The following is a 49021-nucleotide window of genomic DNA, read 5'->3' on the forward strand; positions in this document are numbered from 1 at the left end:
CGTAAACGTCATCGATCCGTTGTCGGAAGGCGGACCGGCGTGGAGCCGCATCGAGTTCCTGAAAGCAGCGCTGGAACGTCTTTCCGAATAGACCATGCGCAGCTTCAAATGGAAGACTTGGACCTTTAGCGGATTGGCGCTTGCGCTGATGGTAGTGACTGTGATCATCTCCGTACTGCACGGCACGAAGCCGATCCGCTATGAGACCGCCTGGGAGGCGCTTGTCCACTTCGATGAAGGGAACGTCGACCATCAGATCATCCGTACTTCGCGGATTCCAAGGGCAATTGGGGCGTTGCTGATCGGAGGGCTGCTGGCCGCTTCCGGTGCACTGATGCAGGGGATGACCCGCAACCCGCTGGCATCGCCGTCCATCATGGGGATATCCGACGGCTCGGTGTTTGCCATTACGTTATGTATGGCGTTCTTGCCGGGCGCCAGCAATATGGCGATGGTGGGCTATTCGCTGGCGGGCTCTGCTCTGGGCGGGGTACTGGTCTTTGGGATCTCCCGGCTGCTGCCGGGCGGCTCCTCCCCCGTGATGATGGCAGTGCTTGGCACGGTGATGGGGACATTTCTCGGCGGTTTATCCCAAGCTTTGGCAAGCTACTATCAAGTGTCACAAAATATCAGCTTCTGGTACAACGCCCGGCTGCACGGCATTTCGCCGGACATGATCCAGCTCGCGATTCCGTTCGCGGCCGCCGGACTCATCCTGGCGTTATTTATGGCCCGGCCGATGACGGCGCTGTCGCTTGGGGAGGAAATCGCAGCCGAGCTGGGAATGAACGTGAAGCTGATCAAGTCGTTGACGATGCTCAGTGTTGTCATCATGACCGGCATTTCCGTGGCGATCGCTGGAAAGATTGCGTTTGTCGGGTTAATTTTGCCGCATATTACGCGGTTTCTTGTCGGGCCGGATTATCGGCGGATCGTTCCTTTATCGGCGCTGCTTGGCGCGTTGTTTCTGGGCTGGTGCGATCTGATCAGCCGATTCCTGAACCCTCCGTTCGAGGTACCGATCGGCGTAGTCACCGCGTTGTTTGGCGTGCCCTACTTCCTGTACTTGATCAAGACGAGAGGAGGGGGCCGAAGTGAATAGAAGAAGCGAAGCTTCGCGGTTTTGGCTGGTGCTCCTCGGCTGCTTGATCCTGGCGCTAGCCTGCATTTACATCAGCCTCACGAACGGCACCTTTGACCTCTCCGTCCGTGATATCGTCAAGACGCTGCTCCGCATCGATCCGCAGTGGGATCATGACCTGGTTGTCTTCGATTTCCGGCTGCCGCGCATCGTGATCGCTGCCTTGGTCGGCTGCGGGTTAGGCGTAGCCGGAGCGGTTCTGCAGGGGATAACACGTAACGGACTTGCCGATCCGGGAATTTTGGGCATTCATGCCGCTGCGGGTTCTGCCGTGGTTCTGTTTATGTTCCTGACCCAGGGGACGGTGAAGGGAACGGGCATCTGGTCCTTTTTATCGATGCCGATGTTTGGTTGGCTGGGCGGATTTGCCGCGGTGTGGCTGTTATATATGTTTGCTAGGCATCACGGTTCGCTTGATCCCGGGCGTTTGATTCTGGTGGGGATTGCGCTTGGCTCGGGCTTTGGTGCGTTAACGATGTACATTTCGCTGAAAATGAACCCGCAGGATTTTGAGATGGCCACCGTTTGGTTGTCGGGAAGCATTTATGGAGCCAATTGGGAACAGGTATTGGGGATTTTGCCTTGGCTGCTCGTGCTCATTCCGGTCATCTGGCGCAAGGCGGCCGTGCTCGACATCATGCAGCTTCATGAAACCAGCGTTGTTGGACTTGGCGTTCGCGTGAATACGCAAAGGCAATGGCTGTTGATCTGCTGTGTCGGGATTATCAGCGCCTGCGTATCCGTGTCCGGCAGCATCGGCTTTGTTGGCCTGATTGCTCCGCATATCGCCCGGCGTTTGGTTGGTCTTCACTACCGTTATCTTGTTCCGGTATGCGGCGGGATCGGCATGGTGATGGTGCTGCTGGGTGATTTTCTGGGACGCATCGTATTTGCCCCGGCGGAATTACCTGTAGGGATTGTGATTTCGGTGATCGGGGTTCCTTATTTCGTAATGCTGCTGTATCGGGCAAAAAGAGCAAAAGCCTAACTGGAGGAGGAGCAACCGGATGAATCAGGTGGGCAAAAAGCAGCCGTTTGGCATTCCCGGTGCCGAACAATGGACGATGACAAGCCGCTTCGGCCGCGACTATCGGATCATGATGTGGAAGCCGGATACGGAGGTGCCAGAAGGCGGCTTTCCGGTGATTTACATGCTGGACGCCAACGCGTGCTTCGGGGCGATGACGGAAGCGGTGCGAATGCATTCGCGGGGGCCGCATCGGCTGGAGACCACCGTCGTGGTTGGCATTGGCTATGAGGGGGAACAACCGTTTGCAACGGAACGCCGCTTCTATGACTATACGATCCAGGCGGCAGCTGATGAGCTCCCCGAGCGGAAGATTGATGCGCCTTGGCCGGAGACCGGCGGGGCAGTGCATTTTCTGAAGTTTATTGAAGAAGAGTTGAAACCCGCGATCGAACGAGAGGTGCCGATTAATCAGCAACGCCAAACCTTGTTTGGCCATTCGTTGGGAGGGTGGTTTGCGTTATACACCCTGTTTATGAAGCCTGACGCTTTTCAGGTTTATGCAGCGGGCAGTCCATCGATTTGGTGGAAAAATCATTATTTACTCCCGGTCGCGAAACGTTGGTTAACCGATCGAGAGCTTACCAAACCCGAAGAGAAATCACCTTTAACGATATTCTTAGGGGTGGGTAGTTTGGAAAAGCCGCATATGATCCAAGATGCGAAGGCTTTATCCGAACTCCTGAGGAACAGCAGATCCGACATGAACTCGGAATTCTACCTTTACGAGGAAGAAACGCATCTGTCGGTGATCTTCCCCTTTATCACTCGGGTCATACGAAACATCCTGAAACCGATATAAATCCTGGCTTCTTGGCCGGCTTGATGTCTTTCCATAGACGTTGAGCCGGCTTTTTTATTTTTTTTAGAATTCGTTTAGAAGCGTTTGATTTTATCCTATATTGCGATGGTATTGATTCCGATCATTCTCACCATGGTGATCGCTATGTGCGTCGGTTACCGCGTTGATCTATAGATCAACGTGTGGCGCCCAGATAACTAGGGCCTTTTCCCGCTTTTTTGCAGGATTATCCCTTTCGTTAAGGGAGCAAAAACATCAGTAATTTGCGTTTGGTGTTTCTGTTGCTCTCTGACCCAAAGGGATCATGTGAGAAGCCGCTTCAGGCATAGGTGCGGTCGGTCGCCTTTCTGGATTTCACACGCACGCACCTTAGGGGTGGTGCTTTGTTGGAAGTTACTATATAATCTTTAGCGGACTCAAAATTGAATCAACAAAGCGAGGGATACCATGGCTGCCATTGAAGTGCGCGATTTGCGCAAGACATATAAGGTGCAAGAAAAACCGCGAAGGCCTCAAAGGGGCCTTTCTTGATTTATTTAAGCGGGAATACAACGAAGTGGCCGCCGTGAAAGATATTTCGTTTCAGATTCCAGAGGGAGAGATCTGCGGATATATCGGGGAAAACGGGGCCGGAAAATCGACCACCATCAAAATGCTCACGGGTATTTTGGTGCCGACATCGGGTTATTTGAAGGTTGGCGGCTTTGTGCCATACGCCGAGCGCGAGAAGTTCGTGCAGCATATCGGCGTCGTCTTTGGGCAGCGCAGCCAGCTTTGGTGGGATATCGGTGTCATCGAGTCGTTTGAGCTGCTGCGCAAGGTTTATCGGGTGCCGCAGGCCGATTACAAGAAACGGCTAGACGAGCTGGTGGAACGCCTTCAGCTGCAGGATCTGCTGAACCGCCCGGTACGTAAGCTCAGCCTAGGCCAACGGATGCGCTGTGAGCTGGTCGCAGCGTTGCTGCACAACCCGTCCATCGTCTTCCTGGACGAGCCGACGATTGGTCTTGACATCGTCGTCAAATCGGAGATTCGCGATTTCCTTAAGGATATGAACCGCGACCACGGGACAACGATCCTGCTGACGACACATGACCTGCAGGACATCGAGGCGCTCTGCTCCCGCGTCATTATGCTCGACGACGGCCGGATCATTTACGACGGCGGCTTAGAAGAGCTGAAGGACCGCTGGGGTACGGGCAAGGAGGTACTGTTCCAGTTTGGAACGGCCACCAAGCTGGACCAGCTGCGGAGCTGGACGGGGACGCTTCCTGTCATCTGGACGGCGGAGAACGACCTGAACGCCAAGGTTTGGATTCCACGGGATATCGGTGTCTCTGAGGTATTGGGTCAAGTGGTTGGCCAAGCGGACATCACCGACATCAAAATCATCGAAACCAACACCGACGAAATCGTCCGCAGCATTTATCAATCCGGCTCGGCGGATAAACCGGCGGACTCTGAAGCGGAGGCGGAGAGCAAAGAAGGTGCGGTTATCCATGTCTAACCAGTGGGGGGCGTACCTCGATTTTATCCGCATCCGATTTTTGACGATGCTGGCGTATCGGGTGAACTACTATTCAGGCATTCTGATCTATTCGCTGAATATTGGGGTTTATTATTTTACGTGGAAGGCGATTTACGGCGACGGGGGCGAGCTTGGCGGCTTTACCGCCTCGCAGATGACGACCTACCTGGCCGTTTCCTGGATGGCCCGGGCGTTTTATTTTAACAACCTGGATCGTGAAATCTCCACGGATATTCGAGATGGAAGCATTGCGATTCAATTTATCCGCCCTTATAACTACCTTATCGTCAAAATGATGCAGGGCTTCGGCGAAGGAATGTTCCGCTTCATCATGTTGATGATCCCCGGCATGGCGATTGCGATGCTGCTGTTCCCGGTCAAGCTGCCAACCGAGTTGAGCGCTTGGGCAGGGTTCCTGGTGATGCTGTTCTTCAGCTTCCTGATCAATTCGCAGCTGAACGTGATTACGGGACTGATGTCTTTTTTCGTGGAAAATAACGAAGGGTTTATGCGCATGAAACGGGTGGTTGTTGATTTGTTCTCGGGCCTGATCATTCCGATCAGTCTGTTCCCGTCCTGGCTCGTCGGCATCATGTCGTTTCTGCCATTTCAGGCGATCACCTATTTACCGGGTTCGGTCTTTACCGGTCGGATTCAAGGCGCTTCGATTTGGAACGTGCTTGGCATTCAGGTGGTCTGGTTTTTCACTTTGCTCATTCCGATGATTGGGCTGTACCGTGCTTCGCGGAAACGCCTGTTCGTGCAAGGAGGTTAAGGGAAGCATGTACTACTTAGGCCTCATGGGCGAATACTTGAAAAATTACATGAAAACCCGCATGACCTACCGCGCCGACTTTTGGGTGGAGGTCATTTCTGACCTGTTGTTTCAGGCGACGAACCTGATCTTTATCTTTGTGATCTTTATGCACACCAACAGCCTGGGCGGCTGGAGCGAGAGTGAAGTGGTGTTCGTTTACGGCTTCTTTATGGTGCCGTTTGGCGTGTTTAGCTGCTTCGTTAACCTGTGGAACTTCAGTGAGCGGTATATCGTGAAGGGGGAGATGGACCGGATCATGACGCGTCCGGCGTATAATCTGTTCCAGATCTTCCTGGAAAACGTTGATCCGCCAGCGCTCGTCGGCTCGATCATCGGGTGCATCATCATGCTGATCAGCGGCGGGCAGTTGGGGCTCAGCTTCGAGTGGTGGACGATCCCAGTGTTGCTGCTGTTTACGATTAGCGCAGTTGCAATTTATACGGGGATCTACACGACGTTGACGTCCCTGTCGTTTTATTCGGATGCGCCGACTGGTATCTTGCCGTTGATGTACAACGTGCAGGGGTACGGGCGCTACCCGGTGACGATTTACAACCGCGCAATTCAAGTGCTGCTGACCTGGATATTGCCGTTTGCCTTCGTTGGCGTCTATCCGGCTTCGTTGTTCCTGGAACGCGAGGAGATGTGGCGGATGGCTTGGTTAACCCCGCTGGTAGGCCTCGTCTTTCTGGCGATCGGCCTGACCGCTTGGAACTGCGGTGTCAAGCGGTACCGTGGGGCTGGATCGTAAACCTTAGATATGAATAAAGCCGGCGTCCCTGAGAGGGGTGCACCGGCTTTTGTTCATTCTCTTTATCCGATTCAAATGCAAAAGTGCAGTTCAATTTCGGTATTTGAAGCGGATTTGCGGTAAATCTCCTTTTTCAAATGCACTTTTGCATCTCACTCGCGCCAAACCGTGGGTTTAGCGCGTTTTTAAATGCACTTTTGCAGTTGGCCGCTAAGAAAGAGGGCCGGAAGCGCACAAGGGCTGATAGTATACGCGGGTTACTTGTTCACCGGGGCTGCAAGTACATACGAGTTACTAGTACACCCTGGCTGTGACTACACGCGATTTGCTAGTATACGTGAGTTGCTAGTCTACGTAAGTTGCAGTACATGCGGGTTGCTAGTACACGCAACCTGCTCGTATTTAGAACCGGTTCCGGTTCTTATACAGCAACACCATAAAGAACGGTGCACCAATAGCGGCGGTCAACACGCCGGCTGGCACGTCCCGCGGCAAAAAAGCCGTACGCGCGATCAGATCCGCTACGAGCAGGATCAATGCGCCGAGCAGCGCGCTGACCGGGAGCACGCCGGAGAAGGACGGCCCGGTCAGCCTGCGGGCCATATGCGGCGCCATCAACCCGATAAAGGAGATGGCCCCGCCAATCGCCACTGCAGATCCTGCCAGCGAAACGCTGAGCACGATCAGCAACAGGCGCTGCAGCTGGACGCGGGAGCCTACGCTGGTGGCGATGTCGTCGCCCAACGCTTGAATGTTGACTTGGCGGGCTTGCAGCCAAGTTAGAACGAGCAGCACGGCCGTCCAAGGCAGCAGCGTCAGCACATCGTTATCCCAGGAGACGCCATAAATGCTGCCGGTCATAAACGTGAGCGACTGATTCGCCAGCTGCATCGGTCCGGAGATGATCAGCATAAACGACAACGACTTGATCGCGGCAGATACCCCGATCCCGATGAGGATGATTCGCAACGGGGAGGCCCCTTTTTTCCAAGCCAATACATATAAGAGCGCAGTAATGAAGAAAGCGCCAAGAATTGATGCAAGCGGCATCCAATGGATCGAGATCGTGCCCTGAAACACATAGATAAACAAAATCGCGCCAAGCGAAGCTCCCTCAGTTATTCCCGCAACATCGGGGGAAGCAAGCGGATTGCGGATCACGCCTTGCAGGATTGCACCGGCTACGGCCAGGGAAGCGCCAACCAGCACGGCAATAAAAATTCTCGGCAGACGGAGATTCACGACAATCACTTGTTCTCCCGGTTCAGCCATGCCAAATATGGCCTTCAAGACGGTCATCGGCGGGAGATATTGGCTGCTGACCCCTACGCTGATGATCATCATTCCGATACATAGGAGAGCAAGGAGCAGGCAGATCCACAGGATTCTCCTTTTTTTGGCCAGGAGAGACGAAGGAACAGGGAGCGATGCAGCTTTGTTGGATTTGGCCATCAGTTCTTCACCCCTCTTCTAGCGATGTATACGAAGAACGGAACGCCCAAGATTGCGGTCATGACGCCAACCGGAATTTCCTTTGGCATGGCGATGTATCTGGAGCCGATGTCAGCTGATACGAGCAGGATGGCACCCGTCAAGGCGCAATAGGGCAAAATCCAACGATGATCCGCCCCTACAAAATGGCGGATGATATGCGGGATGATAATGCCAACAAATGCGATGGGGCCAGCCACGGCAACAGAGCCCCCGGCAAGCAAGATGACGGCTGCTGCAGCTAATGCTTTAATTAAGCCCGTGCGTTGGCCAAGCCCTTGCGCGACGGTTTCTCCCATAGCTAACACGTTAAGTTGTCCAGCGAGCAAGAGGGCAAGAACCATGCCAATCCCCATATAAGGAAGTACGTTTAGAAGCTGCTCCGTCCCGCGCCCAGTCACGGATCCTACCAGCCAGACGAGCACCTGATCGAACATTTTGCCGTCGGAGAGCATAAGCCCTTGAGTCAACGAGTAAAAAAACGCTGCCATCGAAGCTCCTGCCAACGTAATCTTGATGGGCGTCATTCCGTCCCGTCCCAGGCTTCCGAGAAGAAACACCACCGCTCCGCTAAGGGCAGCTCCGATTAGTGCGACCCAGGTTAAGGCTTGTATTCCCGATAAGCCAAGCCAACCCGAAGCCAGGATAATAAAGAAAGCCGCTCCGGAATTCACGCCCAGCGTGCTGGGCGAAGCGATGGGGTTGCGGGTAATGACCTGCATCAATGCGCCCGCAACGGCGAGGCAGGCACCAACGGCAGCAGCGATGAAAGCGCGAGGTACGCGAGCCGTCTGAACGAGCAAGTGCTCATTGCTTCCGTTCGGATGGACAAATGATTCCCAGACGGTAGAAAATGGGATGTCCGTCACGCCGAAGCTGATACTGCATATGACGGCAGCGGCTAATACCAATGCGCAAATCAACAAGCCTAAACCTTTCATCGGACTAGATTACCCACTTTCTAGATCAAAAATAATAATGACCATTAAATCTTAGAAGATAGGGAAGAGTCTGTCAATGAGGTTGATAATCATTCTTAATTGTATTGACAAACCAAAGAGGGATGTCTTATATTCATGAAGATGATAATCATTATCACTTAATTAGAACGCCATATTTTCTAAAGGGGAGAACGAACAATGAACAATACTCATACTAAAAAAACGAACCGCAGGCGCATTGCCTTATGGGCTTTCGCAGTGATGGCGCTGGCACTTGTCGTTGCGGGATGCGGGAATAGTAATACGCAAGGATCGTCCGGCAATACCGATACCAAGAACAGTGCGGCAGCCGAGAACCAAGCGGGAGGCAACAGCACGAATAACACGACGGATGACAAACGGGTCGTTAAACATGCGATGGGGGAAACGGAAATCACAGGCACCCCGCAAAAAGTTGTGGTTTTGACTAACGAAGGTACGGAAGCGCTGTTGGCGCTGGGAATCAAGCCGGTTGGCGCTGTGCGCTCCTGGCTGGGGGATCCGTGGTACCCGCATATTCAGGACGAGATGGAGGGTGTAACGGTGGTTGGTGAGGAAAGCCAGCCGAACCTTGAGCTGATCGCTGGCTTGAAGCCTGACCTCATTATCGGGAACAAGATGCGCCAGGAGAAGGTATATGAACAACTGCAGGCGATTGCACCTACTGTGATGTCCGAGGATTTGCGCGGCAATTGGATGAGCAATTTCAAATTGTATGCGGAAGCGTTGGGACTCACCGATAAAGGCAATGAGCTGCTGGCTGAATTCGATGCACGGATTCAAGACTTTAAGGCTAAAGCCGGAGATAAATTGAACGAAACCGTATCCGTCGTTCGCTTTATGGATGGGAAAACCCGCGTTTACCATACGAACACGTTCTCGGGGATTATTTTTGAACAGCTGGGTATTGCCAGAAACGCCATGACTCTGAACGCCAAAGATACGTTTGTGGATGAAATCACCAAAGAACGGCTGCCTGAGGTAGAGGCCGACCGAATTTTCTACTTCACTTACGAAACCGGCGACGGAAATGCGAGCCAAACCGAGCAAGATTGGACAAACGATCCGTTATGGAAGAACCTAAGCGCCGTCAAGAACGGCAAAGCCTACAAAGTTGACGACGCGATCTGGAATACCGCCGGCGGGATCAAAGCGGCCAATTTGTTGCTGGACGACTTGTACAAATTTTATGAACTTGAAAAGTAAAGATTATTGAACCGGCCTTGAGAACCGTCCGACAATCTCCGTGGATTGAACCACATTCATGAATGCGTGAGGGTCTGTACTAACCACAGCTTTCCGGACGGCAGCTAGTTCGTATCGGGTTGTCACGGTCATTAAGGTATAGTTTTTCTCTTCGTGATACCCGCCTTCAGAACTGAGGCAGGTAATGCCGTGATGCAGCTTGCGCAGTTGGCAGAGCATCTCGTCTTTACGCTTCGTAATGATGAAGCAGGTGACCTTGATATGACCAACATGGATCATATCGACGACTTTCCCTTTGACGAAGGTCGATAACATTGAATACAGGGCTAGATCCCAGCTTTGAAAAAAGCCAAGCGCTAGAATAACGAGCCCGTTAAGCAGAAAGAGGATGTTCCCCATGGGGACGTCCTTTTTTCGTGTGACGATGGATCCAAGAATATCAAACCCGCCGGTCGAGCCGCCAGCCCGCAGCGAAAATCCGATGCCCGCTGCAGAGATGATTCCGCCGAATACCGCGGCTAGAATCGGATCTCGGGTGACTTTCACCTCGGGGATGATGGAGATAAACCAGGTGGTGCTGACAACAGAGATACAGCTAAGCACGATATAACGGCGTCCCACCGCTTTCCAGCCCCATATTATCAAGGGTACATTAATCAAAAAGTAGACAAGCGAGATATTCCATCCCGTCAAATACACGATGATGGAAGCAAGGCCTGTGACGCCCCCGGACAATAGTTTATGCGGAATCAGGAACAAATTGAGCCCTACTGCTACAAGTACGGCGGACAGCAGAATGACGCCGATCTCCTGCGTAGGCTTTAGGCATGCTCGAAGCGGTTTTTCAATCATCGGACGATACTGGTCCAAATTCATAACTGATGCCTTCCTTAAAAATATCGTTTATAAAATATGATTATCGGCTTAAATTATCTTTTTTATCACATCAACCGACTATGACTTATCTCACCGCTTACTGGGAATCTTATTGGATAATTCTCACTTGAAAGCGGGGGATATCCATGGTACAACCAAAGGGAAGTGGCGGGAATGGCCGTCAAGAGACGGACCCGGCGCTTCGCCTGAGCCGGTTTAAGGCAGAAGTCATGATGAATGAGGGATACAATATACCTCAAGAGCGGCCGGATGACGTGAAATATGAAGTTGCCCAATCGTTAGGAGTTCCACTCCGCGAAGGCGATAACGGTGATTTGACGACCGCGAAGGCCGGCAAGGTTGGCGGTGTGATCGGCGGGGCGATGGTCAAGGAAATGATCCGCTTGGCTAAACAACGCTTAAACAATCAGCAGTAAGATAGGTTACCAGAGAAAAATGCAGGAGGGTTCACCATGGCTGTGAATGAATGGGAACAACTGAAGCTCCACCTGGATAAGTGGGTGGAAGAGTGCCGAGAAACCAGCGCTGCAGGCAAGGTTGCGGAGTATATCCCTGAGCTGTCAAAGGCGAAGCCGGATATGCTCGGGATTCATATCCTGGATGCCAAGGGGCGATCCATCTCCGCAGGCGAAGCCCAGGACAGTTTTACGATGCAGAGCATTTCGAAGGTGTTCACGTTGATTCTGGCGCTCATGGACCATGGGGAATCCGCGGTATTTTCCAAGGTAGGCATGGAACCGACCGGCGATCACTTTAACTCCATCATGAAGCTGGAGTTGGTGCAGCCGGCGATTCCGTTTAACCCGTTAATTAATGCCGGCGCTATCGTGGTATCCTCCATGATTAAAGGGGAGAATGCGGAGGCGAAATCGGCGCGGATCTTGGCTTTCTTTCGCGAGTTGGCCGGCAATCCCAACCTGGAATACGATATGCAAGTATACATTTCAGAATCGAAGACGGCGCATTTGAACCGATCAATCGCTTATTTTTTGCTGGATAAAGGAGTGTTGGGCTGCGGCGTTGATGAGGTGCTGGACATCTACTTCCGCCATTGCGCGATTAAGGTCTGCTGCGCGGATTTAGCGCGGATGGCGCTGGTCCTGGCCTTCGACGGGAAGGACCCCTTGACGGGCAAGACGCTGATACCTAGAAGGTATGTGCAAATCGCCAAGACGTTTATGGTCACCTGCGGGATGTACAACGGGTCCGGGGAATTTGCCATCGAAGCTGGGCTTCCGGCGAAGAGCGGCGTATCCGGCGGGATCTTGACGCTTGTGCCCGGACGTTACGGGATTGGTGTGGTCGGGCCCGCACTCAATTCCAAAGGCAATAGCATTGCGGGCGTGCAATTAATTGAACGGCTGTCGCAAACGTTGGATTGGAGCCTATTTTAATATGGAAAGGGCAGACTTTGGTGAATAAACATTTTCGGGCAATTTTAAAACAAATTGTGCATTGCTCTCATACCCACTTCCGTTTGGAGTCGTTACTATAAAGGATGTAAACAGATATTTACGATTTAAATGGGAGGGTTATCAATGTTTAAATGGAAGCGTTTACTGACGACGCTGGTAGCGGTTACCATGGTTGGGGCGCTGGCTGCCTGCGGCGGCGGTACGAACGGTAATGCAGCTAAACCGGCAGGAGCGGCTGGGGAAGGCAATGCCGCAACTAGCACGGGCAGTGAGCCGGTGAAACTGCGGATTATGTGGTGGGGGGCGCAGGAACGGCATGAAGCCACCTTGGCAGCCCTTGATTTGTACACGAAAAACCATCCGAACGTCACCTTTGAACCGGAATACTCCGGGATGGACGGTTACTTGGACAAGCTGTCAACCCAGGCAGCGGCGAAAAATGCGCCGGACATCATCCAACTCGATCCAGGCTGGACACCGGACTGGGCGAGCCGCAAGCAATTGGCTCCTCTGGATGGGGTTGACGTATCGAAGATCGATCCGAAGCTGTTAGCCGGCGGACAACTGGATGGAACGCAATACGCTGTTCCTCTTGGTTCGGTGGCATTCGGTATGATTTATGATAAAGCCGCGCTGGACAAGCTGGGCGTCAAAAATCCGGAAAACGGCTGGACTTGGGATGATTTCTTCGCACTGGCGAAGGAGCTGAAAGGCAAGCTGCCAAGCGGTCAGTATTTTACAAAAGATTATGCAGCCAACTACTTCATGTACTCGGCTTATCAGTATAGTAAAGGCAAAGGAACGGTCATTACGGAGGATGGGAAGTTTAACATCGATGAAGCTTCCTTCCTGGAATGGACCAAGCATTTTGAAGAGCTGCGCAACGAAGGGTTAGTACCGCCGGCGGACGTCAACTCCTCTGACAAAGAGTTCGATCCGCAAATGGACCTGATGGTTGCCGGAAAAATTTTGTTCCGTTACAGCTTCTCCAACAACTACGGTGCATGGGACAGCATCAAGCCAGGCGCTTACGCGCTCGTTACGATGCCGCGAGCCGAGGGAGCCGGCGGTTGGCTGAAGCCGTCGATGTACCTGGCCGTGTCCGACAACTCCGAGCATAAGGCAGAGGCAGTAGAGTTTATCAACTGGTTCGTCAATGATCCGGAAGCTTCGAAAATCCTGAAAACCTCGCGGGGCTTGCCGGTCAACAAGGATAACGCGGCAGCGCTGGAATCCAGCATGAGCGATGTGGATAAGGTAGGCATGGAGCTGCTCCGCGCTACTGAGAAAGACGGCCAAACTTGGACGGCCGGTGCAGGGGGCTGGACGAACTATATCGATAAGGACTTTCCTCTGGTACATGATCAGCTGAGCTTTGGCAAGATCACTCCAGAAGAAGCCTACAAGCAGTTGAAAGAAGCAGCTATGGCTTACGAATAAGACTTACATTCGACTTCAGCCCGGAACAGGATTCTCGTTCCGGGTTGATTTTTACCAGGGAAGGGGGAGGTATAGATGCTGCGCATCCAAGATGTTCTGGACCGGCTAACAGCGGCCCAGCCTACCGTGGACGGTTTAGTCTGCGGCAAGCCGGAGACACAAGTGCGCGGAATCGCCGTCACGTTTATGGCAACGCAAGCAGCCATCGAGCAGGCGGCTTCGCTGGGAGCGAACCTGTTGATTTCGCATGAAGGGGTATTTTACAGCCATCGACCGGACGGGAACAAGTTGCTGGAAGAGGATCCCGTTGCCCGGCATAAGCTGCAGCGACTGAAGGAGCTGGACCTTGCGATTTATCGGTATCATGACGGCATTCACCGAGAAACGCCGGACGGCATTACGGCCGGGTTGATCGAGGAGCTCGGTTGGCAGGATGCAGTACGGGAATATCGCCCGGCTTCCGCAGTGTTAGATCTGCCAGCAGCGACCCTTAAGGATTTGGTCAGCTTGTTGAAACGGAAGCTGAATCTTCCGTTTATCCGATTCACGGGCAATCCGGATATGGGATGTCGGAAGGTCGGAGTGCTGGTTGGCTACCGGGGCGGCGGCGAGCTGGCAATCCCGCTGCTGGGAGAGGTCGACTTGATCATCGCCGGCGAAGGCCCGGAATGGGAAGCGCCCGAGTATGTACGGGACGCCGTTTATCAAGGCCGGGAGAAGGCGATGATTTTCCTTGGCCACGGTCCCAGCGAAGCACCTGGAATGAGGCGGTTAGCCGGCAAGCTCCGCGTGGCTTTCCCGACCCTTCCGGTGCATGTGATCGAAAATGAAACGTTATTTCAATGGAGATGACAGGGGGAGATTCCATGAACAAATCAACCACAATGACGGAAGTTGGGTATGATGCCTGGCTTCGATACCGGAGTATTGAGCCGGGGGAGAGACAGGCAGAGTTAAATCGATTTGGCGGCATCGTCGTCGAAGGCACCGATGAAGCGGCAGCGCATACTGCGGCTCAGGAGCTGTCGAGAGGCTTATCCCAAATGCTGGGGCGCGAGATTTCCATCATCGAGAGTGCGGGGGATACCCCTTGTTTTGTGCTGGGGTTGTTGGGGCATAGTCCAATCCTGGATGCGGTGTTCTCGGAAGGGAAGGCCGCTTTGAAGCTGGGTCGGGAAGGGTATGCCCTGCGGCATGAACCGGGCTCCGGTCGGATCGCCATTGGCGCGGAAAGTACCTCCGGTTTATTGTACGGCGTGTTTGACTTGCTGCGCCGCCTGGGGAGCGGACAGTCGCTGCAAGGGCTGAATATTTCGGAACGTCCGGTGAATGGGCTGCGGATGCTGAATCACTGGGACAACATGGACGGAAGTATTGAGCGCGGCTATGCCGGTTCTTCGATTTTTTATGAAGATAACCAGTTTACGAAGAACCTGGAGCGCATTACCGATTATGCGCGGCTGTTGGCCTCGACGGGCATCAATGCGATTTCCATCAACAACGTCAATGTGCACCGGATCGAGACCGGACTGATTACGAAGGCATTTTTGCCGGATGTATCGAAGGTGGCCGAGATCTTCCGCAATTACGGCATCAAGCTGTTCCTTAGCATCAATTACGCGGCTCCGCTGGAAATTGGCGGCTTATCCACCGCCGATCCGCTTGACCCGGAGGTCGCGGCATGGTGGCGGGAGCGCGCGGACGAGATTTATCAGGCGATCCCGGACTTTGGCGGGTTCCTGGTGAAGGCGGACTCGGAGAACCGGCCGGGGCCGTTTACGTATGGCAGGGATCATGCTGACGGCGCCAATATGCTGGCCGAGGCACTGGAACCTTACGGCGGGCTTGTGATTTGGCGTTGCTTCGTCTACAACTGCAAGCAGGACTGGCGGGATCGCAAGACGGATCGAGCACGGGCCGCCTACGATCATTTCGTCCCGCTCGATGGACGGTTTAAAGAGAACGTGATTTTGCAGGTCAAAAACGGTCCGATTGACTTCCAAGTGCGCGAGCCCGTATCGCCGCTGCTGGGCGCGATGCCAGCGACAAACCAGATGATCGAGTTCCAAATCACGCAAGAATATACCGGGCAGCAGCGCCATGTCTGCTACCTCGTTCCCCAGTGGAAAGAAGTGCTGGACTTCGACACCCATTTGAAGGGCGAGGGCTCAACCGTCAAACGGATCGTAGACGGTACGCTGCATGGTTCCCGTTACAGCGGGTTCGCCGCGGTTTCCAATATCGGGGACGACGCCAACTGGACCGGCCATCTGCTGGCACAGGCGAACCTTTATGGCTATGGGCGGCTGGCCTGGAATCCGGACCTCAGTTCCGAAGCGATTGCGGAGGAGTGGATTCGGCTCGTATTTGGGAGCGACGAACGGGTCATCCAGGTGATTCTTCGTATTTTGATGGATTCCTGGAGCATTTACGAAAGCTACACGGCTCCGCTGGGCATCGGCTTTATGGTGAATCCGAACCATCATTATGGCCCGAACGTCGACGGCTATGAATACTCGATGTGGGGGACGTATCATTTTGCCGATTGCCACGGGATCGGTGTTGACCGGACGAAAGCCACGGGGACGGGGTATACCTCGCAATACGTAGAGCCAAATCAAAGCTTATACGAAACGCTGGAGACTTGTCCCGACGAGCTGTTGCTCTTCTTCCACCATGTGCCGTACACCCACGTGCTCCAATCCGGCAAGACGGTGATTCAGCATATTTACGATACCCATTTTGAAGGGGTGGAACGAGCCGAGAAGCTGGTGGAGCTATGGGCTGGTCTGTCCGGCTTGATCGAAGAGCCGCTGCATCAGCAGGTCGCCAAGCGATTGGCGGAGCAAGCGGAGCATGCCAAGGAATGGCGGGATCAAATCAACACGTATTTCTATCGCAAAAGCGGAATTGCCGATCAGCAGGGGCGGCGGATTTATTAAGATTTTTTTCGTGATATTTTAAAAGATTTCGAGGATTCCTCTTCTACAACCGGCCGTGGGCCCGCCCTATACTTGAGCTATAAGCACTCAGAAACTGCAGAGGTGAAGCAAGCATGAAAAGTTCCGCGGCCTTGGGCTTAAAAGACGCGCCAGCCATCAACAAGCGCCGGATCTTCCTCAAACGATGGAATGCTCCGGTGGCCGGCTATTTATTTATTTCACCGTGGCTGCTCGGGTTTCTCGGGCTGACCGCATATCCGCTGATTTTATCGCTGTACTACTCGTTTACGGACTACACGCTGTTGGAACCGATCAACTGGGTGGGGACCAAAAACTACGAGCTGATCTTTACGGCGGACTCCAAATTCGTGACTTCGGTCAAGGTCACGTTCCTGTACGTTTTGGCTTCGGTTCCTCTGAAGCTGATCGCGGCGCTGCTTGTCGCTTTGGTGTTGAACCGGGCGGTGCGGGGGATTGGGCTGTACCGCACGGCGATTTACTTCCCGTCGCTGATCGGTGGCAGTATCGCTGTATCGCTGCTCTGGCGTAATATTTTTGGCGTGGACGGGATCTTTAACAAAATTATCGGAGCGTTTGGATTCGAGGGGAAAGGCTGGATCACCAGTCCCGATACGGCGTTAAGTACGCTCGTGCTGCTCACGGTCTGGCAGTTCGGTTCGTCGATGGTCATCTTCCTGGCAGGGCTGAAGCAAATCCCGGGTGATCTGTATGAGGCTTCCGCTGTGGACGGCGCCGGAAAGTTTCGCCAGTTCTTCAACATCACGCTGCCGATGCTGTCGCCGGTATTGTACTTCAACCTGGTGATGGGCGTCATCAACGCGTTCCAAATGTTTACGTCAGCGTTTGTGATCACGAACGGCGGCCCGATGAATTCAACGTATGTGTATGCGCTTTATTTGTACGAGCGGGCGTTTAGCCGGTACCAGCTTGGTTATTCGTCGGCACTGGCCTGGATCATGCTGGTGATGATTGTGATTGCCACGTTGATCATTGCAGGAACTTCGAAATATTGGGTGTTCTACGAAACGGAACCTGAAGGGAGAAATGGCAGATGACCTTTAAATGGAAGCCGCTGGTCCGGCACCTCTTTATGATTCTGTTTAGTTTGGTCATGGTCTATCCGGTGCTGTGGTGGATCGGCGCGTCGCTGAAGACGAACGGCGAGCTGGCTTCGCCGAATATTTTCCCTTCGGTTCCTCAATGGAGCAACTTCGTTAAGGGCTGGAATTCGGTGCCGGGTCACACCTTCACCGACTTCTACCTGAACACCTTCGCCTTGGAGGCGGCGGTGATTGCAGCGACGCTGGTATCCAGCACGCTCGTTGCGTTTGGGTTCGGGAGATTGAATTTTCCTTTGAAAAACCTCTGGTTCTCCTTGTTTATGCTTACCTTAATGATGCCGGGGCAGGTGCTGATCATTCCGCAATACGCTTTGTTCCACCAGCTTGGTTGGGTGAACACGTATTTGCCGTTTATCGTGCCACATATGCTTGCGGGCGGTGCGGGCGGGACGTTCTTCGTCTTCCTGCTGATCCAGTTCGTGCGCGGCATTCCTAAGGAGTTGGATGAATCGGCGAAAATCGACGGCTGTTCGTGGTTCGGCATCTACTTCCGGATCGTCATGCCGCTGATGGTTCCGGCGATCGTGACCGTCACCATCTTCTGCTTCTTGTGGAACTGGGACGATTTCCTCGGACATCTGCTGTATCTTAATTCGGTAGACAAGTATACGGTCAGCCTGGCGCTGCGAATGATTAACGATTCCCAGTCGGCCCAGGAATGGGGACAACTGCTGGCAATGTCACTCGTCTCCATCATTCCGGCTACCTTGATCTTTATGTTCTTGCAAAAATACTTCGTCGAAGGGATTGCCACAACCGGAATAAAGGGATAAGGGTGGCGAATGGCCAATTATATTACGGTAAAGCGTGAACGATCTTCGCAGCTTTACCGTTTTTTCCTTACACCTGAAGGGAGTGCAGCCTTGCGTATGACGAATCCGTTTAAAAAATTTCGGATCGACAGCTTGTTTTTTCGCAGTTTTTCCATCTTTATGGTGGCCGTCTTGGCCTGTATCGCCTGGGCCAGCTATCGCATTTCATCCAACGAGCTGGCCAAAACCAGCTCCCATTATCAGCAGCTGCTGCTGGACGAGCTGAATAATGAAATTACCACCCGGCTGGTGATGATCGAGCAAATTTCGCTGTCGACGTCCCGCGATAACGAGTTGATTACGTTCCTGCGCGACCGGCAGGATGAATACGACCGGCACCGCCGGTCCGTGAGCGTGGAGCGCGCCTTAGCGAATCTGACTTATTCGATTCCGATCATCCAAGGAATCGACTTATATATGGAGCGTCCGCTGCGCGGGGATGCCAACAGCTATATCCAGTTTCGTGGTTTGAGCGATCTGGCCAAGCAAGATTGGGCGGAGGCGCTCGACAAGAACGATTTCGCTTGGGTTAGTGAGCATGAAATACCCAGCTTCCAAGGGAATGTGCGGGTGCTCAGCTTCGCGCGCAAAATCGTCGAGGAAGACAAATACCTTGGTGTACTCGTCGTCCATGTCAAAGCGAAAGAGATTGAACAACTATTAGCCGGACATTCTGCGCCGGCCAACCGGATGATGATCGACACGTTGGGGCAGCTGACGTTGAAAACCGGGCTGGTGCCTGAGCATGCCGAGTTATCACAATGGATCAATGTGAAAACCGACCAATCCGGGTACGTTCATATCCGGGGAAATAAAGAGCTGGGGGATTCGCTGCTGGTGTATTCCAAGATGCGGGATTCCCATTGGATGCTCGTGGAAGTCACGCCTTGGAGTGAAATTACGAGCGGCGGCTTTCGTCTGGCTTTGGTTATCGGCGTGATTGGGGTCATCGCCATTTTGTTTGTCCTGCTGTTGACCCTTTACTTAAGCCGCCAATTTACAAAACCAATCAAACAGCTTGTGACCGCAATGCGGCAGTATTTCGTAGGCGATAGAGACGAAACAGGCAGCGGCGGGCATCCCGTTGATTTGCCCAACGATTACGAGAACGAGTTTGGTTATCTGTTCGACGGCTATCGCAAGCAGATGGAGCAGATTGAAGAGCTGTACCGCTCGCTGCGGCGGCGATACGAGCAGCAGCGCAAAGCGGAAATCGAAGCGTTGCAGGCCAATATCAATCCGCATTTTCTGTATAATATGCTGGATCAGTTGAACTGGATGGCGATTGAGGCCGGGCAGGACGAGCTTAGCCGGATTCTCGAGCTGATGGGCCGGATGTTTCGGATTGGCTTATCCAACGGCAACAGCTTTATTACCATTGGCGAGGAACTGGAGCATATCCACTGTTACCTGGAAATTCAACAGCTTCGCTGGCAAGCCGGCGGCGGCGGTGAACTGGAATATACGATCGATGCCCCGTTCTCTGTTCAGGAGTTGTTTATTCCGAAGCTGACGTTGCAGCCGTTCGTGGAGAATGCCATCGTCCACGGTTTTAACGGTCGTACACAAGGGAAGTTGTGGATCACGCTGGAGGAGCAGTCTGACCGACTCGTGATTACGATCGATGACGACGGCGCTGGACTGCAGCAGGCCGTGCCCCGCGAGCGCAAGCGGAGAACGGGGGGCTACGGCATCCGCAATGTGAAGGAGCGGATCGCGGGTTACTTTGAAGGCGCTTACGGCGTGGAGTTATCTCAACGGGAAGAAGGAGGCACCCGTGTCGTGATTACGTTGCCGAAGCTGCTGGAGCCCCCGGTGCCCCAGTTCATTGAACCGCTTGAACCCGGACCGGCCGCGTGAGCCGCATGTCCGTGCCAGAACATCTAAGACATCTTGGAGGAGAACAGTCAAGGAGGTAGTTGAGGGTGTGGAAAATCGCCATCATTGATGATGAACGCCAGGTGCTGCAAGGGATGAAACGGGCGATTCCGTGGGAACAACTCGGGGCGACCTGGGTTGGGGAAGCCCAGAACGGGAAGGACGGGCTGGATGTAGTCCGGCAAACGAATCCGGATATCGTCATCACGGACATTTATATGCCGGCGATGAATGGCATTGATATGATTGAGCAGCTGCGGAAGGAAGGGTATGACGGCAAGGTCATTATTTTTAGCGGCTATTCGGATTTCGAACATGCACGCCAAGCGCTGCGCTTTAATGTCAGCGATTATGTCTCCAAGCCGATCAGCATGCCAACGCTGAAGTCGATTCTGGGTAAGGTGATCGATGAGTTGGCCAAGGAGGAAGAGATTCGCCGGAAGCAGGGCGAGATGGAGCGGAAGCTGAGTCTGTATGAGCCGTTCATCGAGAAGGAGTGGGTCCGCTCTGCGGTCGTCGGAACGCTGGACAGCTCGTACCGCGAGGCAGGGCGTTTGCCGGAGCCTTATCGATATTGGACGGATCATCGGCACGTGACGATTGGTATCGATCTCGTCCGGGATGCGCGCGTCGGCCAATTTTCATTGTCGGACTGGAACCTGTTCCGCTTTGCGATCAGCAATATTGTCTGCGAGGTGGCCCGCAAAAGGTTCGGGACCGTGGAATATACCGAGCTGCACAGCACAAGGGCTGTCTTGATCGTCCACCCGCGTCCGGATGAGCCAAAGCAATTGCTGGAGAGAAAGCTGCATGAGCTGGGCGTAAAGCTGATTGATGCGATCAAAAGCTATCTCAAGCTGGTCGTCCGCGTCGGAATTGGGGGTGTCAAGCCGCAATGGCAGCACATCCCGGATTCAACGGAGGAAGCGTTCCGGGCCATCGACATGAGGTTGGGGCGGCGGGATTCTACGTATGCGTTATATGCCTATCAGGACGAAGAAGACGGAAAAACGGCAGCGGCGAGTTTATTTTCAGTGAAATTTTATGTGGAATTGGCTTCTGCATTAAAGGCGTCCCAGGAAGCCGATGCTAAGAAGCTAGTGGCCGATTACATGAACCGGCTGGAGCTGCAGAAGGCGATGACCCCTGAAACGGTGCAGATTTTTGCCTGCGAGCTGTGGGGGGTATTTACGTATTGCCTCTATGAAACGGGAGTTCTGCTGAATGATCTTGTACCTGAAGAGCAGATCACCAAGGAGTTGGTGGGCTTAACCGGTCTGGAGCAGCTCACCGAATGGTTGTCGGATAAAATTACGCTGATCTGCAGCAGCCGCCAATGGCGGGGGAACAGCAAGCACCGGCAGGTGGTGGATTACATGACCGGTTATATTCACGAGCATTATGCTGAGGACATTACGCTGGCGGAGTTGTCGGAGAAGCTTTACATTTCCCGCAACCATTTGTCCATCATCTTCAAAAACATAACCGGCGAAACGTTCAACAACTATTTAACCCGCGTTCGGATCGAAAAAGCACGCGAGCTGCTGCTGCAGCGCAATATGCTCGTTTATGAGGTGGCCGAACAGGTCGGCTATAAGAACGTGCCTTATTTCAGCACACTGTTTAAAAAAATCACCGGCATGAGTCCAACGGATCTGATCAAATAAGACACAGGGGAGAGAGAAATCATGATTAACATCGCCATCATCGGCACTGGGTCGATTGCAAGTACCCATCTTGAGGCGTTTGCCCGCTTTAGCGACCGTTGCCGGATCACGGCGCTGGTCGATCGGAGCGGAGGAAAGGCGTACCAGCTCAAAGAGCGTTTTGGCCTGGATTGCGCGGTCTATTCGGATTACAAGGAAGTGTTGAACTTAGATTCGGTGGATTTAGTATCGATTTGTACGCCGCCATCTACCCATGCAGACATTGCGTCGGATTTTCTGCTGGCAGGCAAACATGTCCTGGTGGAAAAGCCGATGGCCCCGTCGCTGTCCGAATGTGATCGGATGCTGGAGGCAGCAGCTCAAGGCCAGGCGCTCTTGTCCGTCGTGGGGCAAAACCGCTTTTATGATCCGATTCGCCGGGTGAAGCGGGTGATCGATGCCGGTTTAGCGGGCCGCATCGTCCACACTGAAGCAAATTCCTATTGGTGGCGCGGCCGCAGCTATTACGATGTGGAATGGCGGGGGACATGGGAAAATGAAGGCGGAGGCTGCGTCATGAACCACGCGGTGCATCATCTGGACCTGCTGCTATGGCTTAGAGGGATGCCATCTAGAGTCCACGCGGTCACCGCCAATACTTCGCACCGGAATTCCCAGGTCGAGGATTTGTCCATCGCGGTCTTGGAGTATGCAGACGGCGGTTTAGCTCAAGTGACCAGTTCCGTCGTTCATCATGGCGAAGAGCAACGGCTTGTTTTTCAGGGGGAGCGGGCTAAGGTGGGAATTCCATGGCAGTTGTATGCCTCGGAGGAAGGGGACGGCGGATTTCCGAGGCGGAATCCAGATCTGGAGGCGGAAATCCAACGAGCAGCCGAGGAGGTCGCACCGCTGCCATACACCGGGCATGCCGGGCAAATTGACGATGTGCTGCGCGCCATTGAAACGGGCTCTCGGCAGGTGCTGATCGACGGGAACGAGGGGCGAAACACGATCGAGCTGATCATGGCGATATATGAATCTGCCGCAACCGGGAAGCCGGTTATGTTGCCGTTGTCCAAAGATTCGATCTATTATTCACGGGAGAGTATTATCGGCCGAGCACCTCGGTTTCACCAACAGGCTTGAGTCTATGATCATGGAGGAGGGAATCTGGCATGGCCATCACATTTAGCATCATCGGCGGAGCGGGCTTTCGTGCCCAATATTATTTACGGATTGCCAAGGCGATGCCGGATCGGTTCCAAATCGGCGGCCTGGTCGTCCGCGACGAAGCGAAGGCGTTGGCGATGGAGCGGCAATGGGGCGTGCGGACGTACCGCTCGGTGAGGGCCCTGCTTCAGCAAGAGCAGCAGGATTTTATGGTTCTGTCGGTGAGCGGCTCGGAGATGCTGCCTTACCTGCTGCAGCTCGCAGAAACGGGGATTCCCGTCCTCTCGGAAACCCCGCCGGCAGCCGACCTTGCGGGACTCGAACTGCTGTATGCAAAGCTTGGACAAAGCGGCGCAAAGATCCAGGTGGCGGAGCAATATCATTTACATCCGATCCAGCAGGCCAGACTCAAGTTGATCGAAACGGGACGGCTGGGGCGGATTACCGAAGCAACCGTCTCTATCTCCCATTTATACCACGGTGTCAGTCTGATTCGCCGGCTGCTGGGAGTTTCTTTTGAGGAAGTGCGGATTCGCGCCATGCGGTTTGAATCAAGTTGGGTACAGGGGCCAACACGCAGCGGTCCGCCTACGGAGGATCGGCTCGTCCCTTCGTTACGAGAACTGGCATGGCTTGATTTCGGCGACCGGTTGGGGATCTATGATTTTACCCGCGATCAGCATCGCTCCTGGATTCGCTCCAATCATTGCTGTGTCCGCGGCGAACGCGGTGAAATCTTCGATTCGCGGGTATTCATTCAGCAGGAAGATACCACCCCGCTGCAACTGGAGCTGAAACGGGTGAATAAGGGCGAGCTGGAGAACCAGGAGGGATATTTTCTGCAAGGTATTCTCTGCGGGGAGCAGTGGCTGTATACCAATCCGTTTGCGCCGGCTAGATTATATGATGATGAGCTGGCGATTGCGACCTGCCTGATGAAGATGGGTGAGTATGTTCAAGGCGGGCCGGAGTTTTACGGATTGTGGGAAGCTGCACAGGATCATTATCTCGGAATGATGATTGAACGGGCGGCGCTTACTGGGGAAACGGTGGTTGCTGCACGTCCGAGCTGGGCCTAAATTTTCCTTGAAAAAAGATTTGACCTTCACGTTACGTCAACGTTTATCATGAGTGTTGTCAGGAGGTGAGCTTGTGGAATACACCATTCAGAAGCTGGGGAATCTTGCAGGGGTCAGTACCCGGACGCTGCGTTATTACGATGAGATCGGACTACTGAAGCCGGCCAGAACGAACTCGTCGGGATATCGCATTTACGGTCGTCGGGAAGTCGATCTGCTGCAGCAGATTTTATTCTATCGGGAACTTGGCCTTAGTTTGGAAGATATCCGGTCCATCGTCACCGATCCCGGATTCGACGGTACCCGCGCGCTGAAAGAACATCGGAATCAACTCCTTGACAAACGCAAGCAACTCGACGCATTAATCGCCAATGTGGAAAAAACGATCGCGTCGCATGAAGGGAGAATCACGATGCAAGATCAAGAAAAATTTGAAGGCTTCAAGAAGCAGTTGATCGAGGAGAACGAGCGTAAATATGGCCGGGAGATCCGGGAAAAATATGGGGTAGACACGGTGGAGAAATCCAATCGGAAGCTGATGAATATGACCAAAGAGGAATACGAAAAGGTGACGCAGCTGGAGAACGAAGTAAAAGCCACGTTAGCCGAAGCCATCAAGACGGGCGATCCCGCCGGTGAACTTGCGCAGAAGGCCGCAGATTTGCACAAGCAGTGGTTGACGTTCTACTGGAGTGATTACAGCAAGGAAGCCCATGCCGGGCTGGCGCAAATGTACGTCGATGATGAGCGTTTTAAAGCTTATTACGACAAGGATCAGCCGGGTGCGGCTGAGTTCCTGCGGGATGCGATTCAAATCTATACCGGGATGAAATCATAAGAAATAGCTCTCCTTTCCGTTTGTCGGGGAGGAGAGCTGTTTTTTGTTGGAGCAGGGTGTGGTTTAAGGTTTACGCCCTACGACCTACGCCTTACGCCCAGTTCCCGTTGCGGAATACCGGCTCGATCGTCCCGTCGGCCAGCTCGCCGTCAATGTTGAGCTCGGCGGAGCCGATCATAAAGTCTACATGTGTTAGACTGACGTTGGCTCCTCTAGCGAGCAGCTCTTCTTTGCTTAGCTTGGCGCCGTTTTCGATATTTACCGGATAAGCGCTGCCCAAGGCGAAATGGCAAGATGCGTTCTCGTCAATCCCGGTGTTATAAAAGATCCGGTTTAGTCTTGAGATCGGCGAGTCATGCGGCACCAGGGCGATTTCACCGAGATAATTGGCTCCCTCGTCTGTTTGGAGCAGGTTCTCCATATGCTCCCGTCCGGATTTGGCGTCGAAACTTACGACTTTACCATCCTTGAACGTCAGCGTTAAGCCTTCGACAAGTTGGCCGTTCAAATTCAGCGGCATTGTGCTGGCTACGGTCCCGTTCACCCCGGTACGGTGCGGCATCGAATAGATTTCCTCCGTCGGCATATTGGCGACAAAATAGTTCCCCGCCTCATTGTAATCCCCTCCTCCCAGCCATAGATGGCCTTGGTAACTCGACTTGGAGATCGGTGCCCGGTGCGCGGTAATGCAGCTTTTTGTACCGTTTGGCATTCATATGCCCTTGCCGTTCTTTCAACTGCTGGATATGCTCGTGCCAGGCGGCTATCGGATCCACGCGGTCAACGCGGTTCATTTGAAAGACGGCTTCCCACATGGCCGGGATCCGCTGTTCTTCGGGCAAATCGGCAAACACTTTGTTTGCCCAAGCTTTCGTTGGTGCTTTGATCAGCGACCAGGTGATCCGGTTATTGCGTGTTTGGGCGGAATGCTTCTCCCGCGCTTTCGCTGCCGCTTTGACTGCGGTAGACACCTTGGCTGAAGGGATGCCCCGGAACAGCTCCGGATCCGGTACCTTAATCCGAAGGATCGCGCCGCCTTCCTCTCCGAACTGTTCCGCCATATCCGCGAGCCACTGCGGATAGTAGGACAAGGATTCGTCCGTGGCATGCTCGTAGCGGATGCGGGTAATTTGCTCGTCTTCCCAGTCGACGTGGACGTATTTGGCTCCGGCGTCGTAGGCTTTGGCCACCAGCAGGCGGGTGAAGTCCACCGTTTCCAGCGGTGCTGTCAGCATCAGGTTTTGGCCGGGCTGGATATTCACGCCGACCCGGATGACCAATTCGGCGTATTTTTCAAGAAGTACCTCGAAAGCTTCCATCAATGTAATCCTCCAGTATGCACAGTTTTTCAAACCAAACAAAACTTATTGTAGCACGAACCGGAGGGGAGTGAAAAAGAAAGAGCCGGAAAACTCAGGGGTTCCATCGCGGATATCCAATGGATTGTGCATGATTTGAGCTTTAGTTTCACATCCTAACCTCATCATTGCTTGAGGAGGAACTGAACATGGAAAATCCATTTTCCAGCATGCAATCTCAAAATCCGATTTCACTTGCACAGCAGTCGGTTAAAAAAGCGCATCGCGCAGTAACCCAAGCTCAATCGCATCCTCGTGAAGAAACGGTGGAGGGTGCCCGCAATGCGATCGAAAAAGCGGAAAACGCCATCGCCCAAACCGACGGCCGGATGAATCCCGAGCCGATGGAGCGGGCCAAAGAGGATCTAGCCGAGGACCAAGCGGCATTGGCGGAAGTGGAAAACCAATTACATTCTTGAAGAACTGGTGTATGGGAAAAAAGCCGGTGGTGTACCCCTGATAAGATGGGGACGGACCGGCTTTTTGGTTGTTATGAAGGGAGGGGGGCGCCCTCCAGCGATAGATGTTTTATCCCCGAAGCGGAAAACTGTAAAAGTGCAGGTATTTTCGAGAATATCTCGATTTTGCGGGCAAAGCCTGCAAAAGTACAGTTATTTTTCGCGATATTGCTCAGATTGGGGAATTTGGCGCAAAAAGCCTGCACTTTTGCAGGAATTTCTGAGGCAACGGCGATTTGCCCCTATAAAAACTGTATTTTTGCAGTTATATGATGAGTAAGTGCGTGAATAATTGAGTCGAGTGGGGTCGTGCGATCATATTATAATTTACGTAATAAATATTATGTTTACTAATGGTGATTGCCGTACTATACCTAATCGAACACAGTATGTGCTAGAAACAGCGTATGACTAGAAACAGCCTATGTCTTATAAACAACCCATGTCCTAGAAACAACCTAACTCGATGATATAATCTAATTCAAATAGATTAGATTACCGAAATTGAAGCGAGTAAAGAGGGATGGATCATGGGAGCGATTTTTCATTATAATCCGGATCGGCCGTTTCGCGAGTCACCGGACTTGTATTTGTGTTATTGGGGAAAAGAACGGTGCGCTCCGCTTCATTCCTTTGGCCCGGGTGTCCGTGATATCTACAAAATTCACTTTATCCATTCAGGACGAGGGATTGTGAAAGTTGAGGGAGAAACCTTCGAGCTGACCGGCGGGCAAGCTTTTCTCGCTTATCCTGAACGGGTCATCTTCTATCAAGCGGATGAGGTGGACCCTTGGACGTATTCCTGGATCGGCTTCAACGGGGAACAGGTGGCGGAGATTTTAAGCCGTACCCGGTTGACCCCGGCATCGCCTGTACTTCCCATGGATACGCATTTGATGCCGCAACTGTATGAGTTGCTTAACGAAGCAGAGGAATCGAATACGACGCGCGATTTGCGCCTGCAAACGTTGCTGTATGAGTTTATGACCCTGCTGGTGGAGCTTGTCCCTGCATCAGGGGATGCGGATTCGACAAGGACGCAAGCCAAGGATGCGTACATTCATCGTTGCCTTGATTTTCTGCACAGTCATTATAGTGAGGAAATGAGCGTCGGCCAGCTGGCTGCGATCGTCGGTCTGGATCGGAAATACTTATCGTCTTTATTTAAGCGGGCTACCGGAATGCCGCCTCAGCAATACTTGCTGAAGTATCGAATGGAGAAAGCCTGCGCCCTGCTGCGCAACGGTCATTATTCCATCGCGGAAGTGGCGCGTTCTGTGGGTTATCAGGATGCTTTATTGTTCTCCAAAATGTTCAAAAAAACGGTAGGCACCTCGCCTTCCGACTACCGCGAGCAATGGCAAAAATCAGACATTATGCCATAGAGATCATCCATGCTGATATAGGTAAGTCGCTCCCCGTGCATTATATTGGACATATATAGACTGAAGGAGGGACAAGCATTAATGTATCAAGCAGCTGATAATCGATACGAAACGATGACATACCACCGTTCGGGCCGGAGTGGGTTGAAACTTCCAGCCATTTCACTGGGCCTATGGCATAATTTTGGGGGCATCGATGTGCTCGAGAATGGGCGCGCCATGTTGCGCAGAGCCTTCGACCTTGGGATCACCCATTTCGATTTAGCGAACAACTATGGACCGCCGCCAGGCTCGGCCGAGGAAGCGTTCGGACGGGTGCTGCGTGAAGATCTGCGTCCGTATCGCGATGAGCTGATCATCTCGACGAAAGCGGGATATTATATGTGGCCGGGGCCGTATGGGGAATGGGGATCCAAAAAATATCTGGTCTCAAGTCTCGATCAAAGCCTTAAGCGAATGGGGCTGGAGTATGTGGATATTTTCTATCATCATCGTCCCGATCCGGACACGCCGCTGGAAGAAACGATGGCCGCGCTTGATCTCATCGTACGACAAGGGAAAGCACTGTATGTGGGGTTGTCCAACTATCGTCCGGAAGAGACGCGCGAAGCGTCCCGAATCTTAAAACAGCTGGGCACCCCGGCGGTGATTCATCAGCCGAACTATTCGATGATGAACCGCTGGATCGAAGAAGGGTTGCTGGATGTCTTGGAGGAAGAAGGCATCGGCTCGATCGTGTTCTCCCCGCTGGAGAAAGGCATCCTGACCGACCGCTACCTGAACGGAATCGCCCCGGATTCCCGCGCTGCCGGTCCTAGCGTGTTCCTTCGTCCGGAGGATGTAAACGAAGAGCGAATTGCCAAAGTCAAGCAGCTGAACGAACTGGCCGCCGCAAGAGGGCAGAAGCTCTCGCAAATGGCCTTGGCCTGGGTGCTGCGAGACGGTAGAGTGACATCCGCACTGATCGGCGCCAGCAAAGTGAGCCAAATCGAGGATGCGGTTGGCGCATTGGCGAATCGGTCGTTTACTCAAGAGGAGTTGCGCAAGATCGACGAAATTTTAGGTTTTTAAATCATTTTCGCAGGCGTCGCCCGAAGGACTTTCGGGACGGCGCTTTTTTCTACTAAATTTCCCCGCCGTATTGAGCTTTACCCTGCTTAACCAGTATAATAGGTCGAGTGTACCCTTTGATAACCATCCGAATGTTTTTAACCATAATTCATATAGAAAAGGTGTTAAATCTCCATGAGTATTTTAAATGTAGAGCGGCTGAGTCACGGATTTGGGGACCGGGCTATTTTTAACGATGTATCCTTTCGCTTGTTAAAAGGCGAGCATGTTGGCTTAGTGGGGGCCAACGGTGAAGGTAAATCGACGTTCATGAACATCATTACGGGCAAGCTGCAGCCGGACGAAGGCAAAATCGAGTGGGCTAGACGCACACGCGTTGGCTATCTCGATCAGCATGCCGTGCTGGAGAAAGGAATGACGATCCGCGACGTACTGCGCGGGGCGTTTCAATATCTGTTCGATTTGGAACAGGAAATGAACGAGATGTACGCCAAAATGGGGGATGTGTCGCCGGAAGAGTTGGAGCAGCTGCTGGAGGACGTAGGTACGATTCAAGACACGCTCACGAATCAGGATTTCTATCTCATCGATGCCAAGATTGAGGAAACCGCTCGGGGCTTGGGCTTGACGGATATCGGGCTCGAAAGAGACGTTAACGACCTCAGCGGGGGTCAGCGGACGAAGGTATTGTTGGCCAAGCTCTTACTGGAGAAACCAGACATTCTGCTGCTAGACGAACCTACCAACTATTTGGACGAGCAGCATATCGAATGGCTGAAGCGGTATTTGCAAGAATATGAGAACGCGTTTATTCTCATTTCGCACGATATCCCGTTCCTGAATAGCGTCATCAACCTGATTTACCACATGGAAAATCAAGAGCTGAACCGTTACGTCGGTGATTATGATAACTTCTTGCAGGTGTATGAGGCAAAAAAACAGCAGTTAGAGTCGGCATACAAACGCCAGCAACAGGAGATCGCCGATCTCAAAGACTTCGTGGCACGCAACAAGGCGAGCGTGGCAACGCGGAACATGGCGATGTCCCGCCAGAAGAAGCTGGACAAGATGGAAATTATCGAGTTGGCCAAAGAAAAACCGAAACCGCAATTTAATTTCAAAGATGCTCGGACATCTGGCAAGTTGATTTTTGAAACGAAGGACCTGGTTATCGGTTACGACTCACCTTTATCGAAGCCGCTGAATCTAAGAATGGAACGCGGGCAAAAAATCGCCCTCGTCGGCGCAAACGGTATCGGGAAAACCACGCTGCTTCGCAGCATCCTGGGACAAATTCCGGCAATCTCCGGCTCAGTGCATCTCGGTGACCTTCTGGAAATCGGCTACTTTGAGCAGGAGATGAAGGATGCCAATTACAATACGTGCATCGAGGAAATCTGGAACGAGTTCCCGTCGTTTACGCAGTTTGAGGTTCGTGCTGCTCTAGCGAAATGCGGCCTGACGACGAAGCATATCGAAAGCAAAATCGCCGTCTTGAGCGGGGGCGAGAAAGCGAAGGTACGCCTGTGCAAGCTAATTAACCGAGAAACGAACTTGCTCGTGCTCGACGAACCAACAAACCATTTGGACGTCGATGCCAAGGATGAGTTGAAGCGTGCGCTTAAAGCCTACAAAGGCAGTATTCTGTTAATCTCCCACGAACCGGAATTTTACCGCGACGTTGTCACGGAGACGTGGAACTGTGAATCTTGGACGACCAAGATGATCTAATCTAGTCGTAATCTAGCAATTTAGGGTTGCCTCAGGTATAATTGGTTTAAATTTGAAATCGAGGTGATCCGATGGCCGTAAGCTTGAGTAATATTTTTGTAAACCTTCCCGTAAAAGATTTGCAGAGATCGATGAATTTCTTTCAATCTATTGGCTTTGAGTTTAACCCGCAATTTTCCGATGAGAAGGCGGCTTGTTTGGTGATTGGACCGAATATTTTCGCCATGCTGCTGACGGAGGAGTACTTCAAATCGTTTACGAAGAAAGAAATTCCGGATACCACGGGCCAATCGGAGGTTATCGTCGCCTTGTCGGCCGAGAGCCGTGACCAAGTGGACCAAATCGTGAACAAAGCGCTCGCCTCGGGCGGGAAGCCTTACAGCGATCCGGTTGACCATGGTTTTATGTATACCTGGAGCTTCCAGGATCCTGACAGCCATCTCTGGGAAATCGTATTTATGGATTCAAGCGCTGTGCCATCGGAATAAAGAAGTATCATCCAATGCCCTATGTGAATCACATAGGGCATTTTTGCAATCTTGCGGGTTCATCCACAGCCATTTAAGCGTACAGCATTCATTGCCGCCAACTAAGTTGTTGGTTATAATAGTTGGGTAGATTATTAAGAAAGTGGGAAGAGTATGGGCCGCAAATGGAATAATATTAAAGAGAAAAAGGCTTCGAAAGACGCGAACACTAGTCGAATCTACGCGAAGTTCGGCGTTGAGATTTATGTTGCCGCCAAGAAAGGCGAGCCGGATCCGGAATCGAACCGCGCTTTGAAGGTCGTTCTTGAACGGGCGAAAACGTACAATGTACCGAAAGCGATCATTGACCGGGCTCTCGATAAGGCGAAGGGCGCTACGGATGAAGTATATCAAGAGTTGCGTTATGAAGGCTTTGGCCCTAACGGCGCGATGGTCATTGTAGATACATTAACGAATAACGTAAACCGTACTGCACCAGAAGTACGCTCCGCATTTAACAAGAACGGCGGAAACATGGGCGTAAGCGGATCGGTTTCTTATATGTTTGACGAAACAGCCGTCATCGGGATGGAAGGCAAATCGATTGACGAAGTGTTTGAAATCTTGATGGAAGCCGATCTTGAGGTGCGGGATATCATCGAAGAGGACGAGTCGGTGATCGTTTATGCCGAACCCGATCAATTCCATGCCGTTCAAGAAGCGCTCAAGAACTCCGGGGTTACGGAGTTTACGGTAGCGGAACTGACGATGCTGCCTCAAAACTATGTCACTTTGCCGAGCAAGGAAGTGGAAGCGCAGTTCGAGAAGTTGATCGACGCGCTGGAGGATCTGGAGGACGTGCAGCAGGTTTATCACAATGTGGAATTTTCGGATTAAGCCCTCGGACGAGGCGATGAACAACGGGCTGATAAGAAGGACTCTTCTTTCAGCCCGTTTTTGGTTGTCTTTCGTCAAACACGAAACGATTTATTAACACTGAAATCGCCCAACGACATAATATACATTACTGTTTAGGAAGCAGGTAGGAAGGGGCTTTGTATGACAAGCTGGAATTTGGCTGGACTGCGAACGCAGCAGGCGTTGTCCCGTTATTCGACTTATGAAATCGGGGGAGAGGCCCGGTTTGTGGGAACGCCTCATTCAGTAGAGCAGTTGCAAGAGTTGCTGGAATTGGCGTATCGCCGCGGCATATCACCGATCTTTTTTGGCGGAGGATCCAATTTGCTGTTTCCCGATCAGCCGGATCCCGATGCATTGTTTCTGACAACTCGGGAAATGGTTGAGGTGAAGCTCGAGGGCGATCGGCTTTACGTCTCGGCTGGGGTGCCGATGTCGATGTTGGCCGTGATCGGGTATGGCTTGGGGATTGCTGATTTTGATTTTACCTTTTTGCTGCCGGGAACGGTGGGCGGTGGGATTTATATGAATGCCAAATATTTTGACCGTCATATCAGCGATACGTTGGTCAATGTTCATTATATCGATTGTAGGCAGCCCGGCACCATTCAAACCATCAGCCGCGAGGCGTGCGAATTTGGGTATAAACAATCGGTGTTCCAACGCAATCGAACCCGCTGGTTCATCGTTGGCGCTGAGTTTAAGCTCAGTTCAACCACTCAGGCTACCGCTTTGACGTCGATCCCGGAGCTGGCTGCGCTTCAGGAAGGAAAACTGCCATCTCATCGATTACCGGAGTTTGCTTCGCACTTCATCACATGGCTGGAGGCAAAGGAAGGGACAGGGGAAAAAGACCCTAAGCTAACTCCGATGCGAAAAATCATTCAGGACCGCGTAGGGAAGATGCATTTCTCGTATCCTTCCTGCGGATCGGTGTTCAAAAATAACTATTCCGTTGGCGAGCCGATTGGTGCACTAGCGGACCGTCTCAACTTAAAAGGGGTTCAGCGCGGCAATGCCCGGATTTCGCCCGTTCACGGCAATGTGATTCAAAATGTGGGTGGGGCGACCGCGGCGGATGTCATTGAATTAATTCGTCATGTACAGGACGCCTTTGATCGGCATTATGGTTTTGTTCCTGAACCGGAGGTCGTGATCATTGAAGGTCAGGCCACTTTACTTCAACATGAATAAACGTTCATTACTTCAAAGCCCGTCTCCGGCAGTCGCCGGGACGGGCTTGTTCTTTTTCAAATATGAATTATTGGCTCACCGCAACCGGTATGGGCTGGGTACAACCTAATTTGCGAGAAATTTCGTTGGCTGCTTGCTGTACTTCCTTGACCAGTTCAGGAATGCGTTCTTCCTCAAACTGGACCTCCAAACCTGCAGCGCTGAGTGCTGCGATAATTTGCCCGGTATGATCAAAGATCGGAGCGCTTAACTCTGCCGTGTAGTTCTCCAATTCAGAACGGCTAAAGCTGTAGCCTTCCTGACGGGAACGCTCCAGGATCTGACGCAGTTGCGCTTTGTCGGTGATCGTGCCGGAGGCAATCGGTTGCAGTTTCGTGGCCTCTAGATACTCCTCGCGTTCTGCCTCAGGCATAAAAGCTAAAATAATGCGGGATGAAGCGCCGGCATACAGCGGGGCTTTCCGTCCGATTTTGGTGAATAGCCGTACGGGGTGATCCGTATCCAGCTTCTCGATATAAATGCTTTCGTTCCCGTCGCGCAGCACGAGATGAATGGCCTCCTGAATTTCGTCACGCAACCGCTGCATGACCGGAAGGGCGATATGGCGGATATCTAAGCGTTCGGCTACCAGGTTGCCGTATTGAAGAAAGAGTAGACCTAGCGAATAAGAACCTTCTGCATCTTTTTTTAAGAATCCCATTTCTTCCAATGATCCGATCATGCGCAGCACTGAAGTTTTAGGGATTCCTGATAACTTGGCCATTTCACTGATATTCAGCTTGGGGTGGGTCAGGAATAACTGAAGCAGATCCATGGACCTGACCACGGTTTTGTTCTTGTGTTTTGTATTCTTTTGCACGTTATGCCTCCTGCATGGCCTCTAGTTCATTCTGTATTAGTATACAACGAATGGAAGATTGTTGAAAACCAAAAACGCTAACGGAAAATAATGCTTGATTTTTACCCAATCCCGACTATAATGATCGTATATATTGGCATTCGATTTTCGGATGATGTGATCCGAATTTCGGAACAGTATTAAAAACTTGTTATGTCATTAACGCTTTAACGGAAAAAATCTTGATTTTTCTAGAATTAACTAACAAAATGATCATATGCAAGAAATTCGTAAATCGGTATAGAGAGTCCGAAATTCGGATGGGAGGATGGACATGACTTTTTCTCCGTCACCTGCTGAGTTTCCCGTCATCACTCCACTCGGAGATTCGGCGTTGATTGTGACGTTTGGTGATTCAATTCAAAAAAGTACACATGTAAAGGTAAGGCAGTTGGCGGAACATTTGGAGCATCACCCTTTTCCTTGGATGATCGAGACCGTTCCGGCTTTTACGTCGGTAACCATATATTATGACGTTATGAAGCTCTTGGAAGAAGCTGAGAAGCAGGAGGACCAGGCTCGCACACTGACCCCATACCAGTTAGCTGAAGAGCTTGTGACCGAGTTGCTTCACACACTGCGAGACGTTAATGCATCACCAGCCAGAATCATTGAAATTCCCGTTTGCTATGGAGGGGAGTGGGGCCCGGATCTAGAAACGGTAGCCTTCCGCAATGGACTAACACCTCAAGATGTGATCAACATTCATACATCCGCGGATTATCTAGTTTATATGCTTGGTTTTGCTCCTGGCTTCGCGTATTTGGGAGGAATGTCCAAACTCATTGCCACCCCGCGCCGGGAAACACCTCGCTTGTCCATTCCGGCCGGAACCGTTGGGATTGCCGGAGATCAGACGGGAGTTTATCCGATAGACACTCCTGGCGGCTGGCAGTTAATCGGTAAAACTCCAATCGAATTATTTAAGCCTCAGCAAATGCCGCCAACCTTGCTGCAGGCGGGAGATATCGTCCGCTTTTACTCGATCACCCGTGAACAATTTGAAGCATGGGAGGAGTTGGAGCGATGAGTCTCTTGATCGAAAAGCCCGGATTGTTGACCACGGTTCAGGATTTGGGAAGGTTTGGTGTCCAGAAGTATGGTGTGATCGTTGGCGGTGCCATGGATGCATTCGCCCTACGCATTGCGAACTTACTGGTTGGGAATGCGGAAGGTGAGGCCGGGCTCGAAATTACGCTGCTGGGTCCCGTAATCCACTTCGAGCAAACGACGCTGATCTCGCTTTGTGGAGGTGATTTATCCCCTAAGCTGAACGGTGTACCCGTTCCGTTATGGAGAACCGTTCTGGCGCCTAAGGGAAGTACGCTGACCTTCGGTCCGGCTAAGCTAGGCTGCCGCGCATACCTGGCGGTGGGGGGCGGGCATCGATGTTCCGGTTCAGATGAACAGCCGTTCGACCTATTTGCGGGCAGGCATCGGCGGTTATGAAGGCCGGGCGCTTGCAGCCGGCGACCGGTTGACGCTGGGGGAAATCAGTCCGCTTGGCTCCCATTTTCTTGGTTTACTCGCCAGAGAGGCGAGCAAGGATAGCGGTGCGGTCAGCCGATGGGCGGTCTTTCCGCAGATGCTTCCGAAATATGCTGCAAATCCAACCGTGCAGCTGATTCCTGGAGAAGAATACGAATTGTTCCAAGAATCCAGCCGTCACGATTTATGGCAAGAGGAATTTGCGGTTTTGCCGCAGTCCGACCGGATGGGTTACCGTTTCAAAGGCCGGGAGTTAAAGCTGGAGCAATCGAAAGAGATGATCTCCTCGGCCGTGACGGTGGGAACTGTGCAGGTACCACCTGACGGGAACCCAATCATTTTGATGGCGGATCGCCAAACAACCGGAGGATATCCTAAAATTGCGCAAGTCGCGAGTGTAGATTTGCCGCTGCTAGCACAGGCCAGCTTAGGGGCTCGGGTGCGATTCCGGAAGATCACCTTGGAAGAGGCACAGCAGCAAATGATCGAGCGGGAACTCTCAATCCAAACGCTGCGAGAGGGTCTAAATCAGCTGGAGGTTTCGGGGCGCAAATTCTGATCAGGGACTTGGACCGGCATGCATAATCAGACAGGCAGGAATGGAAAATTCAGTATGGAGGAATGAATGATGGAGAACAAAAGCCATCCAAAACTCGAAATTCGGGATTTGCGCGTTGAATACGAATCCAAGGGCCAACGCACCGTTGCCTTGGAGAACGTTCAGCTCAAAGTGGAAGACGGCGAGTTCGTATCTGTTGTAGGTCCGAGCGGCTGTGGAAAATCGACCTTGCTGAAGGTGGTGTCCGGGTTACTGAAGCCGGCCGGCGGCCATGCCTTTTTGGATGGTCAGGAAATCCAGGGCGTGCCAAGCCAGGTCGGAATGGTGTTTCAAAACGATGCGTTGCTCCCGTGGAAAAGCGTCATCGACAATGTGCGTCTACCTTTAGAAATCAAAGGGCTCGTGAAAGACAAGCAACTGGAAGAAGCGAACCGGTTGTTGAAAATGGTTGGACTTGATGGCTTCAGCAGTTACCATCCGAAGGAGCTATCGGGCGGGATGCGCAAGCGGGTAGCCCTGGCGCGGACCTTCGCTTACGACCCCGAAATTTATTTGATGGACGAGCCGTTTGGACCGCTCGATGCGCAAACCCGGGTGAAGATTGGGGAAGAATTCCTGCAGCTATGGGAAAATGTCGGCAAAAGCGTGCTCTTTATCACCCACGATATCGAAGAGGCGATTGCACTTTCTGACCGGGTGATCGTGATGACCTCCCGGCCGGGACGAATCAAAGCGGAGTTTAAAGTGAATTTGCAGCGGCCGCGCCCATTTTACGACATCCGATTTGATCCCCAGTTCAAGGAGCTGCAGAAAGAAATTTGGGCCCAAATGTCTGACGGGGAATAGGAGAGGAGGAATCATCAATATGGCAACAAAAACATCGGCACCATCGGCAAGCTCTCCTTCCCCTAAGGCTGGACGCGGGAATCGCAGCACCACCGTATGGATTGGCAGATTGGTCGTATTTATCGTCATTATCGGATTATGGGAGCTGCTATCGGGTACGGCGTTTAATTCTTTTTGGCTGAGCAAGCCGTCCCTGATTATTAAGCGGATTATCGACATGACCGCAAGCGGGGATCTATGGTTCCACATGAGCATTACGCTGCAGGAATCCATCGTAGGTCTCATTATCGGGATGCTTGGGGGTACATTGCTGGGGATTCTGCTCGCGTTCAGTGGGATTTTTCAAAAATGGGTGTATCCGTACATCATGGCATTGTACAGCTTGCCCCGGGTATCACTGGCACCGCTCTTTATCGTTTGGTTTGGGATCGGGATGACCTCGAAGATTCTGATGGTTGTAGCGATGGTTATTTTCGTAGCTTTTTACAATGCTTATGAAGGTGTACGCAACATCGACAAAGACTTGATGGATATGATGAGCACGTTTAAGGCGAAATGGACGCATAAGCTTCGCTGGGTCGTGCTTCCATCGATTACGGTTTGGATTCTAACCAGCTTGCGGCTGAATATCGGCATGGCTTTGATCGGGTCCGTGATCGCCGAGTTGGTTGGCTCCAACCGAGGGCTTGGATATTACATCACGTATTCGTCCAACATGCTGGATACGACAGGTATTTTTACAGGCCTTGTCCTCATCATGATTATCGCCGTTGTTTTGGAACAAATTATCGTTCAGGTCGAACGGCGGTTGCTGAAATACCGTTAAGGGCTGAACTCCAAATTATTTCATCCCATGAAATAAACGTGGAGCAACCATAAATTTAGAAAGAAAGCAATTATTCAAGGAGGGGAATCACATGAAAAAAACAAAAATGCTTCTGGCAACGCTGCTCGTTTTGACGATGGCTTTGGTCAGCGCCTGCGGAAACAACAACAATGCGGCTCCTGCAGGTAATAACGGAGGCGCCGGCAATGCGGCAACAGGAACTAACGAAGGAGACAGCAATGCAACTCAAACGGAAAACGTCAAGATTCGCGTAGGTCTGGTGGGCGGCGGCATGACGCCGATTATCGCGCAAATTGGGATTAATGATGGCTCTTACGAGAAAGCCGGAATTACGATCGAGAAGCAAAGCTTCACGTCCGGCGCGGATATGGTACAAGCCTTGGTTGGCGGTAGCTTGGACATCGTATTGGGTTCTTATGAGCATGTATTAAGACAACAAAAGAACGGCCTTGGCGTGAAAGCTTACGGCGAAATTTACAATGGCGTTGGTTATTCGTTGGTCGTGAAGAATGATGCTCCGTATCAGAAGCTGGAAGATTTGAAGGGAACGACGCTGGCTGTAACCAAGGTAGGCAGCTTGTCCGACACAGGGCTGCGTGAAGGCTTGAAAGCGGCCAATATCGACCCGGACAAAGATGTACAAATCATCAATGGCGGCAGCGGCGCTACGATGCTGGCCGCAATCGAAAGCGGCAAAGCTGCTGGCGGTATGGTGTCCGAGCCTACGATTTCGCAAATGTTAGCTACCGGGAACTACCGGGTGCTGTACGATCCGCCGTATGATTTTGCCGGAATTACCGTCATGGCGAAAACGGATTGGGTTGAGAAAAATCAGGATGCGATGAAGCGGTTCCTTCAAGTCAGCAATGAAGTGAATGAGCGCGTGCAGAAGGATCCGGCCTCCGCAGTAGATGCAATGCTGCAAGAGTTCGACCAAATTCCAGCCGACGTCATGGAGACGGCAGTTAAAAATCAGCTGGCGAAAGTGCCGGCAGGACTTAAGGTAACTGAGGAAGGCGCGAAGAATGTCACGAAGACACAAATCGAGGCAGGCGTCATCGATAAAGAAATCCCGTTTGAAGATACGGTTGACCTCTCGTTACTTCCTTAAGACATATAAAGATCGGGTGAAAAACGCGCGGATGACCGTGTGTTTTCGCCCGATTTATTTCACGACCGACGATAATACAGAAAGAAGGCGATCCGCTCATGGCCAAAGATTTAAGAACCTATCTCGGGCAATTAACGCAATTTGATGTGAATAGCGTCAAGCTTGTCGACACGGAGGTTGATCCGCGTTTTGGCATTACCGCCTATGCTGCGGCATTGGCGGAGAAAGGCGAATACCCTGCCTTGTTGTTCAACAAGGTGAAGGGCGCGCAAATGGCGTGCATTTCCAACCTGTTGACCTCGTACGAGCGCGTCGCCCTCTACTTGGGATGTGAGGTCCAGGACATTCCACGGGTATATGGCGAGAAATTGCAGCAACCGATTGAACCGGTGGTCGTAGACCGCACTGCTGCCAAAGTGAAGGAAAACGTGATTGAAGAAGCAGACGTTGACCTGTCCAAGCTGCCGATTCCCGTGCACAACGAGATGGATGGCGGGCCATACTTGTCGGCAGGTGTGATGATTATCCGCGACCCGGATTCCGGGCTGATTAATGCTGGGATCTATCGTCACCAAATCTTCAACGAACGCGACATGGGCGTGTGGTTCCTTGGTGCGCACCACGGCGGATTGATTTATAAAAAGTACAAAAAACAAGGCAAGCCGGCTCCGATTGCGATCGCACTAGGTCACCATCCCGGCTTTATCATGGGAGCGGTTTCCCGGGTTCAAGGGATCGGTGGCGAATATGAAGCGGCTGGCGCGTTAATGGGCGAACCCTTGGAGCTGGTGCAAGCGGACACGTCCGATCTGCTCGTCCCGGCGCATGCCGAGATCATTCTGGAAGGCGAGATTTTGCCGGATAACGATCACAGCGAGGGGCCGTTCGGCGAATGGCCGGGCCATTATCTCGGCGGAGGTTCGGTACCTACGATCCGCATCAAACGCATTACATACCGGAATCATGCGATCTTCCAAGATATCGTCGCTTCCGGTCGAGAGCATTTGGTTGTGGGCGGAGTGCCGCGTTCCGGCAGCATTTATCATACAGTGAAGAAAATCGTACCGGGTCTCAAGACGGTAAACGTTCCTTTCTACGCCCGGATGAACTGTTATTTGTCGATTCAGAAGGAAAAGGATGCGGACGTAAAAAAAGCGGCTTTTGCAGCGCTTAACACCGAGCCGGAGAATTTGCGTCATATCGTCGTCGTGGACGAGGACATCGACGTGTTTAACGGGGAAGAGGTCGCTTGGGCGATTGGCACGCGGTTTGATGCGGAGCGCGATTTGCTGGTCATCCCGCGTTGGAACGGTCCCGGCGGTTTGCTTCCGACGAACTGGGAGTACAACGCCGAAGGCAAGAATACGCCGCGTATGTCCAGCGCCGTGATTGTAGACGCCACCAAACCTGCGCCGCCTGTGGTCTTTCCGAAACGGGCCGTGGTTCCGAAGGAGCAGGTGGAACTGGCCGATCTGGCTTCGCTGCGCAAACTGTCCGCAGAAGAGAAAAACAACTGGCAAATCTAAAGCATGTAGCCTCAACCGGCAGAAAACGGAGGAATTGGCTTCCGTTGTTCATTCTGCCGTTTGAGGCTGGCGTGTTTCATAGTTAATGTCATGAATTAATCCCATTAATGAATTGCGAGAGGAGCATCAGCATGAATAACGTAGTGGATTTGAACTGTGATATGGGCGAGAGCTTTGGCGCTTATAAGCTGGGCAGAGACAGCGAGGTGTTGAAATTCGTCACCTCCGCGAACATCGCTTGCGGTTTCCATGCCGGCGACCCGGCGACGATGCGCCAGACCGTGAAGCTGGCATTGGATCATGGAGTGGCTTTAGGAGCACATCCTGGGCTGCAGGATTTGGTTGGATTTGGCCGTCGCGATATGGACCTGTCTCCGCAAGAGGCTTATGACATCGTGGTGTATCAGATTGGTGCGCTGTGGGGATTTGTACGCGCGCAAGGGGCCAAGCTGCAGCATGTCAAAGCCCATGGTTCCTTGTATAACATGGCGGCACGGAACGCCGGTTTGGCGGAGGCGATCGCCGAAGCAGTATATAAGGTAGATCCGGAGTTGATTCTGTTTGGTCTTGCTGGCAGCGAGTTGATCAAAGCCGGGAAAAAAGCCGGGTTGCGCACAGCGAGCGAAGTATTCTCCGACCGGACTTACCAATCCGACGGTTCGCTCACCTCGCGCCGTTTGCCGGACGCTCTGATTACGGATGAGGAGCAATCGGTGAAACAGGTCATTCGGATGGTTGCCGAAGGCAAAGTGATGTCGCAGCAGAACGTCGATGTGGACATCCAAGCGGATACGATTTGTATTCATGGTGACGGCATTCATGCGGTCGAATTCGCTGGTAAAATCCGCAGTTCATTAACCGCCGCAGGGATTACGGTTCAATCGGTAGGGATCACGCTGGGGCAACAAGCGTAAGCGCAGAAGGAGGGGACAACAGGATGGAACCATTGCATTTGCAGACGGATGTGTTGGTTGTCGGCTCAGGCGCCGCCGGGTTGATGGCGGCCCGAGCGGCGGCCGATGAAGGCGCCCGCGTGATTTTGACCGACAAGAGCTTAATCAGCCGGGGCGGAGCGACGATTTTGGCGCAGATGACCGTGGCCGTGGCTTTGGGCGAAGCGGAAGAGGATAGCACGGAAATTCATTTTGAGGACACGATGAAGGGAAGCCGGGGCTTGGCCGATCCGAACATCGTCCGCGCCGTTGTTGAACGGGGACCTGAAGTAATCCTCGAAGCGGAAGGTTATGGCGTTAAGTGGGCCCGAACGCCGGATGGCAAGCGTTCGCAGACGTTTGCTCCGGGGCATTCCAAAGCCCGCTGCGTCTACGTGGACATTTTGAATACGGGCGGTGCTACGGCAGCCGGTTTAAAGAAGGCGATATGGAAGGACGAGAAGATCCAGCGGCTCAAAAACGTGATGATCACGAAAGTTGTCGTCGAAAATGGGCGGGCCGTTGGTGCAATCGGCTTTGAGATGGAGGAGTACCGTCCGATTAGTATCGCCGCTTCATCGGTCATTTTGGCCACGGGCGGATTAACGGAGGTCTTTGAGCGTAACAGTGCGTCGGCGAACATGACCGGCGACGGATTCGTACTGGCGGCCGAGGCGGGCGCCGAGGTGCGCGATATGGAAATGGTGCAGTTCTTCCCGATCGCCCACCTGTTTCCGCCGCTCGTTGGCATCGATCCGATCATGTGGGATCCGTTCCGCTATAAGCTGGGCGGCCGTCTGCTGAACGGTTTAAAAGAAGAATTTATGGATAAATACAACGGGGAAGTTGCCGGAAAATACACGGCTGCGCGTGACCAAACGACGCTGGCGATTTTCCGCGAGGTGGAGGCTGGCCGCGGCACGCCGCACGGCGGGGCGTATCTTGACTTCACGATGGTGCCGGAGGACAAGCTGAAGGAAGCGTTTGGTCCGGTCATCGATATTTTGCGGAATCAAGGCGTTGATTTGACCAAAGATATGGTGGAAGTGGCGCCGATGGCGCACTTTATGCTTGGCGGCGTACGCGTGGACGAAGCGATGCGCACGCGGGTGCCAGGGCTGCTGGCATCGGGCGAGCTGATTTATGGCATGCATGGCGCTAACCGCTTATCTGGCAATGCCATCACTGAAGCGCTGGTCACCGGCCGTATCGCCGGCGAAACCGCGGCACGGGAGAAAAGCGATGCGCTGGATGAAGCTGCTGTACGTCAAGCGTTTGAGCGGGAGATGGAGCGGCTCACGCAATTTTGGCACCCTGTCCCGGTTGAACGGGATACCGCATCGCTCCAAGCGTTTAAACGCAAGCTGCAGAAGGTGATGTGGAAGGGAGCCGGACCGCTTCGTACGGAAAGCGGCTTGAAGGAAGCGTTGACGGAGCTGCAGGCACTGCGCAGCGAGCTGGACAGCATCTCGCTGGCGAAGCCGGGCAAGTTTGCGCTGTCCCTGTTCGAGAAGCTGGAAGCCGCCAACATGCTGAAGGTCAGCGAAGCGATTGTGCTGGGCGCACTGGAACGCAAGGAGACGCGCGGCGCACATGTGCGGTTGGACTACGATGAAACGCTCAGCCAACCGTCCAGCTACAGCTATGTCTTGAATGAGGCAGGGGAATGGGTCGTATCCGAGGTTCCGCTGCCGGCGGGCAGCTAACGGAGACGGATGAGATCAAGCGAGCCGGCAAGACGGTTCCGAATGAAGGGAGAAAAAGGAACAATGGCAACAGTGACTTTAAACGTAGTTCGCGGTGATGCGGAAAGCGGCGCTTCCTTGGAGAAATACGAAGTTCCGTTCCGGGACGGGATGAGCCTGCTGGATGCGATCTTTTGGATTCGGGAGCATGTAGACCCGTCCTTTTCGGTACGGTATTCCTGCCGTTCCGCCAACGCCTGCAAAGAATGCTCGGCGTTTGTGGACGGCAAACCTGGCTACTTGTGCAGCATCCGTGCCGTTCCAGGCAGTGAGGTTAAGATCGAACCGCTGACCGGCCGTCCGTGGATCAAGGATTTGGCGACAGCGCTGGAGTAGACATGACCATTATTCACATGAAGGAGGGGCAATTATGGCCTGGTTACAGCCCCGCAGTTTAGACGAAGCGCTTGAGCTGCTTCGGGAGCGGAACCCCCGCATCGTGTGCGGGGGAACCGATTTGTTCGTGAACGCGCAGCGCAAATCGTACGAGTCGGAGCATACCGACTGGCTCGACATCCGGCGCGTGCCGGAGCTGCAAGCGACCCGCCGAACCGAGGCGGGTCTCGAAATCGGCGCCGCGGTGACGGCCGCCGAAATTTGGGGCAGCGACACGTTTCGCGTCGTGCCCGCGCTGCAACAAGCCGCCCGTATCGTCGGCGGCTGGCAGATCCAAAACCGCGCATCGCTTGGCGGCAATGTGGCGAACGCCTCCCCGGCAGCCGATATGGTCGTTCCGCTCGTCGCTTACCGAGCGGAAGTCCGGCTTGCCGGGGCGGACGGCACCCGCTGCGTGCCGATCGCGGACTTCATCACCGGGCCGAAGGCGACCCAGCTTCGCGAACGCGAGCTGATCGCGTCGCTGTTCATCCCGGCCCGGGTGCTCGAGGTGCCGCAGGTGTTTCTGCGGCACGATCAGCGCGCGGCCACCGACATCTCGATCGTCTCCGTCGCCTTGCTGTTGCAAGGCAAGGGCAGCGAGATCGAGTGGGGGACTGCCGCGATTGGCGCGGCCGCGCCCAAGCCTTTCACGCTGAGCGCGGAGGAAGAGCAGCGCTGGAGCGGGGAACTTACTGCCGCTAAGCTGGACGAGCTCAGCGCGTTATACGTTCAGCATAGCTCGCCGATCACGGATGTGCGCGCCAGCGCGGAGTATCGCCGCGCCTTAGTCGGGACTTATATCAAGCGGGCCGCGAACGCTTTGCTCGCAAACGGCCTGTAACGAGGGGAAAGGAGCATCACCATGGCAGGGACAACCTTAAAGATCGCGATGTCAGAGAGCGATCGCACCTTAAAGTTGCTCAGCGGCGCCAAACCGCTGCCGGGCTTTGCGCTCGACGTGCAGCGGGAGTCGATCGAGGAGATTTTTGTTAAACAAATTTCGCAGGCGTCGTATGACGTATCCGAGCTTTCGTTGGCCTCCTACCTGATTGCCAAAGGCGGAGGAGATACGCGGTTAACGGCAATACCGGTATTTCTGTCCCGGTCATTCCGGCATAATGCGATTTATGTCCGCTCGGACAGTCCGTATACTCACCCTTCTGAACTCAAAGGCAAGCGGTTCGGATTTCCCGAGTTTCAAATGACGGCGGCCGTATGGGTCCGGGGCATGTTCCGGCATGAATGGGGGATCGCCACCGATGAGATGGAATGGTATACGTTCCGTCCAGAGCGGGTGCCGGTGGAGACGCCGGCAAAGCTGGTGGAAGGCGATATTTTTGAAGCGCTGGCTGAAGGCAAAGTGGATGCGATCATGACGGCTCGGCGCCCGCCGGCCAAGTTGTTCCCCGCTTCGGGCGAAGGCGGCGTGCTGCGCCGGTTAATCCCGGACGTCTGGAACGTCGAGCGGAAGTATTACCAGCGTACGGGGATTTTCCCGATTATGCACTTGGTTTCGCTGAAGGCGGAGACCGTTCAGCAATTTCCGGAACTGCCGAAGCAGTTGTACGAGCTGATGCGGGAGATCAAAGATGAAGGGATCACCGAGCTGCTGGAGACGATTCGCAACGCAACCTCCAATCCGTTTGTCTGGGAATCGGCTGAACAATCGGCCAAGCTGATGAACGGGGATATGTGGCCTTATGGCGTTGCTGCGAACTGGCCGCAGATCGAGACGTTTATTTCCTATCTTCAGGAGGACGGCTTGCTGGATCGCAGCTTCACGCCGCAGGAAGTGTTCCATTCCTCCGTCCAAGACACATAAGCATTTGCAAAAGGAAGAAGGTGCTGCCTCATGAACGGCGGACATAACCATAACCCTAACTCTAGTTTGACGTTAACCATTAACGGCGAGGACGTGACCTGGAACGGAGAGCCGACCGCTTCGCTGGCGGACGTGATCCGTGAAGGACAAGGCCTGACGGGGACAAAAATCGGCTGCCGCACCGGCGAATGCGGGGCTTGCACCGTGTTGCTGGACGGCCAGCCGGTCGTTTCTTGCTTGGTGCCGGTGGCTTCCGCCCAAGGGCAAACGGTTGAAACGATCGAAGGCTTAGCCCGGCATCCCGAATTCCGGGAGCTAGAGCAGGCGATGCAGGAGTACGGCGGCGTACAATGCGGTTTTTGCACCCCGGGGATGATGATGTCGACTTGGGCTTGGCTGCAAAATCCAGACTTGTTCGGCGGTGACATCGGTGCGGCGCTGAAGAACAACCTGTGCCGGTGTACCGGCTATCGCGGCATCATTGAAGCGGCGGAGCACGTCCTGGCCTCGAAAGGAGCCGTGCGATGACGAAGAACAGCCTGCAGCAACCTAGCAAATCACAAGACGCCAAGGTCATGAACCCGGCTGACCCGAACCCATCAGCTCGGCAAGGCCATCCGACGTTAAAGCAAAAGCCGTTGGATCTGAAGTCCAAGCTGGAGGGGCAAACCCGTTACCTGCACGATATGAATTTTCCCGGGCAGTTGGTTGGCGCGATTTACCGCAGCCCGCTGGTGCATGCGCGGATCAAACGGATTAACGTGGACAAAGCCCGTCAAGTGGAAGGCGTTCATGCTGTTATCACGGCAGATGACGTGCCTAACCATAAATACGGGCCTACCAAATTCAAAGACTGGAACATTCTCGCCCGCGATCGCGTGCTCTTCATCGGCGATGAAATCGCTGCGGTTGCAGCCGAGACGAAAGAAGCAGCCGAGCAAGCATTGGCCCTGATCGAGGTGGAGCTAGAGCCTTTGGAAGGCGTGTTTGACCCCGAAGCGGCGATGGCTCCTGGAGCGCCGCAGATTCACGAGGACGTGGAGCTGAACCGTCCGATGAAGGTGGATGTCGCGCGCGGCGATGTGGAAGCAGGGAAGCGGAAGGCGGCCGTCGTGAAAGGCGGGCGTTACGTTTCGAACCGAATATATCAGGGACATTTGGAGCCGGTTGGGGCGATTGCACACTGGTCGGAGGAGGAGGGCATCACCATTTGGGCGCCTTCCCACATTCCGTACCGGGCGCGGGAAGCGTATGCTGCCGGTTTTGGCTTGCCAGAAGACAAGGTGCGGATGATCGTGCCGCCGATTGGGGGTTCTTTTGGCGCTAAATACGTCCTGAAGGTTCATGTGATCGCGGCGGCCTTGGCAATGGCGACGGGACGGCACGTGAAGATCATTTTGGATCGGTATGAAGATATGATTACGGCCCATCCGCGTGTTCCGCTGACCTTTGACATTGAGATCGGGGCAGATGCGGAAGGGAAATTCGTGTACAAAGAGCTGACGGTATATGCCGATGCGGGTGCTCGCGTCTATTGGAGTCCCAACGTCATCGCCACCGCCTGCACCCGGCCGGACAACATCTATCATTTCCACAATGTGAAGTCGACGGGATACCTGGTGTACACCAACAATAGTCCAACGACGTGTATGCGCGGGTTCGGCAATGCGGAGATGCTATTCGCGGTGGAAAGCGTGATTGACGAAATTGCGCTGGAGCTGGGAATGGATCCGGCCGAGCTGCGTCTCAAAAATATCGTCCACGCCGGCGACACGACGCTGCATGGATATCGTCTCGATACGTGTAATTTGGAAGCGTGCATCGAGAAGGTGAAGGAGCTGTCCGGTTGGGAGCGGAGAAACGAACTGCCGCCTTACCGGGGCCTTGGCCTTGCGGTGGCTAACCACGTCTCGGGCTTCCGCGCGATCGATCCTCGGTTTGACGGCTCAACGGCAGTCATTCGCGTTAAACCAGGCGGATTCGTTGAAGTGGAAACCGGCGAAATCGAGTTAGGTCAAGGGATGTCAATGACTTACGCCCGCATCGCCAGCCACGTGCTCGGGATTCCGGAAGACGGGATTTTGGTCAGATCCGGGGATACCGGGCGGTATCCGTTTGGCATCGGTACGTTGGCTTCCCGCAGTACGGTGATGGGCGGCAATGCGGTGCAAAAGGCGGCGGAATCGCTGGTCCGCGAAATTCAGCAATTGGCCGTTCAGGCTCTTGGCGAAGGAGCGGTGTATGAGGCGGGCGTCGTGAAGCACGAGGGAAAAACGTATTCGCTTAGCGATGTCGTTGATTGGTTCCGGGCGCGTCATGCTGGCGAGGAGTTCACTGTTAAGGAAACCTATGTGCCGGATACCGAGCTGCCGGACGCCAGTTATTTCGGACATCCTTCGCCAAACTATCCGTTTGCGGCGCATGTCGCCGAGGTTGAGGTGGATCCGGACACCGGCCGGACGAAGGTTGTCGGGTATTGGGCTGTGCACGATTCGGGCACGATCATCCACGAGACGATGGCGAAAGGTCAGGTGCTGGGCGCCGTCGCCCAAGGCATCGGCTGGGTCACGATGGAGGATTTGATCGTACAGGAAGGCAAAGTCATGAACCCTTCGATGATGGACTACCGCATGCCGGGAGCTAAAGATATGCCTGATGTTCAGGTTCATTTCGTGCAGGAAGCCGATCCGCACGGCCCGTTTGGGGCGAAGTCACTGGGCGAAGTGGCGCTGGATCCGGTTCCGGGCGCCATTGCCAATGCGATCGCCCATGCAACGGGACGGCGCGGTTATGTGCTGCCGCTGTCGGCAGAACGCGTGTGGAAATCGCTGCAATCGTAATAAAGGGTGGGGGTTCCGTTCCAGGATTGAGATAGACGGACCCGAGATTGAAGACGGGAGATGACATGAACATGGAGGAGCTCATTCTTGCATTGGACGCCTGCCTGGCGGAGCGCCGGGCTTGCGTTGTTGCCACGATTGTGGATGTGGACGGCTCCGCCTACCGCCGGGAAGGCGCCCGCTGCCTCATCCATGCGGATGGCGAGGTGACGGGCATTCTGAGCGGCGGCTGCATTGAGGAAGACTTGCGCGAGCATGCCCAGGAGGTGCTTCGCACCTTGGAGCCGCGCAAGCTGCTATACGACTTCCGCATTGGGGAAGATGTGGTGTGGGGGACCGGCCTCGGGTGCAACGGGGCGATCACGGTGTGGCTCGAGCCGTTTGATCCGGTCTGTGCGCCGGACGCGGCGGACCGGATCATCGGCGATCTGCGGCAGCGCGTGGA

General features: G+C 53.4%; 44 protein-coding genes and 2 pseudogenes. 41 read left to right on the forward strand and 5 right to left on the reverse strand.

What is annotated here, in order from left to right; all coding sequences use genetic code 11:
* The first annotated feature begins 94 nt into the window (after nucleotides 1-94).
* From POTG_RS02515 to POTG_RS02540, 6 genes and pseudogenes are all read left to right on the forward strand, one after another.
* Nucleotides 95-1102: a FecCD family ABC transporter permease gene (locus tag POTG_RS02515; protein ID WP_009223221.1), complete on the forward strand. Its 1008-nt coding sequence runs from the start codon at nucleotides 95-97 to the stop codon at nucleotides 1100-1102.
* A complete protein-coding gene (locus tag POTG_RS02520; RefSeq protein ID WP_009223222.1) occupies nucleotides 1095-2129 on the forward strand; it encodes a FecCD family ABC transporter permease in 1035 nt (344 codons plus the stop codon). Before POTG_RS02515 ends, POTG_RS02520 begins: the two co-directional genes overlap by 8 nt.
* A 19-nt stretch (nucleotides 2130-2148) precedes the next feature.
* Nucleotides 2149-2970 (forward strand): alpha/beta hydrolase, encoded by an 822-nt coding sequence (locus POTG_RS02525; RefSeq protein WP_009223223.1) that lies wholly within the window; start codon nucleotides 2149-2151, stop codon nucleotides 2968-2970.
* A 447-nt stretch (nucleotides 2971-3417) separates the two neighbouring features.
* Nucleotides 3418-4477: pseudogene (locus tag POTG_RS02530) on the forward strand (ABC transporter ATP-binding protein).
* Nucleotides 4470-5273: an ABC transporter permease gene (locus tag POTG_RS02535; protein ID WP_036643807.1), complete on the forward strand. Its 804-nt coding sequence runs from the start codon at nucleotides 4470-4472 to the stop codon at nucleotides 5271-5273. Before POTG_RS02530 ends, POTG_RS02535 begins: the two are co-directional and overlap by 8 nt.
* A 7-nt stretch (nucleotides 5274-5280) precedes the next feature.
* Entirely contained in the window at nucleotides 5281-6066 is a 786-nt protein-coding gene (locus POTG_RS02540) for an ABC transporter permease (RefSeq protein ID WP_009223226.1), read from the forward strand.
* A 402-nt stretch (nucleotides 6067-6468) separates the two neighbouring features.
* Here the strand turns inward: POTG_RS02540 and POTG_RS02545 are convergent, their stop codons facing one another.
* Nucleotides 6469-7518 (reverse strand): FecCD family ABC transporter permease, encoded by a 1050-nt coding sequence (locus POTG_RS02545; RefSeq protein ID WP_009223227.1) that lies wholly within the window; start codon nucleotides 7516-7518, stop codon nucleotides 6469-6471.
* A complete protein-coding gene (locus POTG_RS02550) occupies nucleotides 7518-8498 on the reverse strand; it encodes a FecCD family ABC transporter permease (RefSeq protein ID WP_009223228.1) in 981 nt (326 codons plus the stop codon). Before POTG_RS02550 ends, POTG_RS02545 begins: the two co-directional genes overlap by 1 nt.
* A gap of 198 nt (nucleotides 8499-8696) precedes the next feature.
* Between POTG_RS02550 and POTG_RS02555 the strand changes: the two genes are divergently transcribed.
* Nucleotides 8697-9743: an ABC transporter substrate-binding protein gene (locus POTG_RS02555; RefSeq protein WP_009223229.1), complete on the forward strand. Its 1047-nt coding sequence runs from the start codon at nucleotides 8697-8699 to the stop codon at nucleotides 9741-9743.
* A 3-nt stretch (nucleotides 9744-9746) separates the two neighbouring features.
* On the opposite strand, the gene POTG_RS02560 is transcribed toward POTG_RS02555, so the two are convergent.
* On the reverse strand, nucleotides 9747-10619 hold the full coding sequence (locus POTG_RS02560) for a YitT family protein (protein ID WP_009223230.1): 873 nt from the start codon (nucleotides 10617-10619) through the stop codon (nucleotides 9747-9749).
* Between the two features lie 146 nt (nucleotides 10620-10765).
* On the opposite strand from POTG_RS02560, the gene POTG_RS02565 reads away from it, so the two are divergent.
* The 12 genes from POTG_RS02565 to POTG_RS02620 all read left to right on the forward strand — a co-directional run bounded on the left by POTG_RS02565 (nucleotide 10766) and on the right by POTG_RS02620 (nucleotide 25002).
* A complete protein-coding gene (locus POTG_RS02565) occupies nucleotides 10766-11056 on the forward strand; it encodes an alpha/beta-type small acid-soluble spore protein (protein WP_009223231.1) in 291 nt (96 codons plus the stop codon).
* 36 nt (nucleotides 11057-11092) lie between these two features.
* Nucleotides 11093-12034, forward strand: coding sequence for a glutaminase A (gene glsA / locus POTG_RS02570; protein ID WP_009223232.1), 942 nt, complete (start codon nucleotides 11093-11095; stop codon nucleotides 12032-12034).
* Between the two features lie 144 nt (nucleotides 12035-12178).
* Nucleotides 12179-13495: an ABC transporter substrate-binding protein gene (locus POTG_RS02575; RefSeq protein ID WP_009223233.1), complete on the forward strand. Its 1317-nt coding sequence runs from the start codon at nucleotides 12179-12181 to the stop codon at nucleotides 13493-13495.
* Between the two features lie 75 nt (nucleotides 13496-13570).
* Nucleotides 13571-14347 (forward strand): Nif3-like dinuclear metal center hexameric protein, encoded by a 777-nt coding sequence (locus POTG_RS02580; protein ID WP_009223234.1) that lies wholly within the window; start codon nucleotides 13571-13573, stop codon nucleotides 14345-14347.
* Between the two features lie 14 nt (nucleotides 14348-14361).
* Complete coding sequence (locus POTG_RS02585) at nucleotides 14362-16437, forward strand: alpha-glucuronidase family glycosyl hydrolase (RefSeq protein WP_009223235.1); 2076 nt, start codon at nucleotides 14362-14364, stop codon at nucleotides 16435-16437.
* 113 nt (nucleotides 16438-16550) lie between these two features.
* Complete coding sequence (locus POTG_RS02590; RefSeq protein WP_009223236.1) at nucleotides 16551-17513, forward strand: carbohydrate ABC transporter permease; 963 nt, start codon at nucleotides 16551-16553, stop codon at nucleotides 17511-17513.
* Nucleotides 17510-18352 (forward strand): carbohydrate ABC transporter permease, encoded by an 843-nt coding sequence (locus POTG_RS02595; protein ID WP_009223237.1) that lies wholly within the window; start codon nucleotides 17510-17512, stop codon nucleotides 18350-18352. The genes POTG_RS02590 and POTG_RS02595 overlap by 4 nt, the downstream gene beginning before the upstream one ends.
* Before the next feature lie 96 nt (nucleotides 18353-18448).
* Nucleotides 18449-20251 carry a cache domain-containing sensor histidine kinase gene (locus POTG_RS02600; protein WP_036643810.1) on the forward strand — a complete coding sequence of 601 codons (1803 nt, stop codon included), beginning with the start codon at nucleotides 18449-18451 and terminating at the stop codon, nucleotides 20249-20251.
* Nucleotides 20252-20316: 65 nt separating this feature from the next.
* Nucleotides 20317-21936, forward strand: a complete 1620-nt coding sequence (locus tag POTG_RS02605) for a response regulator transcription factor (protein ID WP_009223239.1) — start codon at nucleotides 20317-20319, stop codon at nucleotides 21934-21936.
* Between the two features lie 21 nt (nucleotides 21937-21957).
* Complete coding sequence (locus POTG_RS02610) at nucleotides 21958-23061, forward strand: Gfo/Idh/MocA family protein (RefSeq protein ID WP_009223240.1); 1104 nt, start codon at nucleotides 21958-21960, stop codon at nucleotides 23059-23061.
* Between the two features lie 29 nt (nucleotides 23062-23090).
* Nucleotides 23091-24164: a Gfo/Idh/MocA family protein gene (locus tag POTG_RS02615; protein WP_009223241.1), complete on the forward strand. Its 1074-nt coding sequence runs from the start codon at nucleotides 23091-23093 to the stop codon at nucleotides 24162-24164.
* A gap of 73 nt (nucleotides 24165-24237) precedes the next feature.
* Entirely contained in the window at nucleotides 24238-25002 is a 765-nt protein-coding gene (locus POTG_RS02620; protein ID WP_009223242.1) for a MerR family transcriptional regulator, read from the forward strand.
* Nucleotides 25003-25093: 91 nt separating this feature from the next.
* On the opposite strand, the pseudogene POTG_RS02625 reads toward POTG_RS02620, so the two are convergent.
* Nucleotides 25094-26321 (reverse strand): annotated as a pseudogene (locus POTG_RS02625) (aminopeptidase).
* A gap of 188 nt (nucleotides 26322-26509) precedes the next feature.
* Here POTG_RS02625 and POTG_RS02630 point away from each other — a divergent pair.
* The 7 genes from POTG_RS02630 to POTG_RS02660 all read left to right on the forward strand — a co-directional run bounded on the left by POTG_RS02630 (nucleotide 26510) and on the right by POTG_RS02660 (nucleotide 33584).
* Complete coding sequence (locus tag POTG_RS02630; RefSeq protein ID WP_050769665.1) at nucleotides 26510-26779, forward strand: hypothetical protein; 270 nt, start codon at nucleotides 26510-26512, stop codon at nucleotides 26777-26779.
* A 569-nt stretch (nucleotides 26780-27348) separates the two neighbouring features.
* On the forward strand, nucleotides 27349-28203 hold the full coding sequence (locus POTG_RS02635) for an AraC family transcriptional regulator (protein ID WP_009223245.1): 855 nt from the start codon (nucleotides 27349-27351) through the stop codon (nucleotides 28201-28203).
* 81 nt (nucleotides 28204-28284) lie between these two features.
* Nucleotides 28285-29274, forward strand: coding sequence for an L-glyceraldehyde 3-phosphate reductase (mgrA, locus tag POTG_RS02640; RefSeq protein WP_009223246.1), 990 nt, complete (start codon nucleotides 28285-28287; stop codon nucleotides 29272-29274).
* 174 nt (nucleotides 29275-29448) lie between these two features.
* Nucleotides 29449-31005, forward strand: a complete 1557-nt coding sequence (locus POTG_RS02645; protein WP_009223247.1) for an ABC-F family ATP-binding cassette domain-containing protein — start codon at nucleotides 29449-29451, stop codon at nucleotides 31003-31005.
* 71 nt (nucleotides 31006-31076) lie between these two features.
* Nucleotides 31077-31493: a VOC family protein gene (locus tag POTG_RS02650; protein ID WP_009223248.1), complete on the forward strand. Its 417-nt coding sequence runs from the start codon at nucleotides 31077-31079 to the stop codon at nucleotides 31491-31493.
* 153 nt (nucleotides 31494-31646) lie between these two features.
* Complete coding sequence (locus tag POTG_RS02655) at nucleotides 31647-32369, forward strand: YebC/PmpR family DNA-binding transcriptional regulator (RefSeq protein WP_009223249.1); 723 nt, start codon at nucleotides 31647-31649, stop codon at nucleotides 32367-32369.
* Nucleotides 32370-32531: 162 nt separating this feature from the next.
* On the forward strand, nucleotides 32532-33584 hold the full coding sequence (locus POTG_RS02660; protein ID WP_009223250.1) for a UDP-N-acetylmuramate dehydrogenase: 1053 nt from the start codon (nucleotides 32532-32534) through the stop codon (nucleotides 33582-33584).
* Between the two features lie 67 nt (nucleotides 33585-33651).
* Here POTG_RS02660 and POTG_RS02665 read toward each other — a convergent pair whose 3' ends face one another.
* Nucleotides 33652-34443, reverse strand: coding sequence for an IclR family transcriptional regulator (locus tag POTG_RS02665; protein WP_009223251.1), 792 nt, complete (start codon nucleotides 34441-34443; stop codon nucleotides 33652-33654).
* A 307-nt stretch (nucleotides 34444-34750) separates the two neighbouring features.
* On the opposite strand from POTG_RS02665, the gene pxpB reads away from it, so the two are divergent.
* The 15 genes from pxpB to POTG_RS02735 form a co-directional block, all read left to right on the forward strand.
* A complete protein-coding gene (pxpB, locus tag POTG_RS02670; RefSeq protein WP_009223252.1) occupies nucleotides 34751-35512 on the forward strand; it encodes a 5-oxoprolinase subunit PxpB in 762 nt (253 codons plus the stop codon).
* Nucleotides 35509-35931: a hypothetical protein gene (locus POTG_RS25215; protein ID WP_332306487.1), complete on the forward strand. Its 423-nt coding sequence runs from the start codon at nucleotides 35509-35511 to the stop codon at nucleotides 35929-35931. Before pxpB ends, POTG_RS25215 begins: the two co-directional genes overlap by 4 nt.
* Nucleotides 35885-36529: a hypothetical protein gene (locus tag POTG_RS25220; protein WP_332306488.1), complete on the forward strand. Its 645-nt coding sequence runs from the start codon at nucleotides 35885-35887 to the stop codon at nucleotides 36527-36529. Before POTG_RS25215 ends, POTG_RS25220 begins: the two co-directional genes overlap by 47 nt.
* 69 nt (nucleotides 36530-36598) lie before the next feature.
* Nucleotides 36599-37375 carry an ABC transporter ATP-binding protein gene (locus tag POTG_RS02680; RefSeq protein ID WP_036643812.1) on the forward strand — a complete coding sequence of 259 codons (777 nt, stop codon included), beginning with the start codon at nucleotides 36599-36601 and terminating at the stop codon, nucleotides 37373-37375.
* A gap of 19 nt (nucleotides 37376-37394) precedes the next feature.
* On the forward strand, nucleotides 37395-38201 hold the full coding sequence (locus tag POTG_RS02685; RefSeq protein ID WP_157273279.1) for an ABC transporter permease: 807 nt from the start codon (nucleotides 37395-37397) through the stop codon (nucleotides 38199-38201).
* Nucleotides 38202-38292: 91 nt separating this feature from the next.
* On the forward strand, nucleotides 38293-39333 hold the full coding sequence (locus POTG_RS02690; RefSeq protein WP_009223256.1) for an ABC transporter substrate-binding protein: 1041 nt from the start codon (nucleotides 38293-38295) through the stop codon (nucleotides 39331-39333).
* A 98-nt stretch (nucleotides 39334-39431) separates the two neighbouring features.
* Nucleotides 39432-40859, forward strand: coding sequence for a UbiD family decarboxylase (locus POTG_RS02695; protein WP_009223257.1), 1428 nt, complete (start codon nucleotides 39432-39434; stop codon nucleotides 40857-40859).
* A gap of 131 nt (nucleotides 40860-40990) precedes the next feature.
* Nucleotides 40991-41773: a LamB/YcsF family protein gene (locus tag POTG_RS02700; RefSeq protein WP_009223258.1), complete on the forward strand. Its 783-nt coding sequence runs from the start codon at nucleotides 40991-40993 to the stop codon at nucleotides 41771-41773.
* A gap of 23 nt (nucleotides 41774-41796) precedes the next feature.
* Nucleotides 41797-43497 (forward strand): FAD-binding protein, encoded by a 1701-nt coding sequence (locus POTG_RS02705; protein ID WP_009223259.1) that lies wholly within the window; start codon nucleotides 41797-41799, stop codon nucleotides 43495-43497.
* Nucleotides 43498-43560: 63 nt separating this feature from the next.
* A complete protein-coding gene (locus POTG_RS02710; RefSeq protein ID WP_036643815.1) occupies nucleotides 43561-43872 on the forward strand; it encodes a 2Fe-2S iron-sulfur cluster-binding protein in 312 nt (103 codons plus the stop codon).
* 34 nt (nucleotides 43873-43906) lie between these two features.
* Nucleotides 43907-44755: an FAD binding domain-containing protein gene (locus POTG_RS02715; RefSeq protein WP_009223261.1), complete on the forward strand. Its 849-nt coding sequence runs from the start codon at nucleotides 43907-43909 to the stop codon at nucleotides 44753-44755.
* Between the two features lie 21 nt (nucleotides 44756-44776).
* The gene (locus POTG_RS02720; RefSeq protein ID WP_009223262.1) at nucleotides 44777-45736 is read left to right on the forward strand and encodes a 4,5-dihydroxyphthalate decarboxylase; all 960 of its coding nucleotides are present in this window, start codon (nucleotides 44777-44779) and stop codon (nucleotides 45734-45736) included.
* Nucleotides 45737-45766: 30 nt separating this feature from the next.
* On the forward strand, nucleotides 45767-46264 hold the full coding sequence (locus POTG_RS02725; protein WP_009223263.1) for a (2Fe-2S)-binding protein: 498 nt from the start codon (nucleotides 45767-45769) through the stop codon (nucleotides 46262-46264).
* Nucleotides 46261-48576 (forward strand): xanthine dehydrogenase family protein molybdopterin-binding subunit, encoded by a 2316-nt coding sequence (locus tag POTG_RS02730; RefSeq protein ID WP_009223264.1) that lies wholly within the window; start codon nucleotides 46261-46263, stop codon nucleotides 48574-48576. Before POTG_RS02725 ends, POTG_RS02730 begins: the two co-directional genes overlap by 4 nt.
* 71 nt (nucleotides 48577-48647) lie before the next feature.
* The coding region (locus POTG_RS02735) for an XdhC family protein (RefSeq protein WP_036643817.1) at nucleotides 48648-49021 on the forward strand (374 nt) is incomplete at its 3' end.

Origin of the sequence: Paenibacillus sp. oral taxon 786 str. D14, assembly GCF_000159955.1 — a bacterium.
Lineage (GTDB): Bacteria > Bacillota > Bacilli > Paenibacillales > Paenibacillaceae > Fontibacillus > Fontibacillus phoenicis.

Excerpts from the sequence above, each read along its gene's own strand:
- POTG_RS02515 (WP_009223221.1), top strand. The coding sequence starts at position 95 with ATGCGCAGCTTCAAATGGAAGACTTGGACCTTTAGCGGATTGGCGCTT.
- POTG_RS02525 (WP_009223223.1), top strand. The coding sequence starts at position 2,149 with ATGAATCAGGTGGGCAAAAAGCAGCCGTTTGGCATTCCCGGTGCCGAA.
- POTG_RS02535 (WP_036643807.1), top strand. The coding sequence starts at position 4,470 with ATGTCTAACCAGTGGGGGGCGTACCTCGATTTTATCCGCATCCGATTT.
- POTG_RS02540 (WP_009223226.1), top strand. The coding sequence starts at position 5,281 with ATGTACTACTTAGGCCTCATGGGCGAATACTTGAAAAATTACATGAAA.
- POTG_RS02545 (WP_009223227.1), bottom strand. The coding sequence starts at position 7,518 with ATGGCCAAATCCAACAAAGCTGCATCGCTCCCTGTTCCTTCGTCTCTC.
- POTG_RS02550 (WP_009223228.1), bottom strand. The coding sequence starts at position 8,498 with ATGAAAGGTTTAGGCTTGTTGATTTGCGCATTGGTATTAGCCGCTGCC.
- POTG_RS02555 (WP_009223229.1), top strand. The coding sequence starts at position 8,697 with ATGAACAATACTCATACTAAAAAAACGAACCGCAGGCGCATTGCCTTA.
- POTG_RS02560 (WP_009223230.1), bottom strand. The coding sequence starts at position 10,619 with ATGAATTTGGACCAGTATCGTCCGATGATTGAAAAACCGCTTCGAGCA.
- POTG_RS02565 (WP_009223231.1), top strand. The coding sequence starts at position 10,766 with ATGGTACAACCAAAGGGAAGTGGCGGGAATGGCCGTCAAGAGACGGAC.
- glsA (WP_009223232.1), top strand. The coding sequence starts at position 11,093 with ATGGCTGTGAATGAATGGGAACAACTGAAGCTCCACCTGGATAAGTGG.
- POTG_RS02575 (WP_009223233.1), top strand. The coding sequence starts at position 12,179 with ATGTTTAAATGGAAGCGTTTACTGACGACGCTGGTAGCGGTTACCATG.
- POTG_RS02580 (WP_009223234.1), top strand. The coding sequence starts at position 13,571 with ATGCTGCGCATCCAAGATGTTCTGGACCGGCTAACAGCGGCCCAGCCT.
- POTG_RS02585 (WP_009223235.1), top strand. The coding sequence starts at position 14,362 with ATGAACAAATCAACCACAATGACGGAAGTTGGGTATGATGCCTGGCTT.
- POTG_RS02590 (WP_009223236.1), top strand. The coding sequence starts at position 16,551 with ATGAAAAGTTCCGCGGCCTTGGGCTTAAAAGACGCGCCAGCCATCAAC.
- POTG_RS02595 (WP_009223237.1), top strand. The coding sequence starts at position 17,510 with ATGACCTTTAAATGGAAGCCGCTGGTCCGGCACCTCTTTATGATTCTG.
- POTG_RS02600 (WP_036643810.1), top strand. The coding sequence starts at position 18,449 with ATGACGAATCCGTTTAAAAAATTTCGGATCGACAGCTTGTTTTTTCGC.
- POTG_RS02610 (WP_009223240.1), top strand. The coding sequence starts at position 21,958 with ATGATTAACATCGCCATCATCGGCACTGGGTCGATTGCAAGTACCCAT.
- POTG_RS02615 (WP_009223241.1), top strand. The coding sequence starts at position 23,091 with ATGGCCATCACATTTAGCATCATCGGCGGAGCGGGCTTTCGTGCCCAA.
- POTG_RS02630 (WP_050769665.1), top strand. The coding sequence starts at position 26,510 with ATGGAAAATCCATTTTCCAGCATGCAATCTCAAAATCCGATTTCACTT.
- POTG_RS02635 (WP_009223245.1), top strand. The coding sequence starts at position 27,349 with ATGGGAGCGATTTTTCATTATAATCCGGATCGGCCGTTTCGCGAGTCA.
- mgrA (WP_009223246.1), top strand. The coding sequence starts at position 28,285 with ATGTATCAAGCAGCTGATAATCGATACGAAACGATGACATACCACCGT.
- POTG_RS02645 (WP_009223247.1), top strand. The coding sequence starts at position 29,449 with ATGAGTATTTTAAATGTAGAGCGGCTGAGTCACGGATTTGGGGACCGG.
- POTG_RS02650 (WP_009223248.1), top strand. The coding sequence starts at position 31,077 with ATGGCCGTAAGCTTGAGTAATATTTTTGTAAACCTTCCCGTAAAAGAT.
- POTG_RS02655 (WP_009223249.1), top strand. The coding sequence starts at position 31,647 with ATGGGCCGCAAATGGAATAATATTAAAGAGAAAAAGGCTTCGAAAGAC.
- POTG_RS02660 (WP_009223250.1), top strand. The coding sequence starts at position 32,532 with ATGACAAGCTGGAATTTGGCTGGACTGCGAACGCAGCAGGCGTTGTCC.
- pxpB (WP_009223252.1), top strand. The coding sequence starts at position 34,751 with ATGGACATGACTTTTTCTCCGTCACCTGCTGAGTTTCCCGTCATCACT.
- POTG_RS25215 (WP_332306487.1), top strand. The coding sequence starts at position 35,509 with ATGAGTCTCTTGATCGAAAAGCCCGGATTGTTGACCACGGTTCAGGAT.
- POTG_RS25220 (WP_332306488.1), top strand. The coding sequence starts at position 35,885 with ATGAACAGCCGTTCGACCTATTTGCGGGCAGGCATCGGCGGTTATGAA.
- POTG_RS02680 (WP_036643812.1), top strand. The coding sequence starts at position 36,599 with ATGGAGAACAAAAGCCATCCAAAACTCGAAATTCGGGATTTGCGCGTT.
- POTG_RS02685 (WP_157273279.1), top strand. The coding sequence starts at position 37,395 with ATGGCAACAAAAACATCGGCACCATCGGCAAGCTCTCCTTCCCCTAAG.
- POTG_RS02690 (WP_009223256.1), top strand. The coding sequence starts at position 38,293 with ATGAAAAAAACAAAAATGCTTCTGGCAACGCTGCTCGTTTTGACGATG.
- POTG_RS02695 (WP_009223257.1), top strand. The coding sequence starts at position 39,432 with ATGGCCAAAGATTTAAGAACCTATCTCGGGCAATTAACGCAATTTGAT.
- POTG_RS02700 (WP_009223258.1), top strand. The coding sequence starts at position 40,991 with ATGAATAACGTAGTGGATTTGAACTGTGATATGGGCGAGAGCTTTGGC.
- POTG_RS02705 (WP_009223259.1), top strand. The coding sequence starts at position 41,797 with ATGGAACCATTGCATTTGCAGACGGATGTGTTGGTTGTCGGCTCAGGC.
- POTG_RS02710 (WP_036643815.1), top strand. The coding sequence starts at position 43,561 with ATGGCAACAGTGACTTTAAACGTAGTTCGCGGTGATGCGGAAAGCGGC.
- POTG_RS02715 (WP_009223261.1), top strand. The coding sequence starts at position 43,907 with ATGGCCTGGTTACAGCCCCGCAGTTTAGACGAAGCGCTTGAGCTGCTT.
- POTG_RS02720 (WP_009223262.1), top strand. The coding sequence starts at position 44,777 with ATGGCAGGGACAACCTTAAAGATCGCGATGTCAGAGAGCGATCGCACC.
- POTG_RS02725 (WP_009223263.1), top strand. The coding sequence starts at position 45,767 with ATGAACGGCGGACATAACCATAACCCTAACTCTAGTTTGACGTTAACC.
- POTG_RS02730 (WP_009223264.1), top strand. The coding sequence starts at position 46,261 with ATGACGAAGAACAGCCTGCAGCAACCTAGCAAATCACAAGACGCCAAG.